The sequence below is a fragment of the Hyphomicrobiales bacterium genome, assembly GCA_039989895.1.
Taxonomy (GTDB): Bacteria; Pseudomonadota; Alphaproteobacteria; order Rhizobiales; family JACESI01; genus JACESI01.
Genome location: JBDXGY010000004.1, coordinates 57,672 through 115,342, shown reverse-complemented (window position 1 = coordinate 115,342; position 57,671 = coordinate 57,672). Strand labels below are relative to the sequence as shown.

General features: G+C 48.2%; 49 protein-coding genes, 1 other RNA gene and 1 riboswitch (2 of these 51 cut by a window edge). Of the genes, 39 read left to right on the top strand and 11 right to left on the bottom strand.

The genetic code is table 11. The annotated features are described in order from the left end of the window. From ABJ081_03885 to ABJ081_03805, 17 genes are all read left to right on the top strand, one after another. On the top strand, positions 1-592 hold the 3' portion of the coding sequence (locus ABJ081_03885; protein MEP6355801.1) for a TerB family tellurite resistance protein. 116 nt of this gene lie to the left of the window's left edge; the window shows 592 of its 708 coding nt (coding positions 117-708); its start codon lies beyond the left edge, outside the window; it ends in the stop codon at positions 590-592. Continuing rightward, the gene (locus ABJ081_03880) at positions 589-1,356 is read left to right on the top strand and encodes an N-acetylmuramoyl-L-alanine amidase (GenBank protein MEP6355800.1); all 768 of its coding nucleotides are present in this window, start codon (positions 589-591) and stop codon (positions 1,354-1,356) included. The genes ABJ081_03885 and ABJ081_03880 overlap by 4 nt, the downstream gene beginning before the upstream one ends. 325 nt (positions 1,357-1,681) lie before the next feature. Further along, complete coding sequence (locus ABJ081_03875; protein ID MEP6355799.1) at positions 1,682-2,443, top strand: LuxR C-terminal-related transcriptional regulator; 762 nt, start codon at positions 1,682-1,684, stop codon at positions 2,441-2,443. A 62-nt stretch (positions 2,444-2,505) separates the two neighbouring features. Continuing rightward, positions 2,506-2,922: RNase P RNA component class A (rnpB, locus tag ABJ081_03870), an RNA gene on the top strand. Between the two features lie 319 nt (positions 2,923-3,241). Beyond that, positions 3,242-3,688 (top strand): hypothetical protein, encoded by a 447-nt coding sequence (locus tag ABJ081_03865; protein ID MEP6355798.1) that lies wholly within the window; start codon positions 3,242-3,244, stop codon positions 3,686-3,688. Next, positions 3,685-4,695: a 16S rRNA (cytosine(1402)-N(4))-methyltransferase RsmH gene (rsmH, locus tag ABJ081_03860; protein ID MEP6355797.1), complete on the top strand. Its 1,011-nt coding sequence runs from the start codon at positions 3,685-3,687 to the stop codon at positions 4,693-4,695. The genes ABJ081_03865 and rsmH overlap by 4 nt, the downstream gene beginning before the upstream one ends. Beyond that, positions 4,695-5,054 carry a hypothetical protein gene (locus ABJ081_03855; GenBank protein ID MEP6355796.1) on the top strand — a complete coding sequence of 120 codons (360 nt, stop codon included), beginning with the start codon at positions 4,695-4,697 and terminating at the stop codon, positions 5,052-5,054. The genes rsmH and ABJ081_03855 overlap by 1 nt, the downstream gene beginning before the upstream one ends. 19 nt (positions 5,055-5,073) lie before the next feature. Then, positions 5,074-6,825 carry a penicillin-binding protein 2 gene (locus tag ABJ081_03850; GenBank protein ID MEP6355795.1) on the top strand — a complete coding sequence of 584 codons (1,752 nt, stop codon included), beginning with the start codon at positions 5,074-5,076 and terminating at the stop codon, positions 6,823-6,825. A 19-nt stretch (positions 6,826-6,844) separates the two neighbouring features. Beyond that, on the top strand, positions 6,845-8,293 hold the full coding sequence (locus tag ABJ081_03845; GenBank protein ID MEP6355794.1) for a UDP-N-acetylmuramoyl-L-alanyl-D-glutamate--2,6-diaminopimelate ligase: 1,449 nt from the start codon (positions 6,845-6,847) through the stop codon (positions 8,291-8,293). A 34-nt stretch (positions 8,294-8,327) separates the two neighbouring features. After that, positions 8,328-9,758 (top strand): UDP-N-acetylmuramoylalanyl-D-glutamyl-2,6-diaminopimelate--D-alanyl-D-alanine ligase, encoded by a 1,431-nt coding sequence (locus tag ABJ081_03840; protein MEP6355793.1) that lies wholly within the window; start codon positions 8,328-8,330, stop codon positions 9,756-9,758. 28 nt (positions 9,759-9,786) lie between these two features. Next, on the top strand, positions 9,787-10,872 hold the full coding sequence (mraY, locus tag ABJ081_03835; protein ID MEP6355792.1) for a phospho-N-acetylmuramoyl-pentapeptide-transferase: 1,086 nt from the start codon (positions 9,787-9,789) through the stop codon (positions 10,870-10,872). Between the two features lie 2 nt (positions 10,873-10,874). After that, positions 10,875-12,242 carry a UDP-N-acetylmuramoyl-L-alanine--D-glutamate ligase gene (gene murD, locus ABJ081_03830; protein ID MEP6355791.1) on the top strand — a complete coding sequence of 456 codons (1,368 nt, stop codon included), beginning with the start codon at positions 10,875-10,877 and terminating at the stop codon, positions 12,240-12,242. Positions 12,243-12,291: 49 nt separating this feature from the next. Continuing rightward, positions 12,292-13,455 carry a putative lipid II flippase FtsW gene (gene ftsW, locus ABJ081_03825; protein MEP6355790.1) on the top strand — a complete coding sequence of 388 codons (1,164 nt, stop codon included), beginning with the start codon at positions 12,292-12,294 and terminating at the stop codon, positions 13,453-13,455. A gap of 6 nt (positions 13,456-13,461) precedes the next feature. Further along, positions 13,462-14,592: an undecaprenyldiphospho-muramoylpentapeptide beta-N-acetylglucosaminyltransferase gene (gene murG, locus ABJ081_03820; protein MEP6355789.1), complete on the top strand. Its 1,131-nt coding sequence runs from the start codon at positions 13,462-13,464 to the stop codon at positions 14,590-14,592. A gap of 21 nt (positions 14,593-14,613) precedes the next feature. Further along, positions 14,614-16,023, top strand: a complete 1,410-nt coding sequence (murC, locus tag ABJ081_03815) for a UDP-N-acetylmuramate--L-alanine ligase (protein MEP6355788.1) — start codon at positions 14,614-14,616, stop codon at positions 16,021-16,023. A gap of 2 nt (positions 16,024-16,025) precedes the next feature. Next, the gene (gene murB / locus ABJ081_03810) at positions 16,026-16,985 is read left to right on the top strand and encodes a UDP-N-acetylmuramate dehydrogenase (GenBank protein MEP6355787.1); all 960 of its coding nucleotides are present in this window, start codon (positions 16,026-16,028) and stop codon (positions 16,983-16,985) included. A 168-nt stretch (positions 16,986-17,153) separates the two neighbouring features. Continuing rightward, positions 17,154-18,692: an alanine/glycine:cation symporter family protein gene (locus tag ABJ081_03805; GenBank protein ID MEP6355786.1), complete on the top strand. Its 1,539-nt coding sequence runs from the start codon at positions 17,154-17,156 to the stop codon at positions 18,690-18,692. A gap of 64 nt (positions 18,693-18,756) precedes the next feature. On the opposite strand, the gene ABJ081_03800 is transcribed toward ABJ081_03805, so the two are convergent. Together ABJ081_03800 and cysK are read right to left on the bottom strand one after the other, a co-directional pair. Continuing rightward, complete coding sequence (locus ABJ081_03800; GenBank protein ID MEP6355785.1) at positions 18,757-19,317, bottom strand: gamma-glutamylcyclotransferase family protein; 561 nt, start codon at positions 19,315-19,317, stop codon at positions 18,757-18,759. Between the two features lie 4 nt (positions 19,318-19,321). Continuing rightward, the gene (gene cysK, locus ABJ081_03795; protein ID MEP6355784.1) at positions 19,322-20,299 is read right to left on the bottom strand and encodes a cysteine synthase A; all 978 of its coding nucleotides are present in this window, start codon (positions 20,297-20,299) and stop codon (positions 19,322-19,324) included. Between the two features lie 139 nt (positions 20,300-20,438). Next, positions 20,439-20,658, top strand: a riboswitch (cobalamin riboswitch). Between the two features lie 106 nt (positions 20,659-20,764). On the opposite strand from cysK, the gene ABJ081_03790 reads away from it, so the two are divergent. Both ABJ081_03790 and ABJ081_03785 read left to right on the top strand, forming a co-directional pair. Continuing rightward, on the top strand, positions 20,765-21,403 hold the full coding sequence (locus ABJ081_03790) for a HupE/UreJ family protein (GenBank protein ID MEP6355783.1): 639 nt from the start codon (positions 20,765-20,767) through the stop codon (positions 21,401-21,403). 189 nt (positions 21,404-21,592) lie between these two features. Continuing rightward, positions 21,593-21,988: a cupin domain-containing protein gene (locus ABJ081_03785; GenBank protein ID MEP6355782.1), complete on the top strand. Its 396-nt coding sequence runs from the start codon at positions 21,593-21,595 to the stop codon at positions 21,986-21,988. A 204-nt stretch (positions 21,989-22,192) separates the two neighbouring features. Here ABJ081_03785 and ABJ081_03780 read toward each other — a convergent pair whose 3' ends face one another. Both ABJ081_03780 and ABJ081_03775 read right to left on the bottom strand, forming a co-directional pair. Beyond that, complete coding sequence (locus tag ABJ081_03780; protein ID MEP6355781.1) at positions 22,193-22,333, bottom strand: hypothetical protein; 141 nt, start codon at positions 22,331-22,333, stop codon at positions 22,193-22,195. A 286-nt stretch (positions 22,334-22,619) separates the two neighbouring features. Next, positions 22,620-22,904, bottom strand: a complete 285-nt coding sequence (locus tag ABJ081_03775; protein MEP6355780.1) for a hypothetical protein — start codon at positions 22,902-22,904, stop codon at positions 22,620-22,622. Positions 22,905-23,062: 158 nt separating this feature from the next. On the opposite strand from ABJ081_03775, the gene ABJ081_03770 reads away from it, so the two are divergent. The 8 genes from ABJ081_03770 to ligA all read left to right on the top strand — a co-directional run bounded on the left by ABJ081_03770 (position 23,063) and on the right by ligA (position 35,115). After that, complete coding sequence (locus ABJ081_03770) at positions 23,063-23,989, top strand: D-alanine--D-alanine ligase (protein MEP6355779.1); 927 nt, start codon at positions 23,063-23,065, stop codon at positions 23,987-23,989. An 83-nt stretch (positions 23,990-24,072) separates the two neighbouring features. After that, entirely contained in the window at positions 24,073-24,897 is an 825-nt protein-coding gene (locus ABJ081_03765; protein MEP6355778.1) for a cell division protein FtsQ/DivIB, read from the top strand. Further along, the gene (ftsA, locus tag ABJ081_03760; GenBank protein ID MEP6355777.1) at positions 24,897-26,234 is read left to right on the top strand and encodes a cell division protein FtsA; all 1,338 of its coding nucleotides are present in this window, start codon (positions 24,897-24,899) and stop codon (positions 26,232-26,234) included. The genes ABJ081_03765 and ftsA overlap by 1 nt, the downstream gene beginning before the upstream one ends. A gap of 152 nt (positions 26,235-26,386) precedes the next feature. Beyond that, the gene (ftsZ, locus tag ABJ081_03755) at positions 26,387-28,294 is read left to right on the top strand and encodes a cell division protein FtsZ (GenBank protein MEP6355776.1); all 1,908 of its coding nucleotides are present in this window, start codon (positions 26,387-26,389) and stop codon (positions 28,292-28,294) included. A gap of 370 nt (positions 28,295-28,664) precedes the next feature. Further along, positions 28,665-29,606 (top strand): UDP-3-O-acyl-N-acetylglucosamine deacetylase, encoded by a 942-nt coding sequence (gene lpxC / locus ABJ081_03750; protein ID MEP6355775.1) that lies wholly within the window; start codon positions 28,665-28,667, stop codon positions 29,604-29,606. Between the two features lie 151 nt (positions 29,607-29,757). Next, positions 29,758-31,200 (top strand): outer membrane protein assembly factor BamD, encoded by a 1,443-nt coding sequence (locus tag ABJ081_03745; protein ID MEP6355774.1) that lies wholly within the window; start codon positions 29,758-29,760, stop codon positions 31,198-31,200. A gap of 99 nt (positions 31,201-31,299) precedes the next feature. After that, positions 31,300-32,973: a DNA repair protein RecN gene (recN, locus tag ABJ081_03740; protein ID MEP6355773.1), complete on the top strand. Its 1,674-nt coding sequence runs from the start codon at positions 31,300-31,302 to the stop codon at positions 32,971-32,973. Continuing rightward, positions 32,974-35,115: an NAD-dependent DNA ligase LigA gene (gene ligA, locus ABJ081_03735; protein ID MEP6355772.1), complete on the top strand. Its 2,142-nt coding sequence runs from the start codon at positions 32,974-32,976 to the stop codon at positions 35,113-35,115. 5 nt (positions 35,116-35,120) lie between these two features. On the opposite strand, the gene ABJ081_03730 is transcribed toward ligA, so the two are convergent. Further along, on the bottom strand, positions 35,121-36,935 hold the full coding sequence (locus tag ABJ081_03730) for an aminopeptidase P family protein (protein MEP6355771.1): 1,815 nt from the start codon (positions 36,933-36,935) through the stop codon (positions 35,121-35,123). A 183-nt stretch (positions 36,936-37,118) separates the two neighbouring features. Between ABJ081_03730 and ABJ081_03725 the strand changes: the two genes are divergently transcribed. Continuing rightward, complete coding sequence (locus ABJ081_03725) at positions 37,119-37,283, top strand: hypothetical protein (protein MEP6355770.1); 165 nt, start codon at positions 37,119-37,121, stop codon at positions 37,281-37,283. 73 nt (positions 37,284-37,356) lie between these two features. Here the strand turns inward: ABJ081_03725 and ABJ081_03720 are convergent, their stop codons facing one another. Next, positions 37,357-38,220 (bottom strand): 50S ribosomal protein L11 methyltransferase, encoded by an 864-nt coding sequence (locus ABJ081_03720; protein ID MEP6355769.1) that lies wholly within the window; start codon positions 38,218-38,220, stop codon positions 37,357-37,359. Between the two features lie 2 nt (positions 38,221-38,222). Then, on the bottom strand, positions 38,223-40,037 hold the full coding sequence (locus tag ABJ081_03715) for a sodium:proton antiporter (protein MEP6355768.1): 1,815 nt from the start codon (positions 40,035-40,037) through the stop codon (positions 38,223-38,225). A 149-nt stretch (positions 40,038-40,186) separates the two neighbouring features. On the opposite strand from ABJ081_03715, the gene ABJ081_03710 reads away from it, so the two are divergent. Together ABJ081_03710 and aqpZ are read left to right on the top strand one after the other, a co-directional pair. Then, positions 40,187-42,202, top strand: a complete 2,016-nt coding sequence (locus ABJ081_03710; GenBank protein ID MEP6355767.1) for a hypothetical protein — start codon at positions 40,187-40,189, stop codon at positions 42,200-42,202. Between the two features lie 235 nt (positions 42,203-42,437). Then, positions 42,438-43,136 (top strand): aquaporin Z, encoded by a 699-nt coding sequence (gene aqpZ / locus ABJ081_03705; GenBank protein ID MEP6355766.1) that lies wholly within the window; start codon positions 42,438-42,440, stop codon positions 43,134-43,136. Between the two features lie 34 nt (positions 43,137-43,170). On the opposite strand, the gene ABJ081_03700 is transcribed toward aqpZ, so the two are convergent. Further along, a complete protein-coding gene (locus ABJ081_03700; protein MEP6355765.1) occupies positions 43,171-45,801 on the bottom strand; it encodes a UvrD-helicase domain-containing protein in 2,631 nt (876 codons plus the stop codon). A gap of 129 nt (positions 45,802-45,930) precedes the next feature. Beyond that, on the bottom strand, positions 45,931-47,619 hold the full coding sequence (locus ABJ081_03695; GenBank protein ID MEP6355764.1) for a chloride channel protein: 1,689 nt from the start codon (positions 47,617-47,619) through the stop codon (positions 45,931-45,933). 142 nt (positions 47,620-47,761) lie between these two features. Here ABJ081_03695 and ABJ081_03690 point away from each other — a divergent pair, with 142 nt between their 5' ends. After that, a complete protein-coding gene (locus ABJ081_03690; protein MEP6355763.1) occupies positions 47,762-49,156 on the top strand; it encodes an FAD-linked oxidase C-terminal domain-containing protein in 1,395 nt (464 codons plus the stop codon). Between the two features lie 13 nt (positions 49,157-49,169). On the opposite strand, the gene ABJ081_03685 is transcribed toward ABJ081_03690, so the two are convergent. Continuing rightward, the gene (locus tag ABJ081_03685) at positions 49,170-50,558 is read right to left on the bottom strand and encodes a diguanylate cyclase (protein ID MEP6355762.1); all 1,389 of its coding nucleotides are present in this window, start codon (positions 50,556-50,558) and stop codon (positions 49,170-49,172) included. Between the two features lie 303 nt (positions 50,559-50,861). Between ABJ081_03685 and ABJ081_03680 the strand changes: the two genes are divergently transcribed. The 7 genes from ABJ081_03680 (at position 50,862) to ABJ081_03650 (ending at position 56,712) form a co-directional block, all read left to right on the top strand. After that, positions 50,862-51,176 carry a DUF2853 family protein gene (locus tag ABJ081_03680; GenBank protein ID MEP6355761.1) on the top strand — a complete coding sequence of 105 codons (315 nt, stop codon included), beginning with the start codon at positions 50,862-50,864 and terminating at the stop codon, positions 51,174-51,176. A 122-nt stretch (positions 51,177-51,298) separates the two neighbouring features. Continuing rightward, the gene (locus ABJ081_03675) at positions 51,299-52,093 is read left to right on the top strand and encodes a thymidylate synthase (GenBank protein ID MEP6355760.1); all 795 of its coding nucleotides are present in this window, start codon (positions 51,299-51,301) and stop codon (positions 52,091-52,093) included. Positions 52,094-52,096: 3 nt separating this feature from the next. Then, positions 52,097-52,615: a dihydrofolate reductase gene (locus tag ABJ081_03670; GenBank protein MEP6355759.1), complete on the top strand. Its 519-nt coding sequence runs from the start codon at positions 52,097-52,099 to the stop codon at positions 52,613-52,615. Positions 52,616-52,842: 227 nt separating this feature from the next. Beyond that, positions 52,843-53,976: an FtsH protease activity modulator HflK gene (gene hflK / locus ABJ081_03665; protein ID MEP6355758.1), complete on the top strand. Its 1,134-nt coding sequence runs from the start codon at positions 52,843-52,845 to the stop codon at positions 53,974-53,976. Continuing rightward, positions 53,976-54,884, top strand: a complete 909-nt coding sequence (locus ABJ081_03660) for a protease modulator HflC (GenBank protein ID MEP6355757.1) — start codon at positions 53,976-53,978, stop codon at positions 54,882-54,884. The genes hflK and ABJ081_03660 overlap by 1 nt, the downstream gene beginning before the upstream one ends. Positions 54,885-54,897: 13 nt before the next feature. Continuing rightward, positions 54,898-55,083 carry a DUF2065 domain-containing protein gene (locus ABJ081_03655; protein ID MEP6355756.1) on the top strand — a complete coding sequence of 62 codons (186 nt, stop codon included), beginning with the start codon at positions 54,898-54,900 and terminating at the stop codon, positions 55,081-55,083. A 123-nt stretch (positions 55,084-55,206) separates the two neighbouring features. After that, positions 55,207-56,712, top strand: coding sequence for a Do family serine endopeptidase (locus ABJ081_03650; GenBank protein ID MEP6355755.1), 1,506 nt, complete (start codon positions 55,207-55,209; stop codon positions 56,710-56,712). Between the two features lie 21 nt (positions 56,713-56,733). Here ABJ081_03650 and serB read toward each other — a convergent pair whose 3' ends face one another. After that, a complete protein-coding gene (serB, locus tag ABJ081_03645; GenBank protein MEP6355754.1) occupies positions 56,734-57,618 on the bottom strand; it encodes a phosphoserine phosphatase SerB in 885 nt (294 codons plus the stop codon). A gap of 16 nt (positions 57,619-57,634) precedes the next feature. On the opposite strand from serB, the gene miaA reads away from it, so the two are divergent. Next, positions 57,635-57,671, top strand: the 5' end (the start) of a protein-coding gene (gene miaA / locus ABJ081_03640) for a tRNA (adenosine(37)-N6)-dimethylallyltransferase MiaA (GenBank protein ID MEP6355753.1). The gene runs 878 nt beyond the window's last position; the window shows 37 of its 915 coding nt (coding positions 1-37); its start codon is at positions 57,635-57,637; the stop codon falls past the right edge of the window.

The window sequence follows — 57,671 nt, the reverse complement described above, 5'->3', positions numbered from 1 at the left end:
GCGCCGCCAGGTTGCCTTTACTGTTGCGATGATTGCTTTGTCGGCAAAAATGGCTAAGGCTGATGGTGTCGTCACCGATGACGAGATTGAGGCTTTTCAAGAGATTTTCGATATCCAGCCAGCTGATGCAGCGAATGTAGCGCGGATGTTCAATCTTGCGAAACAAGACATTGCGGGTTTCGATGCCTATGCGCGGCAAATTTTGAAAATTTATGAAAATGAGCCTGATATTTTAGAAGACATTCTTGATGGGCTTTTTCATATTGCGGAAGCAGATGGCATTATTCATGAAAACGAATTGGCTTTCATTGAAGAGGTGGCTCGTATTTTTGCTTTTGAGGATGAAGCTTTTGGAGCGATTAAATCACGACATGTGAAAGGCGGGCGCAATGACCCCTATGATGTGTTGGGCGCTGATATGTCATGGAGCAACTTTGAACTGCGTAAGCATTACCGCAAACTGGTTGGGGAAAACCATCCAGATCGTCTGATTGCGCGCGGAGTGCCACCGGAATTTGTTAGAATTGCCAATGATAAAATGGCAGCAATCAATGCGGCCTATGATACTTTGCAGAAGGAACGCGGGCTTTGAGTGAGGTTTTGTTTGAGCCCGACAGTGAGCATGTTGATGAGGTGCGCTTTGCGCCCAATGTGAATGAACGCGAAGGCGGGCCGGCGGATATACTTTTGCTGCATTACACGGGCATGCCAGAGGGTGAAAAGGCTCTCAAATGGTTGTGCATGGAAATTAGTAAAGTTTCTTGCCACTATTTTGTTTTTGAAGATGGGCGGATTGTTCAATCGGTGCCCGAATCAAAAAGAGCGTGGCATGCAGGTGTTTCATCGTGGAAGGGTGAGGAAGATAATAATTCGCGCTCCATTGGTATAGAAATATCAAATCCCGGCCATGAGCATGGTTATGTGCCGTTTGCTGATTCGCAAATTGAAGCCGTAATTCGTCTGTCGCGTGATATTTGTATGCGTAATAATATTTTGCCCGAACGGGTTTTAGCCCATTCTGACATTGCGCCCTCACGCAAAGAAGATCCGGGTGAATTATTTCCTTGGGACCGTTTGTATGAAGCTGGCATTGGTCATTGGGTGCCTGAAGAGCCCTTGGGGGACGGACGATTTTTTCAATTGGGTGAGCAGGGAGAGCCAATCGCCGCGCTTCAGTCGATGTTTGCGATTTACGGTTATGGTCTTGATGTTAACGGTATTTTTGATGAAAAAACTCAAGATGTTGTCACTGCATTCCAGCGCCATTATCGCCAATCAAAAGTTGATGGTGTTGCGGATGTCTCAACCATTGCGACATTGCATCATTTGATTAAAAAATTGCCGGCGGTGGACTGACTATTTGCTTGAGTGGCAGTTAGAATTTTTAGGCTTAACTTTTGTTGAAAAAACAAAAACGGGACTGGCTTTAAGGGCCTGTCCCGTTTCAGCAGCTCAGTATAAAGCTGGTTCATAATATTCGGGGGGGAAGCTGAATATTAAAACAAATAATCACATAACCGTGAATATATAATCACGCAATCGTGAATATATGTTATGTATATCCTTAACACTTGCCTAATCACAAGCTATCAGTTCTAATAGGTTTAGACTTTAGTCTAGCAAATAAGGCTTTTAGGCCGGTCGAAATTTTTGGTTTTCTCATGGGGGTTTATGAATTCATATGAAGAATATTCTTTCTGATTTTGCCACCGATATTGCGCTTTGTAAGACTGACGATTGTGCTTGGCGTGCTGGCTTGCGGTTTTTTGAGTCTTTGGGTTTTGAAGCTGTTACTTATGGTACGTTGGACAAAAAAAACGATAAACTTCTAGGTTTTTATAGTAATCTGGATAGTAATTTTTTGGCCTATTATGCTGGACGTCATTACGATGACGTCGATCCTTTGGTCTTGCATTGCCTTAAAAATAGTAATCCAGTTCATTATAGTTATCGTGGTGCGTCACAGGTAAAACTCACGGGTAGTGATAAAGAGTTGAAAGTGTTGGGCGCCTGTTATGAGGCAGGTGTCCATAGCTCGTTTGTTGTGCCGTTCCATAATGATATATTTTCAGGAATGGCTGGTATATGTTTGGCTGGTAAAATGACCGATTTAGAATGTCGGGCGTTGGTTGAAGCGCATCGTTCCGAAATATTAGTTGCAGGTGCTTTATTGAACAGTCACTTGGTTGGTGTGCCGAGCAGTTTGCAGTGCAGTCAATCCTGGTTTGGTTTTTGCAATAATCCTGAGGGTATTACCCCGCGTGAGACGGAAGTGTTGAAGTGGCTTTCGCAAGGATTGCGCAATGATCGGGTGGCGGAACGCATGGATGTCACGCCGGCAACGATTAACTTTCATATGGGTTCAATCAAGAAAAAACTGGGTGCGCGCACTCGCGAACAGGCGCTGGTGATTGCCATGCGAAAAGGTATTATTGCCTTGTGAGGTGGCGTGCGCTGTGCGATCTCTTCTTGACGTTTTCCGTCTAATCCTCCACATCACACATGTCAGTTGGCCGGGTAGCCGCTCGCCTTATATCCGAAAGGTGAGGTGAGAGGAAAGTCCGGGCTCCATGGAAACACGGTGCCGTCTAACGGACGGCGGGACGCGCAAGCGTTTCAGGGAAAGTGCAGCAGAGAGTAGACCGCCCAACATGTTGGGTAAGGGTGAAAGGGTGGGGTAAGAGCCCACCGCGTCTTTGGCAACAAAGATGGCATGGTAAACCCCACCGGGAGCAAGACCGAATAGGAATAACGCGCATTTCGGGGTTTATGCCCCTTTTAAGAGATGCAGGGCCGTTTCCAGTCCAGTTGTTCGGGTGGGTTGCGTGAGTGTCTTGGCAACAAGGCACCAAGATGAATGGTTACCACGTTTGTTGGCAACAACAGGCCATACAAAACCCGGCTTACAGGTCAACTGACGTTTTTTAATATTTTTCAATCACATTTTAAGTCTTTGAGGGCATGATTTTGCTCTCAACCGCTAGAGAAAGCACGCGCAAATGGCTTTGGAATTTGCTTTAAAATTCTCGTGGAATGACCTTGTTGAAACTTCTTGATTCCATTGACGCCCAGACTTTCCCATGTTATACCAATTATTCCCAATATTGTTGTCTTTCCAACTAAAGCGACGGATTGGGTGAAGTTAAACCGGAGTGAGCACCAAAGTCGCGGCTGCTTCTTGCGGGTTTGATCTTGAAGGCTGTGAGAGTTTTTTGTTTGTAGCGTTGAGTGTGAGTGCGTCATGGAACGGTTTGTTTCCAACTACACGAAAAAGGTAGATGCGAAGGGGCGCGTATCTGTGCCGCCTTCATTTCGCGCCGTATTGCAGCGTTTGGGGGATGAGCAGATATACACGCAACTGTCTTTAGAGACGTCGTCAATTATTGCGGGTGGTCAGGGGTTGCTGGGGCAGCTAGAGGCTCGCATGAATGAGATGGATCCTTTTTCTCGGGATTATGATGACTGGAGTGCGCATTTTTATGCAGGCAGCGATTACCTGAAAATTGATGGTGATGGCCGTATTGTTTTGACGGATGCCATCCGCTCCCACACGGGGATCGTGGATGAAGTAACTTTTGCGGGACGGGGTACGTCCTTTCAGCTTTGGGCGCCGCAAACATTCAATGATTATATGAGCGACGTACGTTCCCGTATCCGCGATATGCGTGCCGGAGGTGCGTCGAAATGAGTCAGCAACCCCACATACCAGTCATGCTTGATGAGGTGCTCACGCATCTCGCGCCGATTGGTGGGTCACTTGCAGGCGGAACTTATATTGATGGTACATTTGGTAATGGCGGTTACAGTCGTGCCATTCTTGATGCTGGTGGCCAAGTGATCGGCGTGGACCGTGACCCAACCGCGATTGCCAATGGCGCCTCTTTGATTGATGAGGCGAAGGGCGCTTTATCACTGGTTGAGGGGCGTTTTGGCGATCTTGATGATCATGCCCGTTCGCTTGGGTTGGAAAAGGTTGATGGCGTGGTGCTTGATATCGGTGTTTCGTCTATGCAGATCGATCAGGCAGAGCGCGGATTTTCTTTCCGCCATGATGGGCCGCTTGATATGCGCATGGAAATGGTCGGACCAAGTGCGGCTGATGTAGTGAACACATTTAAAAAATCAGATTTGCAGCGCATTATTGCAACGTTGGGCGAAGAGAAAAAGGCAGGCTATGTGGCGCATGCTATTGTAACCGCTCGCAAAGAAGCTCCGATTAAAACCACAGCTGGGCTGGCTGCGATTGCGGAATTTGCTGTTGGCAAAAAGCATGATGATAAAATTCATCCTGCCACGCGCACCTTTCAAGCCTTGCGGATTTTTGTAAATCGCGAACTCGAAGAATTGGGTCGGGCGCTTGTGGCGGCTGAAAATATTCTGCGTGAAGGCGGACGGCTTGTGGTGGTGACATTTCATTCATTGGAAGATCGTATCGTGAAGCGTTTTTTGCGTGATCGCGCGAAGATATCAGGCGGTGGTTCACGGCATATGCCGGTGGTCGATGTGGCCACACCTACGTTCAAAGAGATGACGCGCCGTGCACTTGCTGCTGGTGAGGCTGAATCTCAAATTAATCCACGTGCGCGTTCTGCAAAATTGCGAGCCGCTCTTCGTCTTGATGCACAGCCTCGTGCCCTTGATATGCGCGCGCTCGGCGTGCCGTTGTTACCCTTTTCATTAGAAGGAAATATGTGATGCGTCGTTTGATGAGTGTTTTATTGATCGTCTTTATGGTCGCGGGCGCTGCTTATACTTTTGAGATAAAGCGGCAAGCTGAAGACGCCTCTCAAAAGGTGGTTGAGTTGAATCGTCAAATCCAAAATGAGCGCGACACGATCGATCTTTTGGGAGCAGATTTGAGTGTTCTCACTCAGCCATCACGTCTGCAAGAACTAACTGAGAGACACGCAGATGCGCTGCAACTTGAGCCGCTCAAAGTCGATCAAATTATTACGTTGGATGAGTTGCCGCAACGCCCAATAGATCTTTCGCCGTTTCAAGATGGAAGTGCGCTTGGTGGGTATGCCGGCGGAACAAACACTAATATTCAATAGAACCAACAGGTTATAGATTATGCAAACGCCAGGCACAGTTTTTAGAGATAGATTTAGCGATGCTGAAGGCGTTGATGCTTCTTCTGACGAGGCGTCTATTGTTCTTGTTGGTTCCAAGAAAAAGCGCATTGATCTGAGCCGGAGTCGTTTGGTTCTGGTGGCTTTGGTTTTTGTCGCAGTCTATGGCGTTATTGGCGCAAAGCTGACCACGCTTGCAATGACTGATTTAAGCGGTGAGACCCGTGCTGGTGTTCGTGTGAGCAATGGTCTGATGACTGCACGTCCTGATATTGTTGATCGCAACAGCGAGGTGATGGCCAAGGATTTGACTACCTATTCACTGCATGCAGACCCGCAAAAAATTGCCTATCCAGCTGAAGCGCTTGATCTGTTAAAAGAGGTGTTGCCATCGCTTGATAAGAAGAAACTTTTAAAACGTTTGAAGGGGAAAGGTAACTTTGTCTGGATCGAACGTGAGATGACACCATCGCAACAAGCGAGGATTTTGGATCTTGGTATTCCAGGGTTAACTTTTGAGCGTGAAACGAGGCGTTTTTATCCTGGTGGACGTGTCGCATCTCACATGGTGGGTTATGTCGATATTGATAATCGTGGTATTGCTGGATTTGAAAAATTTGTCGACGATAATTGGCTCGACAATCTGCGTGAAGTTGGCCTGAGCCCAGAAGAACGCATGGCACCAGTATCGCTTTCTGTTGATATGCGTGTGCAGCATGTTGTGCGTGATGAACTTTCCAAGGCAATGGTGCGTTATAAAGCTGCGGCTGCGACAGGCATTATTCTTGATGCAAATACGGGTGAAGTTGTGGCGATGTCTTCTTTGCCTGATTATGATCCAAACGATATTCGCGGGACATTCAATAGTAATACACTCAATCGAGCTACCGCGGGCGTTTTTGAAATGGGCTCTACATTCAAGGCCATCACGACGGCTATGGCGCTTGATAGTGGGCTGGTTAATATGAGTTCACGCTTTGATGCTCGTAAGCCGATCACTCATCGCGGTTTAAAAATTCGTGATTTTCATGCCAAAAGGCGCGTTTTAAGTTTGCCGGAAGTGTTTATTTATTCATCCAATATTGGAACAGCCAAAATGGCGCTTGAGGTGGGACCTAACGGACATCGTGATTTTTTGACTCGTCTTGGTCTGTTTGAGAAATCAAGGCATGAATTGCCTGAAGTCGGCAACCCACTTTCACCTAAAGAATGGGAAAAGCTCTCTTCCATGACTATTTCGTTCGGTCATGGCGTGTCGGTAACACCATTGCAAACTCTCTCAGCTGCAGCTGCTATATTGAATGGCGGCAAGCTTATTCCGCCGACATTCCGACCGCGCAATGTTGAAGACGCCAATGATTTGGCAACACAAGTTATTTCACCCGATACCAGCGCAAAGATGCGCTATTTGTTTAGGTTGAATGTCGAAAAAGGGTCTGGCCGTCGTGCGGAAGTTGAGGGTTATTCTGTTGGTGGAAAAACAGGAACTGCCGAAAAAGTGGTCAATGGTCAGTATTCATCGAAGAAGAAATTAAACTCATTCCTGTCGGCGTTTCCTATAGATGACCCGCGCTATGTGATGTTGGTGATGATAGATGAGCCAAAACCGCTTGAAGGACAGCGCTCTGCAACAGCAGGGTTGAATGCCGCGCCTACGACAGCTGCTATTATCCGTCGTGTGGCAACAACATTAGGGGTTGCTCCCCGTCTTGATGACACGCCGGTTTTGTCCGCGATTGATTATCGTCGCTAAGTGACGTAAAGCATTTCTCATGCTTTTGTCCGATATCCTTCCAAAAGATGCCGAGATTGTTGGCAATATAGATGGTTGTGAGGTCCATGGCCTGACAGCTGACAGTCGTGCGGTCAAACCTGGGTTTGTGTTTGCGGCCCTTAAAGGCGTGAACAGCGATGGTGCGTTGTTTGCAGAACAAGCGATTAAAGCCGGCGCGGTTGCTATTTTGTGCGACAAAGAAGATGCGCGCTATCATGTGCCAACACTCATTACACGTAATGCACGACTTGGCCTCGCCGAAATGGCTGCGCAATTTTATCCTGCCCAACCAGCGACGATAGCTGCGGTCACTGGCACGGCTGGAAAAACGTCGGTTGCTGCCTTCTTACGCCAGATTTGGCTTAAAGCGGGCAAAGTAGCGGCAAGCATTGGCACTGTGGGTGTGGTAAGTCCTGTCGAGACGGTTTACGGCAGCCTGACAACCCCTGACCCGGTTCAATTGCATGAGACGATTGATCGTCTTGCGCGCGCTGGCGTGACGCATTTAGCGCTTGAAGCTTCCAGTCATGGTCTTGATCAATATCGGCTTGATGGGGTTCAAGTATCGATTGGTGCTTTTACCAATCTTGGTCGTGATCACATGGACTATCACGAGACAATCGAAGATTATTTCAACGCGAAAATGGCTTTGTTTAACCGGCTCTTACCCAAGGGTGCGCCGATTGTGGTTGATACGGATAGTCCTTATGGTGAAGAGGCTTTGGCGCATGGTCTGGCAGCAGGTTGCAGCGCGCTTACGACAGGCAGCAAGGGAAATTCAATTCGCTTGATTTCTATGACGCGCGAGGGATTTGGGCAGCGTTTAAAACTTGATTTCGGTGAGGGGGCGGTCGATGTCTTCTTGCCGCTTGTTGGCTTGTTTCAAGTGTCTAATGCTTTGGTTGCAGCAACACAGGCCTTTGCTACTGATGTGTCAGCGGAGACCATATGTAGCGCATTGGAAGAGTTAAAAGGCGAAGCGGGTAGGCTTGAATATATGGGTACTAATAGTGCCGGTGCGCTTGTCTTTATTGATTATGCGCACAAAGTGGAAGCGCTAGAAAATGTACTTGAGGCGCTCAGGCCTTATGCCGACCATCATCTCACTGTTGTGTTTGGTGCTGGTGGTGATCGCGATATGGGTAAGCGCCCGTTGATGGGGACGGCGGCTTCAAAAGGTGCTGATCGAGTGATTGTGACGGATGATAATCCACGCAGTGAAGATCCGGCCAGCATTCGTGCTGCTGTTTTGGCAAAGGTGCCGGACGGCATGGAAATTGGGGATCGAGAAAAAGCTATTTTCCATGCGATTGAAAATGCCGTGAGCGGTGATGTTGTGGTGATTGCGGGTAAAGGGCACGAAACAGGCCAGATTGTTGGTGATAAAGTTCTGCCCTTTAGCGATCACGAAGTGGTGGCGCGAGCGCTTAGTGCTGACAAAGGGTGACACAGAAAAGTCTTGAAATAGGAAATGCCTCTCAATGAATGATAATGAACCTCAACAACAGCTTTGGTTGAGCGGTGATGTGGCGGCAGCTCTTGGGTGTGCGTGCCATGGACCTTCTAATGTTTCGATCACAGGGGTTTCGATTGATAGCCGCACTGTAGGTGGGGGCGATTTGTTCTTTGCCATTAAAGGGGATCGTTTTGACGGTCATGATTTTGTTGATGGTGCGATTGAGCAAGGTGCGTCTCTTGCTGTCGTCGCCCATGATAAGCTTGACGGTTTGAAAGCGGATGCCGCGAAACTCTTGGTTGTTGATGATGTCTTGAGTGCGATGGAACAACTTGGCCGTGCTGCGCGTGCGCGCCTTAAAGGGCGGGTTGTTGCGGTGACGGGTAGTGTGGGAAAAACCGGTACAAAGGAAATGATGAGGCTTGCCTTTGGTGGGTGTGGAGGTGTCCATGCTTCGGTCGCGTCTTTTAACAATCATTGGGGTGTGCCGCTGACTCTTTCGCGCACGCCGACTGATACTGACTTTGGGATTTATGAAATTGGGATGAACCACCCCGGTGAGATTGTTCCGCTGGTCGATATGGTGCGCCCTGATGTAGCGATCATCACCACTGTGGCACCAGTTCATCTTGAGTTTTTCGATAGTGAAGTGGAAATCGCCCGCGCAAAAGCGGAAATTTTTACTGGGATTCAAGCTGGTGGTAAAGCGGTGTTGAACCGTGACAACAAGCATTTTAACTTTTTGCAATCGCTGGCCATTGAGGCGAGCGTTGATGTTGTCACCTTCGGGGAGACCGAGGGCTGTGATGTTGCGCTTTTGGATGTTGATTTGCAGGCTGATGGTTCCCTTGTGCAGGCTAGTGTTTTTGGTAAAGAGGTCTCATATCAGTTGAGTGCGCCGGGACGCCATTTGGTGCAAAACTCCTTGGCTGTCGCAGCCACGCTTCATTTGGCGGGCTGTGATGTTGAGCATGGTCTAAAAGCCCTTGGCGGGCTTGAGGTGCAGAAGGGACGTGGTGCCCGCTTGGAACTTGTAATTGAGGACAGCTCTTTTACGCTGCTTGATGAAAGTTATAACGCAAACCCAGCCTCAATGGGTGCGGCTATTGGGCTTTTGGGCGCGGCCGCAGTCGGTGAAAGAGGGCGGCGCATTGCTGTTTTGGGAGATATGCGCGAGCTTGGCGTTGAGAGCGACGCACTTCACGCAGACCTTTTAGCGCCCCTTTTGGGTGCTGATATCGATCTTGTTTTTCTAAGTGGTCCTCACATGAAAGCCCTCTGGGACGCCCTACCTGTGAAAATGCAGGGGAAATATGCAGCAACCTCCGATAGTTTGGCAGAAATATTACCCCAAGCGGTTGCAAAAGGGGATGTGGTTATGGTCAAAGGTTCATTAGGTAGTCGTATGGGGTTGTTGGTTGATGTGTTGACCTCAAAATACCTTGCTTGTGACTAGATTTTGATAACTCAACCAAAGCGATAAAATGCTCCTACTTCTTAGCGAATATTCTGATAGTTTCCCAATATTGAATGTATTTAGATACATCACATTTCGCGGTGGCCTTGCCACTGTGACAGCGATGTTGGTTGTGTTCTTATTTGGACCAATGATCATAAAATCTTTGCGCGTTCGCCAAGGCAAAGGGCAACCTATCCGTGATGACGGTCCACAAACGCACATCATAGCCAAGGCCGGAACGCCGACCATGGGCGGGTTGATGATTTTGTTGGGGCTTTTTGTCTCAACTCTGCTTTGGGCTGATTTGAGCAATCCCTATGTTCAGATGGTGATCTTTGTGACGCTTGGGTTTGGTGCCATTGGATTTTACGATGATTATCTGAAGGTGAGTACACAAAGTCACAAAGGATTTTCTGGAAGATTACGTCTTGCGCTCGAATTTGTGATTGCGGGCCTTGCGTGTTGGTATATCGGAAATCAAGGAGATGCCTCTTTTGCGACCAGCCTGACTTTTCCTTTCGTCAAAGACTTTGTTTTGAACCTTGGATATTTTTTCATTCCATTCGCAGCCTTCGTGATTGTGGGTACAGGGAATGCCGTCAATTTAACGGATGGTCTTGATGGTTTGGCCATTGTGCCAGTGATGATCGCCATGGGGTCATTTGGCTTTATTGCTTATTTGTCTGGTAATGCGGTTTTTGCTGATTACCTCCAAATTCATAATGTCGCAGGAACGGGCGAACTTGCGATTATTTGCGGTGCGATTATTGGCGCGGGGCTTGGCTTCTTGTGGTTTAATGCGCCGCCTGCTGCTATCTTTATGGGCGACACAGGCTCGCTTGGTCTTGGTGGTGCGCTTGGTACGATTGCGGTTGCGACCAAACATGAAATTGTCTTGGCCATTATTGGTGGTTTGTTTGTGCTTGAGGCTGTGTCAGTTATCATCCAAGTGGCGTCCTATAAAACAACAGGCAAGCGTGTTTTTCGCATGGCACCTATTCACCACCATTTCGAACAAAAAGGTTGGACAGAGCCGCAGGTCGTGATCCGTTTTTGGATTATTGCTTTCATTTTGGCGCTGATTGGCCTGACTACATTGAAACTTAGATAAGCATGATTGCGGTTACGACTTTCGCGAATAAGTCTGTTCTGGTTTTCGGCCTTGGCGGCTCAGGGCTAGCGACTGCCTTGGGGCTTGTTGAAGGTGGTGCCAAGGTTTTGGCATTTGATGATAATGAAGCGCGTGCCAAAGCCGCCAATGATGAAGGCATTGAAACCGCTAATTTTCGAGATGTTGATTTCAGCAACTTTGATGCTTTGATCTTATCGCCCGGTGTGCCGCTAACACATCCAGAGCCGCATTGGAGCGTGAAAAAAGCGCATGCTGCTGGCATCGAAATTATCGGTGATATTGAGCTTTTCAATCGTGAGCGACTGGCAATAGCACCTGACAGTCAGTTTGTTGCTATCACGGGCACCAATGGCAAATCGACCACCACGGCACTGATCGCTCATATTTTATCGCACGCAGGACTTGATGTGCAGATGGGCGGGAACATTGGGCGCGCTGTATTAACGCTTGATGCGCTATCATCAGACAAAGCCTATGTGGTGGAATGCTCGTCTTATCAGATTGATTTGGCGCCAACCTTGCAGCCCAGTATCGGTGTTCATTTAAATATTAGCGCCGATCATCTTGATCGGCATGGCACGGTAGAAAATTATTCTGATGTGAAAGCCCGACTTGTATTGAACGCTGACCATGCGATCATTGGCGTCGATGATGATTTCTCTGTGAAAATATCAAAGAATGTTGAGGCGAAAGGTGTCTCATTAGAGCGTGTCTCTGTTGTTGATGATGGGGATATTACAGTTGATGGCAATGTGATCTTGGCTGAGGGCTGCCCGGTTGCAGATGTTACTGACATTGCCAGCTTGCGCGGTCAGCATAACTTGCAAAATGCTGCCATGGCCTATGCTGTGTGCCGAAAAGCTGGCCTACACGATGATGATATCCAAGCAGGCCTTGCGTCATTCCCAGGATTGGCACATCGGATGGAGCAGGTCGCGGAAAAGAACGGTGTTGTTTTTGTCAATGATTCCAAAGCAACCAATGCGGATGCTGCCGCTCATGCGCTTGCGAGTTTTGATGAGATTTATTGGATATTGGGTGGATTGGCAAAAGACGGCGGCATTGAGAATCTTAACGATTTCTTTCCTAGAATCATGCACGCTTTTTTGGTTGGTGAAGCAACAGATAGTTTCGCTGATATTCTTGAAGGTAAGGTAGCTTTTTCAAAATGTGGGACTATAGACAATGCGACCAAGAGCGCTGTTGAAATGGCGTTATCTCACGTAGTGGAAAACAATCAAACGGTTGCCGTATTATTGTCTCCAGCTTGTGCTAGCTGGGATCAGTTCGTGAGTTTTGAAAAGCGAGGCGATGCCTTCAAGGATGCAGTTCGGTTGGCATTGAAATAGAGCTGCGAAGCAGATAAAATTTACGCGTGGGCAGAGAATAGGGACGTTTATGGTTTCAAGAGCTGATAGATCATTGTTTGCTAACTGGTGGTGGACCATTGATAAACCTATGCTTTTTGGTCTTATCGGGTTGATTTTTATTGGTTTGATATTATCATTTGCGGCCAGTCCTGCCACTGCTGAACAGCTTGGTCTTAACAGCAATTACTTCGTCAAACGCCATGCATTTTTTGCTGTCCCAGCCATTGGGCTGATGCTTGGTGTTTCGTTTTTGCCGCCGAAGCTCATAAGGCGTTTTGCTCTTTTGATGTTTTGTGCCGGTATTGGGCTTATGGTTTACACGCTTTTTGCTGGTGATGCAGTGAAAGGTTCACGCCGCTGGATATCATTGGCAGGATTTTCGCTGCAACCCTCTGAAATTGTTAAACCGGCTTTTATTTTGCTGATCGCTTGGTTCTTTTCTGAAAATGCGCGCCGTCCTGAAATTCCAGGTAATGTGTTTGCCATGGTTCTTTTGGTTATTTTCGGGGCGCTTTTGGTGGCGCAACCAGATATTGGTCAAACGGCACTTATAACACTGACATGGTGTGCGGTTTTCTTCATGGCTGGTTTATCTTGGATCTGGATTTTTATTCTTGGTGCTATGAGCATGGGAGGGATGGGGGCGGCCTACTTATTTATTCCTCATGTCACGGGACGTATCGACCGCTTTATTAATCCTGAATCCGGCGATAATTATCAGGTGACAAAAGCACTTGAGGCTTTTTTCAGTGGCGGATGGTATGGTCGAGGACCGGGAGAAGGCGTTGTGAAGCGCAATGTTCCAGACTCCCATACAGATTTTATTTTTGCCGTGATTGGTGAAGAGTTTGGCATCATAGCGTGTCTTGTCCTCGTGCTGTTCTTTATGCTTTTGGTTATGCGCGGGCTTTATCTAGGTTTCCGTCAAGATGATACCTTTGTCCGTTTGGCCGTTGGGGGGTTGATCATTATGTTTGGTGTTCAGGCTGCGATCAATATGGCGGTGAATTTGCAGCTTGTACCAACCAAGGGCATGACTTTGCCATTTATCTCTTATGGTGGGTCGTCGATGCTTTCTATTGCGACTGGTATGGGGATGGTGCTTGGTCTTTCGCGAAAGCGACCCAAGCCATCACGAATGAGTTTAAACCCGCGTAAGGAACATGGTGTGCCTACTGGTATGGCTGCGTAATATTCTATGGAAATTGATAAAAATAAGAAGCGCGCCCTTTTGTGCGCAGGGGGCACAGGAGGACATTTGTTTCCTGCACATGCGCTTGCCAGTGAATTGATCCGGCGCGGCTTTGATGTGCATCTTGTCTCAGATGAACGCATCGAGCGTTATGCTGCTGATTTTCCAGCTTCGGTCCGACATAAAGTACCATCGGCGACTTTCGCTGGTCGTAATCCATTGAAATTGGCAAAGGCTGTTTTGTCTCTGGGTAAGGGGTATCTTGCTGGTCGTCGCCTTATCAGTAAGACAAAACCTGATGTTGTGGTGGGCTTTGGCGGTTATCCAACGGTGCCGCCTGTGATGGCGGCTGCTACCAAGGGTGTGCCGACAATGATCCATGAAGCAAATGCGGTTCTTGGCCGAGCGAATTGGCTTTTAAGCAATAAGGTGAAAGCTGTGGCTCTTGGTCTGCCGCTTTCTTCCCGCATGATGAGGCAGACAATTTATACCGGTAATCCGGTGCGTGACACGGTTTTGGATGCGGCTAAAAATACCTATAAAGCTCCTGAGTCTGATGGTGATTTTCATCTCACTGTTTTTGGTGGCAGTCAGGGGGCGCAATTTTTTTCTGCTGTTGTGCTAAAGGCAATTGGTTTGCTTGATGATAGCTCGCGTGGTCGTTTGAAAATTGTACAACAGGCGCGAGCAGAAGATGAACAAGCGGTGCGCTCAGCTTATGATGTGATGGATGTGCGCGCAGATGTGGCGACGTTCTTTGATGATATGCCCTCACGTATCGCTGATAGTCACTTGGTGATTTGTCGCTCAGGCGCGTCAACAACAGCGGAATTGGCTGTGATCGGCCGGCCTGCTATTCTTGTTCCTTATCCACATGCCCTTGACCATGATCAGGCTGCGAATGCCGCGTCACTGGTTGAAAGCGGCGGAGGATGGATGAAAAAGCAAAGCGAGATGACGCCTGAATGGTTGGCAGTTGAATTGATACGCTTGATGGGGAATCAGTCAATTTTGACGGATGTTGCTGCGAAAGCTAAAGCGCAAGGGCGCCCAGATGCTGCACAACGATTGGCAAATGCAGCAGTAGCGCTTGCGTCAGGGCAAAAACTCGATCAAAACGTGGTCGAAGAAGTTTAAGGTAATTTAGGAGAAGCCTTCATGAAAATGCCGCAAAATATTGGACCGGTTCATTTCGTCGGCATTGGCGGTATTGGCATGAGTGGGATTGCGGAAGTACTGCAGACACTTGGCTACACGGTGCAGGGATCTGATATGTCGGATGGCGCTAATGTTGTGCGCCTTCGTGGTAAGGGAATCGAAGTCAAAGTTGGCCATCACGCAGATAACCTTGGTGATGCCGAGGTGGTCGTGGTTTCTTCAGCTATTAAAGCGGATAATCCGGAACTGATGGCAGCACGTGACCGGGTTTTACCGGTGGTGCGACGGGCGGAAATGCTGGCAGAATTGATGCGCTTCAAATCAGCTATCGCTATTGGCGGCACCCATGGCAAAACAACGACAACTTCTATGGTCGCAGCCCTGTTGGAAGCAGGACAAAAAGATCCGACTGTGATCAACGGTGGGATCATCAATGCCTATGGCACCAATGCGCGCATGGGAGATGGTGACTGGATGGTCGTGGAGGCTGACGAATCCGATGGAACCTTCGTGAAGCTTCCCGCTGACGTTGCTGTGGTGACTAATATGGACCCGGAACATCTTGATCATTACGGTGATTTTGATGCCATCAAAGCAGCCTTTACGCGCTTTGTCGAAAATGTGCCGTTTTATGGTTTTGCGGTGATGTGTACGGATGATGTTGATGTGCAGCAGCTGGTTGGTCAAATCGCTGATCGACGTATTGTGACTTACGGTGAAAACCCGCAAGCTGATGTGCGCTTTAGTGACGTACGCGCTGAAGGTGGCTCTACTCGGTTTACTGTGACACTAAATAACCGGCGCTCAGGCGAAGAAATCGAAATACCCAATTTGCTTTTGCCAATGCCTGGCCACCACAATGTCTCAAATGCTACGGCGGCCATTGCGGTTGCCAATGCGTTGGGCATATCACCCGATGATATTCGTGACGGGCTTGCTTCATTCTCTGGTGTCAAACGTCGCTTTACCCATACTGGTTCATGGAAAGGCGTCGAGATATTTGATGACTATGGTCATCACCCCGTTGAGATTACTAGTGTGCTAAAAGCTGCGCGCGCGGCAGCACAAGGCAAGGTGATCGCCGTGGTGCAACCGCATCGCTATTCACGACTTCATAGTTTGTTTGATGATTTTTGTACCTGTTTCAATGATGCTGACACAGTTATCGTTGCTCCGGTTTATGAGGCAGGAGAGACCTTGATTGAAGGGGCTGATCGTGATGGTTTGGCCAATGGATTGCGCACAGGCGGTCATCGTAATGTGCTCGTTACAGAAGGCCCTTCAGACCTTGCCTCGATTGTTGCTGCTGAGGCGAGCGCCGGTGATTATGTGATGCTGTTAGGTGCGGGTAATATAACGGCTTGGGCGTATAAATTGCCAGACGAGTTAGCAGCTCTTGGAGATGCTTGATCATGGCCTTTCCTGACCTGCTGCCTAGTTTTCGGCCATGGAGCGATGAAATCCGAGGGCGATTGACGGCCAATGCTGATATGAGCAAGTTGACATGGTTTCGTGTTGGTGGTCCTGCACAGCTTATGTTCCAACCGGCTGATGAAGCTGATCTTGCTTTCTTTTTAGAAAATTTACCTGCTGATGTGCCGGTCATGGTGGTTGGTATCGGGTCAAATTTGTTGGTGCGTGATGGTGGTATTCCCGGTGTGGTGATCCGCCTTTCGGCCAAGGGGTTTGGCGCTGTTGCGATGGAAGGGGAAACGCATATCCGTGCGGGTACGGCGATCCCTGACAAGCGGTTTGCGGCTTTTGCGCTTGATAATGGTCTTGATGGCTTTGCCTTTTATCATGGTATCCCCGGTGGCATTGGCGGTGCGCTTCGCATGAACGCAGGCGCCAACGGAACAGAAACTAAAGATCGCGTGGTTGAGGTGGTGGCCCTTGATCGCAAAGGGAAGCGTCATGTGTTTAGCAATGCCGATATGGGATATTCTTATCGTCATTCACAAGCGGCGGATGAGTTGATTTTTACCGAGGCACTTTATGAAGGTGTGCCGGCTGATAAAGAAGCTATTCGCGAGCAGATGGATGCGGTTCAGCATCACCGCGAGACAGTGCAACCGGTAAAAGAAAAAACCGGTGGCTCGACGTTCAAAAACCCTGAAGGCACGAGCGCATGGAAAGAGGTTGATGCGGCGGGCTGTCGTGGTTTGTTGGTTGGCGGCGCGCAAATGAGCGAGATGCATTGTAATTTCATGATCAATACAGGAAGCGCCACGGGCACTGATCTGGAGACGCTTGGCGAAACCGTGCGCGCGCGCGTTTTGGAAAACTCCGGCGTTAGATTGCACTGGGAAATCAAACGGCTTGGCCTGTGGCCAGAAGGTGTTGAAGTACCTGAATTTATGGGGCAGGGATAAGCGTCATGCCTTGGAAGTTATACTTCTTGTGTAACGTTAAATTTTGATGCCCTTTCTTTTTAATCAAAAAAAATACTATACTTTATGTAAGGCTAGGGCGCGCAGAGTATCTGTGCGGATATTGGCATGAGCTCAAGCGCTCATGTTACTAATTAGGGGCGGAATACTATGAGAAATATTATTTTATCGACGATTGCAGTGCTTGGTTTGAGTTCAAGTGTTGCTGCAGCACAAGAGGTGCATAGAATAGATGAAGCAGTGAATGCTGCTTTTGCGGAAATAACGGGACCTTTCGTTAGCCTTATCTTTGCGCCTATTCCGGGAACAAGTTTTCCATGGATCGTGATGTGGCTGGTCATCGCTGCAACGATTTTTACGCTGTATTTTGGGTTTATTCAAATCAGAGCGTTTTCTCATTCTCTACAGATTGTCAGAGGAAAATATTCTGATCCAAAGGACCCTGGTGAGGTTAGTCACTTTCAGGCTTTGGCAACGGCGCTGTCTGGCACTGTTGGACTTGGTAATATTGCCGGTGTTGCTGTCGCGGTCAGTATTGGCGGACCGGGGGCAACATTTTGGATGATTTTGGCTGGTCTTTTGGGTATGGCCACTAAATTTACGGAATGTACGCTTGGTGTGAAATACCGCAATGAATATGCCGATGGTTCGGTGTCTGGCGGTCCTATGTATTATATGTCCAAGGGTTTTGCTGAGCGCGGCATACCAGGTGGTAAGATACTCGCTGTTGTCTTCTCTATTTTTTGTATTCTGGGCGCAATTGGCGGCGGTAATATGTTTCAGGCCAATCAAGCCCATGCCCAGATTTCGGGCATTACGGGAGATTTTCCCGGCTGGATAACCGGTGTGTTTTTTGCTGTTGTTGTTTATGCTGTGATTGTTGGGGGCATTAAATCTATCGCTAAAGTGACCGATAAAGTAATGCCTTTCATGGCGATCATCTATGTGGGAGCTGCTTTGATTATCCTGATTATAAATTTTGATAAAATTGGTTGGGCTTTCGGACAGATTTTTGATGGCGCCTTTACTGGTCTTGGTGTTGCTGGCGGCTTTGTTGGTGCCTTGATCCAAGGCTTCAAGCGCGCCGCCTTCTCGAATGAGGCGGGTGTTGGTTCTGCGGCGATTGCTCACTCAGCAGTGCGTACAAAAGAACCGATCACAGAAGGCTTTGTGTCACTGTTAGAGCCTTTTATTGATACCGTTGTTATCTGTACGATGACAGCTTTGGTCATCACCATTTCTGGTCAGTTATTGATTGATCCAACCACAGGACTTTATGTCGTCGAAGGCAGTACAATCAAGACCGCAAGCGGGACATCAGGAGTTGAATTGACATCGGCAGCCTTTGCTTCTGGTCTTAGCTGGTTCCCTTATGTGCTGGCCGTTGCGGTTATTCTGTTTGCATTTTCAACAATGATCTCATGGTCTTATTATGGGTTGAAAGCGTGGACTTACCTTTTTGGTGAAGGCAAAAATAAAGAGATGGTTTTTAAAATAATTTTCTGTGTCTTTATCGTGATTGGTGCTGCGGCTCAGCTTGGTCCAGTGATTGATTTCTCAGATGCTGCGATCTTTGCGATGGCGGTTGTCAATATCACGGGGCTTTATTTCTTGATGCCAATTGTGAAGACTGAACTAAGCTCATATCTCACTCGCCTGAAAACTGGTGAGATCAAGAAGTTCAAATAAGCGGCTTTATTGTTGCAACCATGCTTACAAATACCCGGGGTCGCACGATGCGCTCCCGGGTTTTTTATATTAAATGGGACGGCAATGTTTTCAAAAGCTCATCAATCCAAACCTGATCGGTTGGGGTCAAGGTTTGGTGGCGAGGATAAATTGGAGCGCTGCGATCATTGAGAATGGGACGTTCCCAGCTGTCGGTCGTGTGAATAAACTTTGTTACCCCCTCACGGCCAAAAACTCTGTCATACCCCATTAAAACGACATCAAGATAACTGAGCAAAATTGGTTTTGGCTCTGAGGTTATGTCGTAGGTTTTTGGTGGAACCGAATAGGCCTGAATTTCTTCAGCCACAGTTGGAGGATCAACAAGGTTGCCGACTGGATGGCGGATATAGGATGTCTCGCGTATATCGAGCGCTTGCCAATCATCATTGGGCACACGCGCAATCAGCCCGTCGATTGCCCCTTGTCCAATAGGGTTGGCGCTGAGGAAACAAAATTTGGTCACAGGCGTTTGCACCCATCTGCGCCGCCAACCTTTTAATGTTGTCGGCTTAGGGTCGGGGTAATCATGGGTGTGGCAATTAACAAGCGACCCATAACCAAAGAACCAAGATGTTTCGCTCAATGTTTTATTCGCCTAAACCTTCAAACAATATTGTTGAGAGATAGCGCTCAGCGAAAGAGGCAGCGATCACGACGATGCGTTTGCCTTGCATCTCTTTGCGGGCTGCGACCTCTAGAGCTGCAAAGATGGCGGCGCCTGATGAAATGCCAACAGGAAGGCCTTCTTTTGCTGCAACCAGACGAGCGATCTCAAAAGCTTTTTCATTGTCGACCTGAATGACCTCATCCATGAAAGACGTGTCCATATTGTCAGGCACGAAGCCAGCACCAATGCCTTGGATCATATGAGGGCCGGGGTTACCACCTGATAGGACAGGGCTTGCTGTGGGTTCTACTGCGATCATTTTGATATCTTGTTTGCGGGCTTTGAGCACTTGTCCAAGGCCAGTGAAGGTGCCGCCGGTGCCAACGCCTGCGATAATTACATCAACATCGCCGCCAGTATCATTCCAGATTTCTTCGGCTGTGGTTTGTTTGTGGATTTCCGGATTGGCGGGATTGGAAAACTGGCTTGGCATAACCGCGCCATCAATTTCACTCAATAATTCTTCGGCTTTGGCGATGGCGCCGCCCATGCCTTTTTCGCGTGGGGTCAACACCAATTCCGCACCAAGCAGAGCCACCATTTTGCGGCGTTCAATAGACATGCTTTCTGGCATGGTCAAAATCAAGCGATAGCCACGCGCGGCAGCGGCAAAGGCAAGCGCAATGCCGGTGTTGCCGGAGGTTGGCTCAACCAGCGTTGTATCTGATTTGATTATGCCTTGACGCTCAAGGTCCAAAATCATATTCACGCCGATGCGGTCTTTCACACTGGCTATGGGATTGAAAAACTCGCATTTAACGCAAATGTCACCGAGCGCGCCATGTTCTGCGGCAAGAGTGGGAATGCGCACAAGCGGGGTATTGCCGATCGTCTCTAAAATACTGTCGTATATGCGGCCACGTATAGGTTTATCAAAATGGATATCTGGCTTTGTCATAACGTTCCTTACTTTTATTGCTTCTCACATTATAAACGTTCTCGCGTCTTAACAAAGCGAAGTGTTCTTCTTTTTGCGTTGTCAGTAGAAAAGTCGTCTTTGATTGCGACTTTGGCATTGACCTTTGTGGCAAATTGATTGCAATTGGAAAATGTTCGGTTCCCCGCATGGTGCTTTATGCATTGGGGATCAAATGGGAATGCAGAAGGGGACGACCCAAGTCGGGGCCTTAATCTGCAGCCGCCCCCGCGACTGTAAGCGGAGAGCGTTTCATCAAAAACCACTGACAGCTGTCGGGAAGGAGATGAAATCGCTTTGACCCGTAAGCCAGGAGACCAGCCGAGCAACAGCCCACATTTGGGCTGGCTTTAAACGACGGACGGGGTGTTCCGTGGGAAAGTGAAAGAATGTTTTTCTCTTTCTGACGATAAGCCTCTCTTCAAACAACTGCGAAGGGGATTTCTCATGAAAAAATATATTTTGGCAGCGGCCAGCCTTGCGACATTTGCAACGCCTGCATTTGCTCACCACCCACTCGGCGGGTTGCCGATGGAAACATTCACACATGGTATTTTGTCTGGTGTGGGTCACCCGCTTTTGGGTTTTGACCATCTATTCTTTGTCATCGCTGTCGGGGTTGCGGCCCTTTACACAGGCTTTGCACGGCTTGCGCCTGCGGCCTATATCGTGGCTATGGTCGTTGGTTGTTTGATGATGAGCTTTGGTTCGGGTCTTCCGATCAAAGAAGTTGTTATCGGCTTATCGCTTCTTGTGGTCGGCGGCGTTGTGCTTTCCGGTCGCGCGCTTGGTATCGTTTCAGCATTGGTGCTTTTTGCAGGCTTCGGTCTTTTCCACGGTTCAGCTTTCGGTGATTCCATCGCAACGCAAGAAGTAGCTGTCGGGACGACGGTGTTGGTTGGTTATTTGCTTGGCCTTGGCGTTATTCAATATGGCATCGCGCTTGGGGCGGGTTATGTTGTGAAACATATGATGAAGGCCAGTGAAGCAACTGCCATGAATGCGCGCCTTACCGGTGCGTTGATTGCGGGCATTGGCGTTTATCTGACACTTGAAAACCTTGAGGGTTTTATTCTCGGCGCTTAATGGCTGCAAGTTACATGATTAGTTTTAAAGCCGCAGGTTAGATGACTTGCGGCTTTTGTGTTTATGGGATTACGTACATCCGTCTCTATGAGTGGGGCACGATCTGAAAACATTAAAAAACCTTGGCTCAATATAGCTTCCATGATTTGTTGTAGTTGTTTGAAAAAATATAAACCGTAAGGACCCCATATGGATATCCACAAAGCGAACAGCCGCTCAACCACATTTGTCAATGCTGAGTATTTTACAGGCACGGTCATGATGGATCCCATCGTTACAGCACCCGAACCAGCCAGAGTGCGCGCCTTGCGTGTTAGTTTTTCACCTGGTGCCCGCACTAATTGGCACACTCATCCCCTGGGACAAACGCTCTATGTTCTTTCTGGTGTTGGCCTCATTCAAAAGCAAGGCGAAGCTATTCAAGAAATCTTACCAGGTGACACGATTTGGATCGCGCCAGAGGAAAAACACTGGCATGGCGCTGCACCCGATCATGCGATGTGCCATATTGCTATACAGGAAGCGTTGGAAGGTAAGCATGCTGATTGGATGGAGCCGGTGACCGACGAAGAATACCAGACGTAGATTTGTGCTCATGGCCGCCAATGATGCTTTGTGCCATGAATGTAGGTCTTACTAGCTGGTTGTTGCGGGTATTGGTGATTATCTAATGTTTGAAAATCTTGAAGGTTTTGTTCTTTAGACCTAAGCGTAGTTCGCTAAGAAGTCATTTATAAAACCGCAGATTGGTTGCCTTGCGGTTTTTTCTTTATGTGGATTAATAGACGCCTATCGTCTGCGCTCCGTACCAGAACGTCTTTCGCCTTGTTGCTTTTTTAGATCTTCGCTACGGATATCTATTCCACTGCGACGTTCAGTGTTGCTTCTGTATGGCATTGGTTTTTCTTTTTTGTTTTCTTCGGTCGTCATGAGAATATTCTCCATATTTTCAGTCCACATGTATACTGCACTATGAGTTATCTATGTAGGCTAAAGAATATAATAAAATATTTCTAAATTAATTAAGTTGGCTCGAAATTTTGCATTATCAAGCGATTGTGAAGTAAACTGTGATAAGTCGTGTTCTATTCTATGATTGTAAATTATTTTCTCAAAAAGAGCATGTCCTTTTGAAATTCCATCTCAGACATGCTCTCTATTCTTGCTTGTAGCTATCTATGAACTATACTCTTTCGTTAGTGAAAGAGGCTTAGCTTTAGCCGCGTATTTTCTTCATGACCATGCCAACGACCATCTGTACAACCATGCCACCGACACCGCCGCCGACTAAGTTGCTGGCCATCCCTGCTATGTCTAGGCCACCAGCTGCATCACCACCGGCTGCGCCTAAAAGACCACCAAGTAATTGACCGCCGCCAACGCCGCCAACTGCACCAGCGACAAGATTTCCTATGCCGCCCATTGAGCCACCAGAATTCACTTTACCACCCGCTGTGCCGCCAATTGCACCACCAACAAGCTGTGCTATTAGATTTTCCATTGTATGCTTCCCCTTTTTTCTTATCACTTACCTTTTTTGGTATGCTTTCATATTAGCATTGCGGCTGTAGATTGCCAACGAAACTGACGATTATGTTTTAACTTATTAACCCGAATCATACATTTTGGGGGTCTCTATTTTAATTTAAGGGATTTATGATGAGCAAAAAGCATGTAGCTGTCCTGATGGGGGGGTGGGCTTCAGAACGTGAAGTGTCTTTGTCTAGCGGTGGTGAATGCGCAAAAGCGCTGGAGGAGGCGGGCTATAAAGTGACGCGCGTTGATGTTGGCCGTGATGTGGCCGCTGTGCTGTCTTCGTTAAAGCCTGATGTTGCTTTTAATGCGCTGCATGGGCCCTTTGGCGAAGATGGTGCGATACAGGGCATTTTAGAGGTTTTGGATATTCCTTATACTCATTCAGGTGTCATGGCTTCTGCATTGGCCATGAATAAGGATCGTGCCAAGGCCGTTTTGAAAGATGCGGGGGTTCCTGTGGCCGAGCATCGCATCATGCACCGTGTAGAGGCTGCAAAAGAACATCCGATGGCGCCGCCTTATGTTGTGAAGCCTGTGAATGAAGGGTCTTCATTCGGGGTTTTGATTGTGGGCGAAGATATGGATCATCCGCCACAACAACTCATGGCGAGTAATTGGCCTTATGGTGATATAGTCATGATTGAACGCTATGTGGCTGGACGTGAATTGACCTGCGCGGTGATGGATGGTGTGGCTCTCGATGTGACCGAAATTGTTTCAATCGATCACAAGTTCTACGATTATGATGCTAAATATGCACCAGGAGGGTCAAAACACGTTCTTCCGGCAAAAATTTTACCAAATATTTACCAAAGTATACAGAATCTATCTTCCAAGGCGCATCTTGCGCTGGGATGTCGTGGAGTGAGTCGTGCAGACTTTCGTTTTGATGAAAAAGCGGATGGTAATCACGATCTTATTTGTCTCGAAGTAAACACCCAGCCCGGAATGACGCCGACGTCATTGGTTCCTGAAATGGCTGCTCATGTGGGGCACTCGTTCAGTGATCTTGTCAGTTGGATGGTGGAGGATGCGAGTTGCGGGCGATAGCCAATAAAAAGCAACGAATACCGCACGATGTGCGAAAAGAACGCTTTGAGAAGGGTAGGAACCTTTCTCGGCGCCAACTTTTTGTGCGCCGACTGTTCCACAGGTTTCAAGCGCGGGTTGAAACTTTACCAAAATTTGCGATGACACTTGCGAGTGCTGGCATTATTGGCGCTTTTGCGACTTACGGGGCTATCGCTGGTGGTCATGCAGCAGCTGTGACTTCAACCGTTACAGCCTCTCTTGGTTTTGATGTGGATTCAGTCACGATCTCTGGTCATCGTTATATGAAGGTACGGGATATTCTCGATATATTGGGATTATCACCCGGTGTTTCTATGGTGACATTCGATGTTGCAAGCGCTCATCAAACGCTTTTGCGCGAGCCTTGGGTAAAATCGGCATCGGTGCGTAAGATTTACCCAGGCAAACTAACAATTCAACTCAATGAACGAGAACCCTTTGCGATTTGGCAGCGCGGGCGAGTGGTATCGATCGTCGATAATGACGGGCTTGTTCTTGATGATTTTCAAAAAGAATTACATGGCAGCCTTCCTATTGTTGTTGGCCATGGGGCTCAGCGCAAAGGCCCGGAATTCTTAGCATTGATAGATGAGTTTCCAGCTTTGCGCAGCCGCGTGCAGGCATCCATGCTCCATTCAGAGCGGCGGTGGGATATTTTGCTGGACAACAAAATCACCATAAAATTGCCGGAAGACGGGGTGCGTGAAGCTTTGGTGGAATTACTCACACTTGATGAAGAAAAGTCTATTCTTTCCAAAGATTTGATCAGTGTTGACATGCGATTGACTGATCGCATGGTTATGCGTTTGTCAGATGAGGCATTGGTCAACCGACGGGCCACATTGAAGCGCCGTAAAGAAGCGCGCAGCAAGGAGAAAAAAATCTAATGCTGCAATTTGGATCTAAATCAGGTGCAAAAAACAAAGGCTTGCGGGCCAACCGCTCGACGGTCATCAGCGTTTTGGATGTAGGAACCGCGAAGGTTTGCTGTGTCATTGCGCGGCTTCATCCAAAGCATGATGGTATCGAGTTTTCTGGCAGAACCCATGTTGTCGATGTTATCGGCTTTGGTCATCAGCGCTCTCGCGGCATCAAGGGCGGCGTTGTGGTTGATCTCGATGAGGCTGAACAGGCTATCAGATTGGCTGTGGACGCCGCAGAACGCCGTGCTGGTATGACCATCGAATCGCTTATAGTGAACGTTTCTGGAAGCCGGATGCACAGCAATGCTTTTTCTGCCAGTGTCTCGCTTGCCGGCCAGGATGTGGTTGAAAACGATATTCGGCGGGTTTTGGAAGCGGGACGTAACCATTCAACTCAGGACGATGCAGCGGTTCTTCATTCCCTGCCAATCGGCTATGCCATTGATGGTAATCGCAGCATTAAGGATGCCCGCGGTATGATAGGTGAGCGCCTTGCAGTTGATATGCATGTTGTGACCGCTAATGATGCATCACTCCGCAATCTTGAAGTTGCTGTTAACCGCTGCCATTTGGCGGTGGAAGACTTTATTGTTTCGCCCTATGCAAGTGGTCTTGCTTGTCTTGCTGGTGACGAAGCTGAACTTGGTGTTACCTGTATTGATCTTGGCGGCGGCACAACAACGGCGGCTGTTTTCATGGAAGGTAAATTCGTCCATTGCGATGGTCTGGCTCTTGGTGGGCAGCATGTGACGATGGATATCGCCCGTGGACTTTCAACGTCTTTGCGGCAAGCCGAAATGATTAAGGTGAAACACGGTAGTGTTCTGCCTGGAATAGTGAATGATTTTGTTTCTGTGCCTTTTCAGCAAATTGGTGATGAAAGCGGTATTAGCGGTGATGTTTCTCCATCGATGCTTGCTAAAATTATTCGCCCACGTGTTGAAGAAACACTTGAGCTTATTCGTGACCGTTTAAATGCGTCAGGTTTTGCGGCCCTGGTGGGGCGCCGTGTTGTCTTAACAGGTGGTGCAAGTCAGCTGACAGGTATGACTGAATTGGCGCGTTCGATTCTCGGTAAAAATGTTCGCCTAGGGCGGCCACTCGGCGTGTCCGGTCTTCCGACAGAAGCGCGCAGTGCGGCATTTTCATCAATCGTTGGATTAATGATTTACCCACAAACGGCTGATTCAAAACAAGATATTGGCTGGTTGCCTAACCGCTCCAGTCCCCAATCAAGAGATATGACTGGAACAGGCGGCTATTTTGGTCGCATGGGGCGATGGTTAGCGGAGAATTTTTGATGACAACAGATAATGACACAACCCACGATGCAGCCGAGCCGACAATAGAGACTAATCTATCGCAACAACAAAATGCAGAAACAAACCCAACTTTTTTAGAACCGACGAATTCACAGACACTCAGTTCGCCTAATACACCAGATGAGGACAACATGACTATAAATCTCAAAATGCCGGATATCACTGAACTGAAACCGAAAATCACTGTTTTTGGTGTTGGGGGCGCTGGCGGTAATGCGGTCAACAACATGATCAAATCTGGACTGGAAGGCGTTGAATTTGTCGTTGCCAATACAGATGCTCAGGCCTTGACCAGTTCTAATGCGGAGCGATTGGTTCAAATGGGTCTGCAGGTGACCCAAGGTCTGGGTGCAGGATCTCAACCCGAAGTCGGCCGTCAAGCGGCAGAAGAAGTAATTGACGAATTGAATGGTTATCTCGAAGGGTCCCACATGGCCTTCATCACCGCCGGTATGGGCGGTGGAACGGGTACTGGTGCTGCTCCAGTGGTTGCACGTGCTGCGCGTGATATGGGTATTCTCACAGTTGGTGTTGTGACAAAGCCATTTCAGTTTGAAGGGGCGCGCCGTATGCGCTTGGCTGAGCAAGGCATTGAAGAACTTCAGGCCAATGTGGATACATTGATTGTTATTCCAAACCAGAATTTGTTCCGTGTTGCCAATGACAAGACGACATTCGCGGATGCGTTCTCTATGGCTGACCAGGTGCTTTATTCTGGCGTTGCCTGCATCACAGATTTGATGGTCAAAGAAGGGCTCATCAATCTTGATTTTGCTGATGTGCGTTCGGTGATGAGCGAAATGGGCAAAGCAATGATGGGTACAGGGGAAGCGTCTGGTGAAAACCGGGCGACAGAAGCTGCTGAAGCTGCCATTGCCAATCCTCTTCTCGATGAAACATCTATGCAAGGTGCGCAAGGCCTATTGATTTCTATCACAGGTGGTAATGATTTGACCTTGTTTGAAGTGGATGAGGCTGCAACCCGTATCCGTGAGGAAGTTGATCAGGAAGCTAATATCATTCTTGGTGCAACATTTGATGAAGCGCTCGAAGGTGTTGTTCGTGTTTCTGTTGTTGCGACAGGCATTGAGCATGGTGTTTCCTCCGGTGAGGTGCCTGAAGTTAAAGAGGCGTCAACATTTATGCGTCCGATTACAACAAGTGCAAGTCTAACGGCTGAGGCAAGCAGTGAGCCGGTAGTGGCTGACTCAAGCATTGAGCCTGTAGTGGCTGCAACAGTTGAAGAACATGCTGCACCGGCTGCCCAACCACAAGCTTCAATACCAAGCCCTCAGCCAGAAGTTCATCAGGCAGAATTAGCGCAACCAGAAACAGTGCAGCCACAAGTGGCTCCAGTAGCAGTTGCTCAACCGGAAACAGCAAAGACAGATGCTGCGGTTACAATTTCGCCATTCACGCCAAGTGAAGATGCGTTGCAACTGGCTCAAAGTTCTTATGACGTGCCAGTAATGGATGATCTTGATGCCGTAATGGCGGTGACGCCGGTTGCTGATGAGCAAGTATCAGAAGCTCCCTTCATACCACCGCTTGCAGAAGCGCCAGCCGTTGCCCAAAAAATGCCAAGTGTTGATGACTTTCCAATGATCGTACGTGAAGAGATCAAAGCCAAGTCCGTTAGCAGCCTTGAAATTAGTGATGATGAAGAGCGTGGTGCTCTTGGTTTGCTGAAGCGTATTACGAATGCGACTTTGGGCGGGCGTAAAGATTATGATGACGAGATGGAAAATGAAGCAGAAATGCCGGTAGCAGTACCGCAAACTGCAACAATACCTATTACTCCTGAACCTGTTGCACCTGCTGCACCACAAAGCGTACAGGCCAGACCGGCTCAACCACAAGCTGTTGCGCCGAGCGACCCCGCACCATCTAGCGCTCCTTCACGTCAATCATTGGCAACAAATTATGCGCCTGCAACCGGTAATCTTGATGCACAAGGACGGGTAAGCCCAACTGCTTCTGCAACAAGTGCGGAAGAGCAATTGGAAATACCTGCTTTCCTGCGTAGGCAAGCACAGTAGACAGTTTTACTGTTTGGTAGATTCTTTAATTTGTCTGCATAGGTGTATTACCTGTGCAGGCCTTTGTTATTCGCGTTGTTACAGTATGTTACATTGTGTCGGGTGATTTGTATAAGTGATTGTTTTTTAATGTTTATTAGGTTTAATATTTGGTTAGAAAGTGTGATTGGCGAGTAGGCTAAATTAGAGGTATTGTTTGATTCAATACTAACGTAAATGAAGGTTGTTTGGGGATATTGAGCTTGAATGGTTTAGAAACCTAAAGTTTGACATTTGTATGGATGGCACTGGTCATCTTGGGCAAGTTTTCCTTTTATGAGCTTCTTTCTTAAGGGTGGTCACCTTAAACGGTCGATCTAAAAGTGTGAAATTGAAGAAATCAGTACAACATACGATCAATGCTCCGATTACCTTTAAAGGCAAGGGCGTACATAGCAATCTTCCTGTCTCGATGACGTTGCATCCTTCTAGTGCTAATACCGGTATTTATTTTATTCGCTCAGTCGCTGATGAAACCGAGATTGAAATCCCTGCGACATATGAAGCTGTCGGTGCAACGGAGCTTTGCACTATCATTGGAGACCCGAAGGGTACTTTTGTTGCCACTATTGAGCATCTGATGGCAGCTTTACGTGCGATGGGTGTCGATAATGTGCGTATTGATATCGATGGTGCTGAAGTGCCTGTTATGGATGGCAGTTCGCATGATTTTGTTACAAGCATTACTGAAGTTGGTTTGATAGCGCAAACAGCGCGTCGTCAGTACATCCGCATTGAAAAAACAATACGCGTTGATATGGGGCCTTCTTTTGCTGAACTAACCCCTTATGATGGGTGCTATTTCGATGTCGAGATTGACTTTAATGACCCAGCAATTGGCCGTCAGCGGTTTGCGACAGACATCACACCGGACAGTTTTATTTCTGATATTTCTAGAGCTCGTACATTTGGATTCATGAAGGATGTGGAGAAACTTTGGGAAGCAGGTTATGCACTTGGCTCTTCCTTTGAAAACTCCGTTGTCATTGGTGATGAAGGAATCATGAATCCGGATGGACTTCGATTTGATGATGAATTTGTTCGCCATAAATTGTTGGATGCAGTCGGTGACTTAGCTCTCAGTGGCGTGCCTATTATGGGTGCTTATCGATCATATCGCGGTGGACATAAGCTTAACTTCTTGATGTTGAAGGCTTTATTTGAAAATAAAGATTCTTGGTCATTCGCTGAATCTGTCAGTGCTGTGCCAAACGGTACGGGTCATGGTGTCATGTCTGAGCCTGTAGTTGCCTTGTCACCTTCGACACGCTAACAACCTTCCAAATAACGGCCTTAGTAACGCAAATCTAATAGATTAATCATATTTGCGCGTGTTTGGTCAGAAAACGATTTAGGACGTTTTTTTGCCGTTTTCTTTGTGCTATAAGCGCTCGGGGCCAAATTAAGCTTTTTTGGGGATATGAATGCTGCGTAAATTACTAGTTTCTATTGTGTTGGTTTCACCTGTAATTCTTGCGGGGTGTTCTGTGATACCGTTTGCTGATCGCTTTGGCGACAGCGATAAAAGCAGCAGTGCTAAAAGCAGTAAGCTAACGAGCAAAGAAAACAAGAAGCTTGCGGCTCTATCTGCCAAAGCGGAATTACCACCGAGTGTACTGCTGAATAGTGGTATTAAAAATGTGAATAAAGGCGATGCAAAGACTGCGCAAGAAGCCTTTGATCAAGTGAACAAGCTGCATCCTTTTTCTACAGAAGCGCAACGTTCATTGGTCTTATCGGCCTATACTCATTTTGCTTCAAAGCAATATGAGCAGACCATCACCAAAGCGGAGCAATTTATTCAGCTTTATCCTGGCAATAAAGATGCTGCCTATATGCAGTATTTGATCGGTGAATCATACAGCTCAAATGTTAGCTCTGTTGTTTTGGATCAAGGCGACACGGCAAAGGGATTGCAGGCCTATCGTGATCTCGTTCGCCTCTATCCTGATTCAAAATATGCGAGTGACGCAAAACGGAAAGTGTTTTTTTTGGCTGATCAATTAGCCGGTAAAGAAATGCAGATCGGTCGTTATTATCAAGAACGTAGCCAGCATTTAGCAGCGGTCAACCGTTTTAGAACAGTCGTTGATAGGCACCAGACAACACGCCATGTGGAAGAAGCACTCTATCGTTTGACAGAAAGCTATTTGTCACTTGGTCTTGTGAATGATGCAAAATCGTCAACATCAATTCTCGGACATAATTACCCTGAATCGCAGTGGTATTCTGATGCCTATAGCTTAACCACAGGAAGTAGAGTGGCCTCGCGCAGGCAAGGTGTGGGCTCAAGGATCGCAGGTTTGGTTCCTTTTGTTGGTAAAAAGGGTGATGAATCAATACGAAATTCTGATCCAGATTTTGTCCCAGCAGAAGGTATTTTGCCTGCTGGAACCCAGCCAGTGTTTGAAAAGAAACGTGGTCTTTCCCGATTAGTACCTTTCCTTGGCGATAAGAACGAAGTTGCGACAGGTGCTGGGACCTATTCTCCACCAAGTGATGGAGATTTTGTTCCAGCTGGTAGCGGAGCGTCAGGCCAAGATGGATCTGAAAACGTTTCGTTTCCTCCGGTGCCAGGTCTTGATGACATCACTGGTCAGCCGCCAGTTGCGCCAGAGTCGGTTTTTGTTCCAGTTGATAATACACCCAGCACAGTTCCTGGTGTAAATATAACCCAAGATGTTTCTTTCCCTAGTGTGCCGGGTCTTGAATCGGCTAATGGAGCTGCAGGAGTACCTGCGCCTACTGGCGATAATGTCTTCCTGCCTGCACCAGGTTCGCAAGCTGTGACCGAAACTGCAGTAGCGGAAGAAAAGAAAAAGAGCCTCTCTAGATTTGTGCCATTCATTGGTGACAAAGATAAATAGACTCAGAGCATAACCTTAAATTATAGACTAGAAGTTATGGGCCTCGACGATGTATAATCATCGTCGAGGCCCTTTCTTTTCGATTCCTTTATACTGGTTATGCTTAGCTCACTTCTCATCCACGATATTGTCCTGATAGAACGTCTTGATGTTGACTGGCGTGAGGGCTTGTCTGTTTTGACGGGTGAGACGGGGGCAGGGAAGTCCATCATCCTTGATAGTTTGTCGCTGGCGCTTGGGGGGCGCGGTGATGGTGGATTGGTACGCACTGACCAAGAGCAAGGCTCGGTGACGGCGGTCTTTGATGTGCCGATGAACCATGCCGCACGCGCTTTGTTGCGGGCGAACGATATAGAAGATGATGGTGATATTATTTTGCGCCGTGTGCAGCGGGTTGATGGACGAACCAAAGGGTTCATCAATGACCAGCCTGTGAGTGCGGGTTTAATGCGCACATTGGGTGTGCTGCTGGTGGAAATACACGGCCAACATGCTGACCGTGCGCTGGTGGACACAGACAGCCATCGGCTTTTAGTGGATGCCTTTGGTGGTTTAGCTCATGAGGCCGATGAGGTGGGAACGGCTTATCGCTCGTGGCGCGCGAAGGAGCGGACGCTGAATGAGCTTCGGAGTAAAATTGAAGAAAGCGAGAACGAGCGCGATTATTTGCGCGCTGTTTTGGACGAGTTGAATATTCTTCAAGTGGAAGTCGGCGAAGAGAAAACTTTGGCCACTCGCCGCCAAACAATGATGAGTGTTGAGAAGATTGCTGGTGATATTAATGAAGCGCATCAAACAGTCGCAGGCCATGCCTCACCGGTGCCAACTTTATCCAGCCTTTTGCGACAATTGGAGCGCAAAAGAGAACAAGCCCCCGGCTTGCTTGATGGGGCGATTGAAGGCTTGAGTAAGGCGCTTGATGCGCTTGATGTGACCAATGTCGCATTGGAAGAGGCAATCCGCGCAACCAACTTTGACCCTAAAGAGTTGGAGGAGACCGAGGAGCGACTTTTTGCGCTTCGTGCAGCGGCTCGCAAGCATAAAGTGCAGGTTGATCAATTGCCTGATTTGACGGTGCAGTTCATGAATGATCTTGAGGCGATTGAAAGCGGAGAAGAACGGCTTTTGGTGCTTGAGCAAGAAGAGCGTGCCGCTTATGACGACTTTAACAAACAGGCCTTAAATCTTAGCGCAAGGCGCGGTGATGCGGCGGGTGCATTGGCCAATTGTGTGATGCATGAATTACCGGCTTTGAAGCTTGAAGCGGCGCGTTTTTCCGTTGCTCTGACCAGCGATACGGATAAGCCCTCATCCCATGGTTATGACACCATTGAGTTCCATGTGCAGACAAACCCCGGCACGCGCCCCGGACCTATTATGAAGGTCGCCTCTGGCGGTGAATTGTCGCGGTTTTTATTGGCGCTTAAAGTATCATTGGCCGACAAAGGCTCAGCACCTACGCTGATTTTTGACGAGATTGATACAGGCGTTGGTGGTGCGGTCGCAGAAGCGATTGGTGCGCGGTTGGCGCGGCTTGCGCAAAATGTTCAAGTTCTTTCTGTCACCCATGCGCCTCAGGTGGCAGCACGTTCTAACAGTCATTTTCTGATATCGAAAAAAGCCGTTGAGAGAGAAGAGCGCGTGTCGACTGATTTGACATTACTGGATGAGGAGCAGCGCCGCGAGGAGATTGCGCGCATGCTTGCCGGTCAAGTCATCACCGATGAAGCGCGCGCTGCCGCAGATCAATTGATGGCTGGTGGTAGGCTTTAGGTGAGCACTTTACGCAACTCAGATATCGAGACATTGAGCGAAGAAGAGGCAAAGCGTGAGCTTGAAGAGCTTGCTCGCGAGCTGGCGGCGCATAATCTTGCTTATCACACTGAGGATGCACCGCTTGTGAACGATGCTGATTATGATGCATTGAAGAAGCGCAATAGCGCGATTGAAGCACGCTTCCCGAAGCTTAAACGAGAGGATAGCCCGAGCGATCTTGTCGGCGCGCGACCTTCTGAGAAATTCGGCAAAATCACGCATAAGGTCGCGATGTTGTCGCTTGATAATGCCTTTGATGATGAGGACGTTGAGGAATTTGTTACCCGTATCAGGCGCTTTCTTGGTTTGTCATCTGATGAGGTTGTGGCCTTGACGGCGGAGCCTAAGATCGACGGTCTTTCGGCGAGCCTGCGCTATGAAAAGGGCGTACTTGTAAGCGGTGCCACGCGCGGGGATGGTTCAACCGGCGAAGACATCACCGCTAATTTGCGCACGCTTGATGATATTCCTGAGCGGCTTTTGGGCGATGATATTCCTGATGTGGTTGAGGTGCGCGGTGAAGTCTATATGGGCAAGAGTGATTTTCTGGCACTCAATGAACGCATGGAGGCGGAAGGCAAGCAGACCTATGTGAACCCGCGCAACACGGCGGCGGGATCGCTACGCCAACTTGACCCCAAGGTCACAGCAACACGGCCATTGAAATTTTTTGCCTATGCATGGGGTGAGATGAGCACCATGCCGCAGGCGACCCAAATGCAGATGGTTGAAACATTTGCCAATTGGGGTTTTCAGGTAAACCCCTATATGGCGCGGTTTGATGATGTGGCAGTGCTGCTTGCGCATTATCGCCAAATCGACAGTGACCGCGCAGCGCTCGAATACGATATTGACGGCGTTGTCTATAAGGTCGATCGGCTTGATTGGCAGGGGCGGCTTGGCTTTGTCACCAAGGCACCACGCTGGGCGATCGCGCATAAGTTTGCCGCTGAACAAGCGACCACTGTTTTAAATGATATTGAGATACAAGTGGGGCGCACGGGCGCGCTGACGCCAGTTGCGAAAGTGGAGCCTGTCAGCGTTGGCGGTGTGGTTGTCTCTAACGCAACTTTGCATAATGAGGATTATATCAAGGGCATTGGTCAAGACGGCCAGCCCTTGCGCGAGGGCAAAGACTTGCGGGTCGGTGATACGGTGGTCTTGCAGCGGGCGGGCGATGTTATTCCGCAGATTGTGGATCTTGATTTAGATAAGCGACCCGCTGGCGCGATGCCCTTTATTTATCCGTCAAAATGTCCGGCCTGTGGCTCTGAGGCGCGGCGCGATGTGAATGAGAAAACCGGCAAACAAGATGCGGTGCGTCGGTGTACGGGCGGCTTGATCTGTCCAGCGCAGGCGATTGAGCGGCTCAAACATTTTGTCTCGCGCAATGCTTTCGATATTGAGGGCTTGGGCGCGAAACAGGTCGAAGCCTTTTATGAAGATGGGCGGATCATGAATGCGGCGGATATTTTCACGCTGGAAGAACGCGATAAACGCTCATTGAAACGCCTTAAAGACAAAGAGGGTTTTGGTGAAACGTCGGTCAAGAACCTCTTTGCCGCGATCAACGAAAAGCGCGTGATTGATTTACATCGCTTTATCTATGGCTTGGGCATTCGCCATATTGGCGACACGACCGCGAAAATTCTGGCGCGCACCTATGGCTCTTTTGAGGCCTTGCGCGAGGCGGGGCTTTTGGCGCGAGACAAAGAGAGCGAAGCCTATAGCGATCTTGTCAATATTGATGGCATCGGCGAGGTCGCGGCCAATGCGCTTATTGAGTTTTTAAGCGAGCCGCATAATTTAACGGTGCTTGATGCGCTGAGTGCCGAGGTGACGCCGCTTGCCCCTGAAATAGCCGATGCCAGCTCACCCGTTGCGGGCAAAACGGTGGTCTTTACAGGATCATTAGAGAAGATGACCCGCGATGAAGCAAAAGCCATGGCCGAACGGCTAGGCGCAAAAGTGGCGGGTTCCGTGTCTAAAAAAACAGACCTATTGGTCGCCGGACCGGGGGCAGGCTCTAAGCTAAAGAAAGCCGCTGACCTAGGGGTTGATACAGTAGATGAAGATGGCTGGTTTGAACTGATCGGGTGAGGGGGTTAAATCCCCCGTGTAGCCCCTTCCAACCATCCCTTATCTTCCTCTTCCAAGCGCGGGCTTAGTTTATCGAAAACCTCGCGGTGATAGGCGTTCAGCCAGTCGCGTTCATCGCTCGTGAGGAGCGATGGGTCGATGAGTGCGCGATCAATCGGGGCGAAGGTGAGGGTTTCGAAGCTCATCATTTTCCGCTCGCCGCCATCAACCGCCTCGGGCGCTCTCACGATGATAAGATTTTCAATGCGAATGCCATAGGCGCCCGCTTTATAAAAACCGGGTTCATTGGATAAGATCATGCCCGGCTCAAGCGGGATGGTAGACATTTTTGAAATGCGCTGCGGTCCTTCATGGACGCTCAAAAACGAGCCGACCCCGTGGCCGGTGCCGTGGTCGAAATCAAGCCCTTCTTGCCAAAGCGCCGTGCGGGCGAAAGCGTCGATTTGTGCGCCGTTTGTACCTATTGGAAATTTCAATCGCGAGATCGCAATCATGCCTTTTAAGACAAGCGTGAAATGGCGTTTCATCTCAGCGCTTGGCGTGCCGATGGCAATGGTGCGGGTGATGTCGGTGGTGCCATCTTGATATTGACCACCGGAATCGACCAGATAAAGCGTGTCCTTTGAAAAGGCTTTGTCGGTCGCCTCGGTGACACGATAATGGACAATCGCGCCATTCGGTCCAACACCGGAAATCGTATCAAAGGAAATATCTTGTAGCGGTATTGAGTCTTGATTGCCTGCCTCATGGCGCAGGCTCTCGAGCTTTTGGGCGGCAGAAATCTCGCTCAAGTTTTCAAGTGGTGCGCGCGATAGCCAGCTTAAAAAGCGCGTAACAGCAACCCCGTCGCGAAGGTGGGCTTGTTGGCTTCCTTCCAGTTCCTCAGCGTTCTTTTTCGCTTTTGGTAAAAGACAAGGGTCGGCTTTTTCAATGATTTTATTGTCAGCGGCTTCGATCTCGGTTTTGAAAATATGGCTCGTTGAAGCAGGATCAAGCGCGATTGTTCCTTTGATCGCGGCCAATGAGGGGAGCAGCACCTCAGGTGATTTTAAAGCGATATGAGGAGCGAGCGCACCGTGCACGTCTTGGCTGATTTTTGCGGCATCAATGAAGAGTTCAGGCGGGCGGTCTTTATGGATGAGCGCAAAGCAGAGCGCGAGCGGCGTGTGCGGCACATCGCGGCCTCTGATGTTTAAAAGCCAGCAAATGGAATCGGGCTGTGTTAGCAAAAAAGCGTCAGCCGCCATGTCTTTGATGGCGTCTTGGGCGGCTTTGATTTTCTCAAGCGTCGGCTTGCCCGTGAATTTGAGCGGTTGCAGGATGACAGGCGCTTTGGGTGGGCTTGGCTGGTCGTCCCAGATTTTATCAATCAAATTCTCATGGGCTATGAGTTCGGCGCCTGCTTTCACGGCAGCGCTTTCTAGCTTCTTTACTTCATTGATTGTGTGCAGCCATGGATCATAGGCGAGTTTATCGCCTGCGCTTAAATTGGCCTCTAACCATTTTGCCGGTGGCTCATCGGCGCTGTTGATCGGGGTGAGAACATCAACCGCCACTTGATCACGTACTTGCAGCGTGTAGCGACCATCAATGAAGATTGCGGCTTTTGTTTCAAGAACAATTGCCATGCCCGCTGATCCGGTGAAGCCGGTGCTCCATGCGAGGCGCTCGGCATGGGCGGGCACATATTCGCCTTGATGTTCGTCAGCGCGTGGGATCAAAAAGCCGGTGACATCTGCTTGCTTCATGGCTTTGCGTAGTTTTTCAATGCGTGCTGGGTCGCCTGCATCTGTTGGGGGAGATGAGAAATCCTGAAACATGAAGGGCCCTTGCATTCAATTTTTAAAATGTGTGTGGAAGTGGCTAAAATGACTCATGCATTTCACGCAATACAGCTTCCTGATCTTAGCGTTGGTGTGTTTTCTATAAAGTTTTATATTCAACTCATGAACAGATAATCGCTCCCTCCCAAGTGATACTGAAACGATAAAGGAAACAAAATCATGGCTAATAAATTTCTTTCTAGTCTTGTTGCCGGTCGTCAGCGCCAAGCAAATGCTTTCGTCAACAGCTACTTGCTGACATTGGATGACGAAACTTTGGCACGCAATGGCTTTAATCGCAAAGATTTGGCTGTTAAAAAAGCTAATTCTAGAAACGGTCTCTAGAGATTATAGAGACGTTTTTTGACACTCTATTGATTATTTAAACGGAGCCTTTTGGCTCCGTTTTTTCTTGGTGTCATGGACGGTTCAAGATCAAGGTGGCCCACCCTTCGCGGTGGATGGCTTTGACCAAATAAGCACCTTGTTCACGGTAGGCCGACAACACAGCGGCTTGTTGGCGAATGAGGAGGCCAGAGAGGATGATCGTCGCATTGTCTGCCAAATGGGTACTCATCGGATGGGCGAGAATCCGCAAAGGGCCAGCCAAAATGTTAGCGACCACGAGGCCAAAGGGGCCTTTTTCTTTGAACACAGGGTGATGAAAGCCTGCTGCGGTTTCGCAACTGACAAGATCAGCAACCATGTTGATATGCATGTTTTTGCGAGCGATGCGCGTGGAAGTCGGATCGATGTCGGTGGCAAGTATCGGTTGGCGGGTTTGTTTTGCAAGAGCTGCCGCCAGCACGCCGGAGCCTGTGCCAAGATCAAGAATATTGCGGTATTGGTGGCGCTTGGTGACAATCGCGATTGCCTCTAAACATCCCGCCGTGGTGCCGTGATGACCGGTGCCAAATGCCTGATTGGCATCAATTTGTATGGCGTGATGGAACGTTTGAACGCGGTCTGCATCATGGGCGCCATGAACAAAGAAACGATCAACGCATACAGGTTTTAAATCTTTCAGCCCTTCACTCACCCAGTCCACATTTTCGGGCAGGCGGGTGGCGGCGAGGGTTTTGGCATTTTCGCCAAGTTCACGCACCAGTAATTCTGGAGTGGCCTCTTCTTGTAAATAAATATCAACACGCCACTTTGACGCATCGTCCTCTTCTTCAAATGTTGCGCAAGAGGGATAGCCGAGCGCGTCAGAATTGGCGGCATTTGAAGACAGTTGCTCGGCGGCTTCACGGCTGAAAAAACCGCTTAGAATAATTGTCATATTTAACTTTCCTGAGATGTCTTCTGCGGCTTTCCGAAAGCGATGATGCGGTCACCAGCCTGAGCACTTGGTATGCCTTTTGGTGAGGCAAATTCAAGCTTGTTGTTTTGATCTATAACACAGACTATCTTGTTTTCTTCGTTCCGTGCAGCCAAATAATCATCTATACCAAAGGTGTCGCTGAGCAGCGTGGTTTGCATGGTGTGACCCTTGAAAATATTATGCTTGGCGGTTTCTATGCTCATGGATTCAAGGAACAAGCGCCTGCCGCCAACAGTGAATGACATGGTTTGGTTTGCATGTTTTTCATCAGATTCTGCTGCAAACTGAAAGACATTGGAACGACTAAATTCATGTGACATTTCAGTGCATACAAGCGCATTATAAGCGTCATTGTCTGTGGTTGCCAGCAAGTGGCTGAAAGCATGTAGGTCAATTTTATATTCACGCGTCTCTGAGAGAATTTCGCCTAAATAGACAGGAATTCCCGCATAACGCGCATCACGTAAATGGCTGAAATTGCTGTCAGCGATTGTGACAGGTACATCAATCTCGATTAGTTCTCGCGCGAGCATTACTGAAAACGGATTGCCGCCAATTAACAAGGCGCCAGGGTTGCTGTCGGATGAGAGCTTGAGTGCTTTTGCGATGGGCTTAAGAGAAAAGCCGTGCAATATCACTGTGACAAAGACAACAGCAAAGGCAAGCGCCACCATGCGTTCGCCGTCGGGATTACCCATATCGACCAGCGACGCACCGAAAAGGCCGGTGACGGCAACCGCCACAATACCGCGCGGTGCAATCCAGCTTGTTAACAAGCGTTCTTGCCACGTTAAATCCGCGCCAATGGTTGACAACCACACAGACGCTGGCCGCACTAAGACCAAGAGCAGTAAGATATAAAATGCATCGCGCCAACCGAGAGCGGCAAGTGTTGAAGGCTCAAGTGTGGCGGTCAAAATGACGAAGAGGGCGGAGACTAAGAGGACGGTAATGACCTCCTTGAAGCGTCGCATTTCTGATAGGCTCGCAATGCGCGAATTGCCCATGGCAACGCCCATGGCCGTGACCGTTAAAAGGCCAGCTTCTTCCAAAATATGATTGGTGGCAACATAGGCTGCCAAAAGCACCATCAAGATGACTGGCGCTTTTAAAAATTCTGGAACCAGACCGCGAATGAAGGTCATGGCGACAAGCTTGCCAAGATACCAGCCACCAATGGCACCCACTGGCATGGCGATGGCAAAGCGGATCAGAACCGTTGATAGATCATGGTGCGCATCACTCGTGCCGAATACCAAGAAGAGTTCAAAAGCTAGAACAGCAAAGAGCGCTCCAACGGGATCTGCAATAATGGCTTCCCATCGTAACAGGGCGGCGGGGCGTTTTGTTAAATGGGCATTGCGCAAGAGTGGCATGATGACTGTTGGACCGGTGACTACAAAAATACCGGACAAGATCAGAGCCGCTGGCCAGCCAAGTCCTGCCACGAAATGTGCGGCCAATGCGCCCAAGCCCCAAGCGATGGGTGCCCCAACAAAAACCAGACGTCGTACAGCTTTTGATGTGTCACGGATTTCGGAAAAATTAAGGGTCAGGCCGCCTTCATATAAAATCACTGCAACAGCAAGACCAATAGCAGGCCTTAGGATATCGCCGAAGTCTTCGCGCGGATCGATAAAACCAAACACGGGGCCGGCCAAAATGCCAGCCGTTGCCAAAAGCACTATGGCAGGAAGATGAAAACGCCAAGCGATCCATTGTGCAGCAATACCAAGTGCACCTATGAGCGCCATTTTTGATGCAATATCGTCCATTTCAGTTCCTCAAACTTTCATTACATTCTCACTATCACATTTAAGTGGATGTTTTATAGAGTGTTTTGATTGCCTGTTCCTCGACACTAATATGTGCTTTTGATACATATATCAAAGACTTGTTTGGTTTTCTCTTTGGAGTGTTTTAGATGCATCGTTTATTCTCATCAGTCATCAGTTTTTTCATTGTCGCGATGGTGCTGAGTTTTGCTCAAGTCGCTGTGGCCAATGAACAGGTTTTGCGCAATTTTGCTGCAAGCATGGAAAGCCGTGGCTTAAGCGTTTCATTAGATGGGCTGAGTGAGAACGGGGAAGAGGGTGCTCTTGCCAAGCTGATGATGAGTAAAGAAGGAGAGGCGCCATGGTCTTTGACGTTTCACGATGTCACTTTTAAAAACCTTGAAGAAGCGAGCGGTGGCGGCCTGAAAGGGGATATCTTTACAGCGGACAAAATTGATTTCTCTCGTGGTTCTACAATATCGAAAATTGATCGATTTAATGCTGTTGATTTTGATTTTCCCAATTTTGACATGTTGCTGGACAATCTCGCAAATCCTGTCGGTGTGGTGAGCACAACGAAAAATGGTTTTTTAGAATTATTGATCAGTGGTCTTTATAAATTTCTTGCCAATATGACATTCGCTTCTATCAAAGCCGAGGGCTTGGATATTGATTTAGAGGCTGGGGAACTCGCTGTTAAATATGCATTTGGTCCCCTTTCTTTTGACAATATGCGCGATGGTATTTTGGCTTCTTATGCGGTCGATTCAACGGAGATAGAAACGTCTGGGGCGCCTCAACCCACATTCAAAGCGGTGACAGGCCGCACAGAGTTGAAAGGATATAATTTCAATTCGCTCAACCATGTGCTTGATGCCGATGCTTATAAGGATGGCAAGGGCGATGGTGTGTGGTTGCAGGTTTCTGGCGCTGGTTTTGTAGATGGTATGCGTTATTCTTTTGGTAATAGCGTAACGCATATGGCGCGAATGGAATTAGGCGCCTTTCGAATACGTCAGTTTGATGAGCCACCCCTCGATGCTTTTAAGCTTTTGCTTGATCCTATTACAAATACGCAGGGAGTAGAAAATCCTTTAGACAGATCAAAACAGATGACTAAGGCATTTTTGTCATTTTATAGTATGTTCGAATATGGCGGATTTGAAATCAAGGAATTTGATTTCAATGCGCCAGGCCAACAAAATATCGCTATTGGTACTATAAGCATGGGCACTGCATCCTTTGAAAAAGGTATAGCAGAATTGTCGGTAACAGATATGAATGTTGTTCCTTCAAGTGAGGATGCAGGGCATTTGGCGCTTAAGACATTTTCTCTAACTGATATCCAATTCCCCACACGCGCCTCTATTCTAGGCTATCTCGATACTCTTGACGCGAATTCGAAAAGAAAACTTGATTATCAATCTTTGGCAGCATTTTCGGCAACCCTTGGGCAGTTGTCGATTAAAGAGCTTGATTTCAAACGCAGTGATGCTGGGTCTTTCAATATCGATGGCTTATCGGTCACGCTAAAAGACTACATCAAACTTATTCCGACCAAAGTAAAGATTGATTTGTCGAATGTGGATGTGTTGATGAGCAGCCTTCCGGAGAACAATCAAGCAGCTCAGGTTTTAATTTCGCTTGGTTATGAGAAGCTTGTTTTGAACGGTGTTATTGAGGCTAATTGGGATGAGGCAAGTGGTGATTTGACGGTTTTGCCAAGCAGTATAAATGCGGGCGATCTTGGGCAGATCAACTTGTCGGGCATTATTGGTGGTGTGTCACGTGCTTTGATAGAAAACCCAGATAAAGCGGCGATTCATCTGCCGACCCTGCTTCTGAAAGAGGTTGGTGTGTCGTTTGATGATGCGTCTTTTATCAATAAGTTTCTTGATTTTGTCGCCGGTCAGGCTGGCGTCGAAACTGATGCGCTTAGGAAGCAATATGGAATTTTGGCAACAGCTCCCTTGGCGATTTTTCAAAATTTAGAGTTTAGTAAAAAAGCGGAAACTGCCATTCAGACTTTTCTTGCCGCACCGGGCACGATCTCTTTATCAGCAAAGCCGCCGCAACCTGTTCCTGTGGTTAGTCTGGGTCTAATGATGCAGCAAGCACCAACTTTGATTGTTGATGCTTTGGGCCTTGATATCTCGGCAAAATGATCGCTTCAATCAGCGCCCTCTCACATCATTGATACCGTCAATGATTGGCACGCCGCCCTGTTTGAAGGGATACACACCCTTGGTGCAGGCGATGTTTATGCCGCATGTCTTCTAATTTGCTCTATGGTGTGCGCTTTCAGCCATATACAATCCTGAGTTGCATTATTTAGTAATCTTACTATTATTATTTCCTATTACTACCCAATGGTGGGTTCGTTAATGAGGGGAGAATACCATGATAAATAAATTAGCAGCGGAATCGTTTGGAACGTTTTGGTTGGTCTTTGGGGGGTGCGGCAGTGCTGTATTAGCAGCTGGTGTGCCGGAGCTAGGTATCGGATTCGCTGGCGTATCGCTGGCCTTTGGTCTGACTGTTTTGACAATGGCTTATGCTGTTGGGGGCATCTCTGGCGGGCATTTTAATCCTGCTGTCTCATTGGGGCTTGCTGTTGCAGGCAAGTTTGATTGGAAAGACCTTATTCCTTACACAATTGCCCAAGTAGTCGGCGGCGCGCTGGCGGCTTTTCTGCTTTTCATCATTGTTTCTGGCAAGGGTGATTTTTCCGGTGTTGGAGGTTTTGCATCCAATGGGTATGGCGCGCATTCACCGGGCGGTTTTTCGCTTCTATCGGCTCTTGTTATCGAAGTTGTGCTGACCGCCTTCTTCTTGATAATCATTCTGGGTTCTACCAGTAAACTGGCTCCAGCCGGATTTGCACCAATCGCCATAGGGCTGGCGTTGACGCTTATTCATCTGATTTCTATTCCGGTGACAAATACATCAGTTAACCCAGCGCGTTCAACCGCTGTTGCTTTATTTGCAGATGGTTGGGCGTTGCAGCAACTATGGCTTTTCTGGGCGGCACCGCTAGCGGGCGCTGCGATTGGTGCTATTTTATGGAAAGCACTTTTGTCAGGTAAGTCAGAGAGTTAATAAAAGCGGGGGCAGGCGACTGCTCCCGTTTCTTTTAATGACGTTCTAAAAAGCTGTCTAAGACACGTTTTTGTCCAGCTTTTTCAAAGTCGATGGTTAGCTTGTTACCGTCGATGGCTGCGACCTGTCCGTAACCGAACTTGAGATGGAAGACACGCTCGCCTATAGCAAAGTCTGATTTCACCTTTTTAGTGGTTTTGGCAAAAGCCTTGCCTTCGATTAATGGTGAACTGACTTTTTTCTTTTGCCCGCGATAACCGCCACTCTCCGAGAAGGCTTCTTTGTCTGCGTTGTTTTTTTGGGCGCGTTGCCAGCCCGGTGTGGCATAGGTGTTTTGGAACGGATCGCGCAGATCAAAGCGCGATGAGCCATATTGACCAGCTGAAGAACCAGCCCCATAGCCGCTGTAGGATTGACCGCTTTCGACAATTTCCACATGGTCTGCAGGCAGTTCATCGAGGAAGCGGGAAGGAATGGAAGATTGCCATAATCCATGAATGCGGCGGTTAGAGGTGAACCATATTTTAGCGCGTTTCTTGGCGCGTGTGACGCCGACATAGGCAAGGCGGCGTTCTTCTTCGAGGCCAGCACGGCCACTTTCATCTAGTGCACGTTGATGGGGAAAGAGGCCTTCTTCCCAACCAGGCAAAAACACTGTGTCGAACTCAAGCCCCTTGGCAGAATGGAGTGTCATCAGCGAGACGGCATCGAGCGCCTCATTATTGTCGCGGTCCATCACCAGCGAGATATGCTCAAGAAAGCCTTCCATGCTCTCAAACTCTTCCATGGAGCGGATCAATTCTTTGAGGTTATCAAGGCGTCCAGGTGCATCGGCAGAGCGGTCATTTTGCCACATTTCTGTATAGCCGCTTTCATCGAGAATGATTTCGGCCACTTCCGTGTGTGACATGTTCTCGATTTGCTGGTTCCAGCGCGCGAAGCTTTCCATCAAACCGCGTAAGGTTGTGCGCTGTTTGGGTTTTAATTCTTCGGTCTGCACAAGTTCCATGACAGCCTGCATCATGGGAATATTGCGCGCACGCGCTGTGTCATGGATGAGGCGGATGGTGGCATCGCCCAGTCCGCGTTTTGGCTTGTTGACGATGCGCTCAAATGCCAGATCATCAGCGGGTTGTACGATTGCGCGAAAATAAGCCAGCGCATCGCGGATCTCCATGCGCTCATAAAAGCGCGGACCGCCAATGACACGGTAGTTGAGGCCAAGGGTCACAAAACGATCTTCGAACTCGCGCATTTGAAATGAAGCGCGCACTAAAATCGCAATATCATTCAAGCTGCTGCCTTGGCGCTCTATTTGTTCTATTTCCTCACCAATTGAACGGGCTTCTTCTTCGGAATCCCATGCAGAGGCAACATAGACTTTTTCTTCGTCCTCACCGGTCTTGTCTGTGAATAGAGTTTTGCCGAGCCTGTCTTCATTGTGGCTGATGAGATGAGAAGCGGTGGCGAGGATGTGGCTGGTGGAGCGGTAATTGCGCTCGAGCTTTATGATCTTTGCGCCAGGGAAGTCTTTTTCAAAACGTAGGATATTATCAACCTCAGCCCCGCGCCAGCCATATATCGATTGGTCGTCATCACCAACGCAGCATATGTTGGCTTTGTTTGAGCTCGCGCCAGAAGCTTCGCTTTGGCTGCGCATGCACGCGGCGGTTGCCGCGTCGGCCTCTTCGGCCGTGAGCTTGCTGCGCTCGCTCGGTTTTTGAGCTAAGAGGCGCAGCCACATATATTGCGAGACATTGGTGTCTTGATATTCGTCGACCAGAATATAACGAAAGCGGGTTTGGTACTTTGTGAGCACGTCTGGATTTTCTTTAAACAGGCGCAGACATTCCATGAGCAAATCACCGAAGTCGCAGGCGTTGAGTGTTTTTAGGCGTGCTTGATAAGCTTCATAAAGCTTGCGGCCCTTGCCATTGCCAAATGCGCGGGCTTCACCTTCTGGCAACATGGACGGTATGAGGCCTTTGTTTTTCCAGCCGTCGATTTGATTGGCAAATTGGCGTGCGGGCCAGCGTTTAATATCGATGTCTTCTGCATTGATGAGCTGCTTCAATAAACGTATTTGGTCGTCTGTATCCAAAATCGTGAAGTTTGATTTGAGGCCGACAAGTTCTGCATGGCGGCGCAGGATTTTGACGCAGATAGAATGGAAGGTGCCAAGCCATTGCATGCCCTCCACGCCATCACCAATCATTGAGGCGATGCGATGTTTCATCTCTCTCGCGGCTTTGTTGGTGAAGGTGACCGCGAGAATTTGATACGGGGTGGCTTTGCCTGTCGCCAAGATATGGCCGATACGTGTGGTGAGGACGCGGGTTTTGCCGGTTCCAGCTCCAGCCAATACCAGCACTGGCCCATCGAGGCTTTCCACTGCATCGCGCTGTTCAGGGTTTAGACCATTTAAATAGTCGGCGTTGTGGCCGATAGAACGCGCGGCGAGGGCACGCGCTGCGATGCCGCTATTAAGTGAAGGGGCGTCATTGCTCGGCGCGGGTGCAACAGATGTATCTTGCGGGCCGTGATCTTGCCTCTCATCATCAAAGGCTTCCGGTGGCAGGTTTGCACCATCGTGTAAAGGCACATCATCCCAGCTCGATGGGGGGCTTAGTGTCTCATTGTCGGGCTTGGTTGGATGACGGCTCATGAATGTGCTTTAGATTTCGAATCTCTATTAGTGAGACACTATAGCAACATTCATTTGACAAGCAGAAGGCAACTCATGCGCTTGTGGTTCTTATCCAATGAATAATGCGATCATCAAGAGGCTAATCTCTTATCGATGTTCTTCTTCGCTTGCATTGATGAGGGCTGAGTTGAAACGACTGAGGACGTCGACGTGAACCACGAAGGCGAGAACTTTGGTGGCATCCCCAGGGTCAACGACAGGGATGCGATGGTTGTCGCTTGTATCGAACGAGCGCAAAGCTGTCTCTAATGTATCGCCAGGGCGTAAATAGGTCTCCCCGCTGCCTGGGTCAAAGGGTTCCACCTCTTCGTCATCGGCAAGTGGGCGCATGATTTCGCCGACATAGGTGTTTTTGCCGAGATATTTGTGTGGTCCTTCCTGCACGAATAGCCCGCGCATTTCTAATTGCCAGTGGAAGAACGAACGCCCATGCAAGGCTTGTGTTAAGCCATGGGAAATAGCGATCGTTATAAGCAAAGCAATGGTTAGCGTATAGCCGCCAGTCAGCTCGAAAACGATTAAAACGGTTGAGATTGGAGCGCCAATAACGCTGGCCGCCACTGCGCCCATGCCGAGAATGGCATAAACACCGCCGCTCGATGCCAGATCAGGCGAGAAACCTGCTGCTACCAGTCCAAAGGCTCCGCCTGTCATGGCGCCAAGATAAAGGGCGGGCGAAAAGACGCCACCTCCAAAGCGCGAGGCGAGTGTTATGGCGGTGGCCACTGTTTTTAAGATGAGCAAGCTTATGAGAATAGTGAGAGTCAGTTGACCATGAAGGGCTTGGTTGGTTGCCTCATATCCTACCCCCAGTATTTCAGGGTAGAACATGGCAATAAAGCCGATCAAAAGCCCTCCAAGGACAGGGCGCATCCATAGGCGTATGTTAATGTGGCGGGCGGTCCAGTCGGCACCGACTAATGTTGCCTGAAAGGCAATTGCAACAAGCGCGCAAACAACACCCAGAAGCGCGAAGGCAGGGAATTCCCAATAAGATGTAATTTGATAATCGGGGATGATAAAGGCGGCGGTTTCTCCGAAGTACAGCCTTGAGATGACTGTGCCGGCAACAGAGGAGATGACGATAGGCACAAAAGCGCTGGCGGCATAATGTCCAAGGATAACTTCATGGGCAAATAAAACACCGGCAATGGGTGCGTTAAAGGATGCGGATACAGCTGAGGCGACACCGCACGCCAACATAATGCGGGTGCCACGTCCACCCATTCCAAGTTTTTCGGAAAAGAAGGTGGAAATGGTGGCACCAAGATGAACAACTGGACCTTCACGGCCGGAACTTGCACCAAAGCCGAGAGAAGTGGCGGAGATCAGCGCGCTATAGATACCTTGTCTGAACGATAGGCGCTGGGTGGTTTGGGCGCGCGCAGCTATGACATCTGGCACACCTAAAGCGCGTTTTCCTATCATGAGTTTTTCAAGCATAATACCGACAATCAGGCCGCCAATTGTCGGGGTGATGAGAATTACCCACCAAGGTTGTTTGCGGGCTGCTGTTGCCACAAATTCGCTCATGTCTTGAAGCCAGATTAATTGAAAAAGCCCAAGGAGTTCACGAAAACCTATTGTGGCTATACCCACACATGTTCCAGCGATAAGACCAAAAAGCCATAGTGTTGGCTGACGGGTGGTTTGGTAATAGGTCAGGTTGGGCTTTATCCACTGGATAACAACCGCAAATAAAGGCAATGCCAGTATGGATAAGATACGGGCCTTGATGGGGTTTTCGCGTGGTGGTTTCTGTTCTGGCGGCGTCATAATCTAAATTCAGAATCTCTCTTTCTTTTTAAAGGGTACGCCTGACGGCGAGCGAAAGCAAAAAATGATTAGGGTCAAGCGCAAAAGAATTTGCAAAATTTCATTTAATCCTCAGGATAAACAAAATGCAGGAGGGAAGCTGATGAGTTCTGTGGATGAAAGAAACATTTCGGGTGTTGAGACGGCCATCGATGTTTTGCGTCAACGTTTTGCCGATAGGCTTTCTACCGCGCAATCTGTGCGTGAACAGCATGGGCACACAACAACATTTCTCTCCAACCAAGCTCCTGATGCGGTTATTTTTGTGCATTCCACGCAAGAGGTGGCCGAGATTGTGAAAACTTGCGGGCATTATAATGTGCCGGTGATTGCTTTTGGTGCGGGTACTTCTCTTGAAGGTCATGTGAATGCACCTTTTGGCGGTATTTGTGTGGATTTGTCGCATATGAATGAGGTGATTGAGGTTTATCCTGAAGACTTTGATTGCACGGTTCAAGCGGGAATTACTCGCAAAGAACTCAATATTTATTTGCGTGATACGGGGTTGTTTTTTCCTATTGATCCGGGCGCTGATGCGAGCCTTGGCGGCATGGCATCAACGCGCGCCTCTGGCACTAATGCTGTTCGTTATGGGACGATGCGCGATAATGTCATTTCGCTCACTGCGGTGATGGCTGATGGGCGCATTATTAAGACTGCGAAACGGACACGAAAATCTTCTGCCGGTTATGATTTGACGCGGCTTTTGATAGGGGCTGAGGGTACGCTTGGGATTATCACTGAATTGACACTTCGCCTTTATGGAATACCTGAAGCGGTATCGGGTGGTTCATGTTCTTTCCCGACAGAAGAGGCGGCTTGTAATGCCGTTATTGAAACCATGCAGATGGGTATACCTGTGGCGCGTATTGAGCTTCTTGATACAATGCAAGTGAAGGCGGTGAACGCTTATTCGAAGCTTGCTTTGCGTGAAGAGCCACTTTTGCTTTTGGAGTTTCATGGCTCTGTTACGGGCGTTCGTGAGCAAGCTGATATGTTCGCTGAGATTGTCACTGAACACGGTGGTGGTGAATTTATCTGGACCACGGATGACGAAGAGCGGACAAAGCTGTGGCAGGCACGACATGATGCTTACTGGGCCGCTTTGCAGCTTGCCCCTAGCAAAAAAGCTATTGCAACTGATGTCTGCGTTCCAATTTCCAGATTAGCTGAATGTATGGTGGAGACTCAAAAAGATATCGCAGATCAAGGTTTTCTGGCGCCAATCGTTGGGCATGTTGGCGATGGTAATTTTCATGTGCTTGTTTTACTGGACGAAAACAATCCAGCCGAGGTTGCAGCGGTCGAGGCCTTTGTGTCTCGTCTTAATAAGCGTGCTTTAGCTATGGACGGTACCTGTACGGGCGAACACGGAATAGGACAAGGCAAACAAAAATATCTGGTTGATGAAATGGGCGATGGTGTGGACTATATGCGCGCCATTAAACAAGCGCTTGATCCGCGGGATATTATGAATCCAGGCAAGATATTGAGCTAAGTAAATTCAATGATTATGCTGCTTTTGTAACGTAGCAATTACGGCCTTGTCTTTTGGCTGTATACAGCGCTTCGTCGGCACGAGCCAAGGCTGTGTCTACCGTATCTTCGCGGTATGAGAACATAATTAATCCAGCGCTCATTGTAATGGAAATATCAACACCTTTAACGCGTATTGGTTGGTCTGATGTTATCTTGAGAAGACGCTCAACAACGAGCTCGGCCCCATTATCATCGCATTGAGGTAGAAGAATTGCGAATTCTTCTCCGCCGATTCTTGCAAGTTGATCATACTCCCGCAATTCGATATTCCAACGCTTTACCAGTTCGACCAAAACCTGATCGCCTGCTGCATGCCCAAACACATCATTAATTTTTTTGAAATGATCGATATCAATTAAGATCAATGCGCCTGGTGTGTTCGACCGCTGTCCGCGGTTGATTTCGCCGTTGACCAGATCAACAAAGCGACGACGGTTCAAACAGTTCGTTAGGCCGTCGGTCCATGCAAGGCGAGATAGTTCTCTTTGCTGTCGTTTTAACTGTGTAATGTCTACTCGGAAACCGACCATGCCGCCTTCACTTGTGCGGCGTTCTTGAATGCGCAACCAACGGTCACCCGGCAATTGTTGCTCAAGGGTACTGTTCGATTCGCGATGCCGCTCTAATCTATTTTCAATCCAGGCTTCTTCATTGCCAATGGCTTCTGGATATTGGCCGCATTCGACACCTTTGCGAATCATATCGCTAAAGAGCATGCCGGGTAACAAGTGTTCTGCTGTCTCGGAATAGAGATCTTTATAACGTTGATTGCACATGACGAGTTTATCGTCTTTATCAAAAAGTACAAAACCATCTGGTATGGTCTCAACCGCATCAATCAATCGTTCTTCAGCCTTGATTGCGCGCTGAGTTGTTTGGTGTAGTTCTATTAGCTCTGTCGCCATTGCGGCAAGATCAGTTAAGAGAATTCTTTCATCTGCACTCAAGCTTCTAGGCTTGGTGTCAATAATGCTGAGTGTTCCTAAATTGTAAGTGTTATTGACGCAAAGGGGAGCGCCTGCGTAAAAACGAACATTAGGACCTCCCAGTACAAGTGGGTTATCAGCATAGCGCGGATCTTTTGTCGCGTCTTTTATTTCTAATATCGCATTACTACAGATTGCATGTGAACAAAAACCATGGTCACGTGGCATTTGTGAAATATCAACGCCGACCTTAGCCTTAAACCATTGCTGATCTGCACCGACGAAATTAACGAGAGCAATAGGCATGTCGAGTGTATGGGAGGCGATGCGAGTAATACGATTGAAGGCTTCTTCTTGTAACGTATCCAATATGCGCAGTGATTCGAGTTGGTTTAACCGATCATGCTCGTTGTCGGGTAATGGATAATCACGCATTTTATTCATCTATAGATAGGCTGGTTAACGCTGTTAATTTCAAATTATGGTTCTACTAGCAAAGTATTTATAAGACATTAACCATATCAATCTGAGGTTGTATTTTGACGGTTTTCTGAGCGATTTTAGGAAAGAACATTTAATCAAATACCGAGAAAATACGAATTTTTGCACTTATAAGTTGTGGGTTTGGTGTATCTATACTTGAAATGAAGATCAATTAATGTGTTGTTAATTTTCTGTTCAGTATGCAAAATGCATGTTGAACCTTGTCGAGTTCTGATTTTATGAGGAGAATAAATTATGAGTGATTATTTTGGAGACGTGAAAAAGTACGATAGCGGTGCAAGTGAAGAGATTGTCAAAAAGATTGTCAAACATCTGGGCATTGCGCTGCGTAATCGTGATTCGTCATTGGTTTCTTGTTCTGACGATAAAGAACTTGGACGAGTGCGCGACGGTTGGATGAAGAAAAAGCTTGGCCAAAGCGATGGCGCTGCTGCCGATAAAGTCATTGCTCGAGTATGTGAGATCATGAAACCTTCTAAATCCAATAAATCACGGGTTACTTTCTATTATCTTTGCGCAAAAGAAGTTGGAAAACTCGGCGACCTGTAAGGTTCTAAGTCCCGCAAACTTTTGAAAGCTGTGGGTAACAATAAGCATTTAACGAGCGGGTTTGACCCGCTCGTTTTGTTTTTGGCACTGTGGCATGCATTCTCACTGAATTAGGAATTTTCATGCGGCAATACTTGGATTTCATGCGTCATGTGCTTGAAAATGGTGCTGTCAAAGAAGACAGAACTGGTACGGGTACACGCTCTGTTTTCGGTTATCAGATGCGATTTAATCTGGCGGACGGCTTTCCTTTGTTGACAACAAAGAAGTTGCACCTGAGATCAATCATTCACGAGCTTTTATGGTTCTTGAATGGTGATACTAATATTAGCTATCTGAAAGAAAATGGCGTTTCAATATGGGACGATTGGGCAGATGAGGATGGTAATCTGGGGCCGGTCTATGGATACCAATGGCGCTCATGGCCAAAGGCTGATGGCGGTAGTGTAGATCAAATCAGTAAATTGATGGTGCAGATTAAATCAAATCCCGATAGTCGGCGTTTGATTGTATCAGCATGGAATCCGTCGCAAGTGGACGATATGGCTTTGCCGCCATGTCACTCGCTTTTTCAGTTTTATGTGGCTGATGGCAAGCTGTCGTGTCAGCTTTATCAGCGCTCGGCTGATATCTTTTTAGGTGTGCCATTTAATATCGCGTCTTACGCACTTTTAACATTGATGGTTGCGCGCGTGAGCGGGCTACAGCTGGGGGAATTTGTCCATTCTTTTGGTGATGCCCATATTTATGCAAACCATGTTGAGCAAGCAAAAGAACAACTTACCCGTTCGCCGGGCCCCTTGCCTCAAATGTTAATTAAAGACCGAGGGCAGGGGATTTTCGATTTCACCTATGATGATTTTGAGTTGGTTGATTATGTTGCCGCACCTCATATTAAAGCGCCTGTGGCGGTATAAGGTATGGGTGATATCACAATTTCACTGATAGCAGCGGTTGCTGGCAATAATGTTATTGGTGCAGATAATGATATGCCGTGGCGGCTTTCGACCGACTTGAAACGGTTTAAAGCGGTGACGATGGGCAAGCCGATCATCATGGGTCGGCGCACATTTGAAAGCGTCGGTAAGGCATTGCCAGGCCGGTTGAATGTCGTGGTTACTCGAAATCAATCACTTAAGCTTGAGGGTGCTGTTCTTTCCAACTCGCTTGATGATGCGATCATCATTGCAAAAGTCGAGGCGTTCAAAACCGGGCAGGATGAATTGATGATTACTGGTGGTGGTCAGATTTATGCGAGTGCAATGGAATATGCGGATCGATTGTACATCACGCATGTGGATGCTACCCCAAACGGGGACACGTATTTTCCAAAAATTGATGAAGAAGAGTGGAAAATAGTTTTTGAAGAGGAAGTGCCGCGTGGCGAAAAAGACAATGCGGCGACAATATATCGTATTTATGAGCGTAAAGTGGCTTGAATTTACCTTGTTTCTACCCAAATGGGGCTCATGACTTTCCTTTATCTACAAAATGGCCATATTCTATAGGAGAGCGTTTAGCTGTTAATGTGCGTTGTAAGCATGCGAAACCTAACCTATAAAGCCCTAAATTTATCTGAAACTATTCTGTTTTTAGGTTTACTTAGGACGAGCAACTGGGATTGATAAATAATCATAACAATCCCCAACACTTGAGGAATAACTGAATGCCTTGGAGCAATAATAATGGCGGCGGCGGCAATAAAGGCCCTTGGGGCAATGGCGGCGGTAATGGCGGTGGCCCATGGGGCAATGGTCCTTCAGGTGGCAATGGTGGCGGTGGTGGCAATCAACCACCTGATCTGGAAGAAATGCTGCGCAGGGGGCAAGACCGCATCAAACAGGTAATGCCTGGCGGCGGCGACAAACCCAATATGTTTATGATGGCTTTAATAGGTATCTTCGCGATTGGTTTATGGCTGACGCAGTCCTTTTATCAAATCCAGCCAAATCAACTTGGTGTTGAATTATTGTTCGGTAAGCCGAAGACTGAGATTTCCAATCAGGGATTGCATTTTCATTGGTGGCCGTTTGAAACAGTAGAAGTGGCACAGGTGAGTGAAAATCGCATTGTGATTGGTGGTGTCTCAACACGTGGTTCTGCTGGTGCTGGGCTCATGCTTTCAGGTGATCAAAATATTGTGGAAGTCGAATTTGCCGCTTTGTGGCAGATGGTCGACCCTCAGGCTTTCTTGTTCAATGTTGAAGACCCTCAAGAGATGGTAACGAAAGTCGCTGAAAGCGCTATGCGTGAGGTGGTTGGTCGTGGTCTGGCGCAGGATATTTTCCGTGACAAACGAGCGGCAATTTCTGAAGAAGTGCGGGCTATTACGCAAGCAACGCTTGAAAGTTATGGCACAGGTATTCAAATCAACCGGATCACAATCGAAAACGTGGCGCCGCCACGCGAAGTGGCTGATGCTTTTGATGAAGTGCAACGTGCTGAGCAGGACGAAGATCGTTTTGTTGAAGAAGCAAACCGTTATTCAAACCAAAAACTGGGTGCAGCACGTGGTGAATCTGCCAGTATCCGTGAGGGTGCGGCGGCTTATAAAAAACGTGTTGTTGAAGAAGCAAACGGTGAAGCACAGCGTTTTGTGTCTATTTATGATGAATATTCAAAAGCGCCGGACGTAACACGTAAACGCTTGTTCTTGGAGACAATGGAGCGCGTCTTGCGCAGTTCTAATAAAGTCATACTTGGTGGTGAATCAGGTGGTCAGGGCGTTGTTCCTTACCTGCCATTGCCTGAAATTCAAAAGCGAGCAAAAGACTCTACAAATACAAATGAAGGACAATAATCATGGCCAACCGTTTTCCTTTAATTTTAGGCGCATTGCTTATTCTCTTCTTTATCGTTTATTCGTCGGTCTTTGTTATCAACGAGCGACAGCAGGCGCTGGTTTTGAGATTTGGTGAGATCAAACGTATCATCAAAGAGCCTGGTCTATATTTCAAAGTTCCAACCAATATTGTTGAAACAGTTCAAGTTGTAGAAGATCGGTTTATTCGTCTCGACCTTGAAGATATTACACTTCAAGTGAGTGGTGGTAAATTCTATGTGGTTGATGCCTTCGTGGTGTATCGCATTGAAGATTTGTCGCTGTTTAAAGAGCGTGCATCCGGTAGCATTCAACAGGCAGAGCGCCTTTTAAGAACCCGTCTTAATGATGGATTGCGTGATGTTTATGGTCGTCGTGGCTTTGAGGCCGCTCTTTCAGAAGAACGCAATGAAATGATGCTTGAGGTACGCCAGCTCCTTATTCCACAGGTGAAGGCCTTTGGTATGAAGGTTGTTGATGTGCGGGTACGTCGTACGGATTTGACCGCAGAAGTCTCGCAACAAACATTTGACCGTATGTCGGCTGAACGTTTGGCCGAAGCTGAAAGACTGCGTGCGCGCGGTCGTGAGGCGGAGCAGCGTATCAAAGCGATCGCAGACCGTCAGGCAGTTGAAGTTGTGGCTGAGGCCAATCGTGATAGCGAAATTCTTCGTGGTCAAGGTGATGCAGAGCGGAACCGTTTGTTCGCGGAGGCGTTTGGCCGTGATCCTGAATTCTTCGAGTTTTATCGCTCTATGAGTGCTTATGAAAATGCGATTGAAGGCACGGATACAACGCTTGTCTTGTCTCCTGATTCTGAGTTTTTCCGTTACTTTAAAAACGATGGGGCAACCCGTCCGGATTTGCCATCAGCAAGCGGCAACTAGGTAGGGTTTGAGGGTGAGTGATCTTATTGTTGGTCTTGCCCTCGTTCTTGTGATTGAGGGGATCGTCTATGCGGCGTTCCCCGATCAAACAAAAGCGATGATGGCTCGTTTTTTACAGATGCCATCATCATCATTAAGGACGGGCGGCTTGGTCGCTCTTGGCGCCGGCGTTTTCATCGTTTGGTTGATGCGCGGCTAAAAAGTGACTGTTGAACTGCGGAAAAATCATTTTATTTATCAAAAGCACGTTATGTCGCGTTGATATGCAATCCATTTAGCATCATGTTATAAATCAACATGACACCTTGAAGGATGCACTTAGATGAGCGCGCAGATATCAGCCGCATTTGGCAAAAAATTTTCCTATTTGATCCCGTTACTTGCGGCATTTGCTCTCCTTATATCAACAAGCGGTCAGAGTGTTCGCGCTCATAATGGTCCAGACTCCATTGCTGATCTGGCTGAAACTTTGCTTGATGCAGTGGTGAATATTTCAACAGCGACTAATGTTGGTGGTGAGGCAAGACGCAACCGTGGACCGCAGCGCCCTGAAGCCCCTGATGGTTCGCCTTTCGAAGAGTTTTTTGATGAGTTTTTTGAGCGTCAAGAAAGAGGCCAAGGGCGTCAAAGACGCGTGCAATCTTTAGGGTCAGGCTTTGTTATCGACTCATCCGGCATCATCATTACCAATAATCATGTGATTGAAGGTGCTGATGAAATTACAATCAATTTTGCTAATGGAGACGCGTTGATTGCGGAGCTTGTTGGCACGGATAAAAAAACTGATTTGGCGGTTTTGAAAGTTAAATCTGACAAGCCTTTGCCTTTTGTGAATTTTGGCTCGTCTGAAAAAATGCGGGTTGGCGATTGGGTGATGGCGATTGGTAATCCGTTCGGCCTTTCCAGTTCACTTTCTGCGGGCATTGTGTCTGCGATTAATCGCGACATAAATTCTGGCCCTTATGATAATTTCATTCAAACCGATGCTGCGATCAATAAAGGTAATTCAGGTGGCCCGCTGTTTAACGAAAAGGGCGAAGTGATTGGTATTAATACAGCAATTTTCTCGCCTTCAGGCGGTGGTTCCGTCGGGGTTGGTTTTTCTGTTCCTAGTGACACGGCTGTAGCTGTTATTTCTCAGTTGCGGGAATTTGGTGAAACCCGTCGTGGTTGGTTGGGCGTGCGCATTCAACAGGTCACGGAAGATATTGCGGTTGGTCTTGAGCTTGGCGAACCGCGCGGCGCGCTGGTGGCAGGCGTGACAGCAACAGGGCCGGCAGAGGCTGCTGGTATTGCGGCTGGTGATGTAGTCGTTACCTTTGATGGCCGCCCTGTCAAAGAGATGAAAGATTTGCCTCGTATGGTTGCTGATACGCCGGTTGGTGAAGCCGTTGATGTGGAGGTTTTCCGGAAAGGAAAAACACTGAAATTCAAGGTTGACCTTGGCCGTTTGGAAGAGGGCGAGAAACTGGCGAATAATGATTCAACCCGCTTAGGCACTGAAAAAGAAAAGCCAAATTCGGATGATCCGACTGTTATATTGGGTATGACCGTCACTGAGCTAACAGAAGAATTGCGGGAAAAATATAAAGTTGCCGATAGCATCAAAGGACTCGTGATTACGCATGTCGAGACGGATTCTAAAGCCGCTGAAAAAGGCGTGTTGGTCGGCGAAGTCGTCATGGAAGTTGGCCAAAGCATTGTAGAAACACGCGACGCTATTGTGGCGCGGCTTGAAGCGTTAAAACAAGAAGACAGAAAGTCAGTCCTCTTTTTGATGTCAGGTATTGATGGTGAACTGAGATTTGTTGCCATTAAAACAGAATAGAACTTGATACCGGCTTGCGCCCTAAGTCACAAATTCATTGCTTGAGTAGCCTTGTAGATACAACAGAGCTGTCAGGTCGCCGTGGTTGATGGCGATATTGGCCTCTTCAGCGACCTTTGGTTTGGCGTGAACGGCAACGCCTGATCCGGCCAGCTTTATCATGCCAAGATCATTTGCCCCGTCGCCGATCGCCATGACATTTGATGGTGTAATTTTGAGTTTGGCACAGATCTCTTGAACGGCCGCTACTTTTGCATCAGACCCCAGAATTGGCTCCTGCACCATGCCGCTCAATCTGTCTTCTTCGGTGAGTAATGTATTCGCGCGGTTTTCATCAAAACCGAGCATTGCTGCGATGCGGCTGGTGAACATTGTAAAGCCGCCAGAGACAAGAGCGGTATATCCACCTTTCGCCTTCATGGTTTGAACAAGTTGGCGTCCGCCGGCACGCAGTGTGATATGATTTTCGATCACTTCATCGATCTTGGATAGAGGCAGGCCTTTTAAAAGCAGGACGCGTTCGCGAAGGGCGGGGTCAAACTCGATCTCACCGCGCATGGCTCGCTCCGTGATGTTCGACACTTTGTCTTTAATGCCAATGGCATCTGCCAGTTCATCAATGCACTCTTGTTCGATCATAGTGGAATCCATGTCGGCCACCAAAACAGTTTTGCGCCGCTCGCTCGCCTTTTGAATGGCGCAATCGATCTTAAGCGCATTAAGTTGTGGCGCCAGCGCTTGAATGCGCTCGACCTCATTGGCATTGAGATCAAAATCACATGCAGCTTGTTGGTCGAGCCATGAGACGACGATCATACGATCTAAGGCGTCAGCTACCATACCAATGATTTCACCCGTGATTTGTGGATTTCTAGGATCAGATATAAGAGTTGTTACAAGAGACATGAAGGAACTTTACAGAATGAGTGAACGTGCCGTTTTGATAGCGGGACCAACGG

Coding starts and splice junctions, on each gene's coding strand:
- ABJ081_03680 (MEP6355761.1), top strand. CDS start 50,862: ATGAGTGATTATTTTGGAGACGTGAAAAAGTACGATAGCGGTGCAAGT.
- ABJ081_03790 (MEP6355783.1), top strand. CDS start 20,765: ATGAAAAAATATATTTTGGCAGCGGCCAGCCTTGCGACATTTGCAACG.
- ABJ081_03840 (MEP6355793.1), top strand. CDS start 8,328: ATGAATGATAATGAACCTCAACAACAGCTTTGGTTGAGCGGTGATGTG.
- recN (MEP6355773.1), top strand. CDS start 31,300: ATGCTTAGCTCACTTCTCATCCACGATATTGTCCTGATAGAACGTCTT.
- ABJ081_03685 (MEP6355762.1), bottom strand. CDS start 50,558: ATGCGTGATTATCCATTACCCGACAACGAGCATGATCGGTTAAACCAA.
- ABJ081_03745 (MEP6355774.1), top strand. CDS start 29,758: ATGCTGCGTAAATTACTAGTTTCTATTGTGTTGGTTTCACCTGTAATT.
- ABJ081_03730 (MEP6355771.1), bottom strand. CDS start 36,935: ATGTTTCAGGATTTCTCATCTCCCCCAACAGATGCAGGCGACCCAGCA.
- murB (MEP6355787.1), top strand. CDS start 16,026: ATGGCCTTTCCTGACCTGCTGCCTAGTTTTCGGCCATGGAGCGATGAA.
- ABJ081_03865 (MEP6355798.1), top strand. CDS start 3,242: ATGGAACGGTTTGTTTCCAACTACACGAAAAAGGTAGATGCGAAGGGG.
- ABJ081_03695 (MEP6355764.1), bottom strand. CDS start 47,619: ATGACGCCGCCAGAACAGAAACCACCACGCGAAAACCCCATCAAGGCC.
- ABJ081_03775 (MEP6355780.1), bottom strand. CDS start 22,904: ATGGAAAATCTAATAGCACAGCTTGTTGGTGGTGCAATTGGCGGCACA.
- ABJ081_03670 (MEP6355759.1), top strand. CDS start 52,097: ATGGGTGATATCACAATTTCACTGATAGCAGCGGTTGCTGGCAATAAT.
- murD (MEP6355791.1), top strand. CDS start 10,875: ATGATTGCGGTTACGACTTTCGCGAATAAGTCTGTTCTGGTTTTCGGC.
- ABJ081_03690 (MEP6355763.1), top strand. CDS start 47,762: ATGAGTTCTGTGGATGAAAGAAACATTTCGGGTGTTGAGACGGCCATC.
- murG (MEP6355789.1), top strand. CDS start 13,462: ATGGAAATTGATAAAAATAAGAAGCGCGCCCTTTTGTGCGCAGGGGGC.
- ABJ081_03650 (MEP6355755.1), top strand. CDS start 55,207: ATGAGCGCGCAGATATCAGCCGCATTTGGCAAAAAATTTTCCTATTTG.
- ABJ081_03720 (MEP6355769.1), bottom strand. CDS start 38,220: ATGACAATTATTCTAAGCGGTTTTTTCAGCCGTGAAGCCGCCGAGCAA.
- ABJ081_03855 (MEP6355796.1), top strand. CDS start 4,695: ATGCGTCGTTTGATGAGTGTTTTATTGATCGTCTTTATGGTCGCGGGC.
- ftsW (MEP6355790.1), top strand. CDS start 12,292: ATGGTTTCAAGAGCTGATAGATCATTGTTTGCTAACTGGTGGTGGACC.
- cysK (MEP6355784.1), bottom strand. CDS start 20,299: ATGACAAAGCCAGATATCCATTTTGATAAACCTATACGTGGCCGCATA.
- hflK (MEP6355758.1), top strand. CDS start 52,843: ATGCCTTGGAGCAATAATAATGGCGGCGGCGGCAATAAAGGCCCTTGG.
- ABJ081_03725 (MEP6355770.1), top strand. CDS start 37,119: ATGGCTAATAAATTTCTTTCTAGTCTTGTTGCCGGTCGTCAGCGCCAA.
- ABJ081_03715 (MEP6355768.1), bottom strand. CDS start 40,037: ATGGACGATATTGCATCAAAAATGGCGCTCATAGGTGCACTTGGTATT.
- ABJ081_03780 (MEP6355781.1), bottom strand. CDS start 22,333: ATGACGACCGAAGAAAACAAAAAAGAAAAACCAATGCCATACAGAAGC.
- ABJ081_03805 (MEP6355786.1), top strand. CDS start 17,154: ATGAGAAATATTATTTTATCGACGATTGCAGTGCTTGGTTTGAGTTCA.
- ABJ081_03700 (MEP6355765.1), bottom strand. CDS start 45,801: ATGAGCCGTCATCCAACCAAGCCCGACAATGAGACACTAAGCCCCCCA.
- ABJ081_03710 (MEP6355767.1), top strand. CDS start 40,187: ATGCATCGTTTATTCTCATCAGTCATCAGTTTTTTCATTGTCGCGATG.
- ABJ081_03675 (MEP6355760.1), top strand. CDS start 51,299: ATGCGGCAATACTTGGATTTCATGCGTCATGTGCTTGAAAATGGTGCT.
- ABJ081_03785 (MEP6355782.1), top strand. CDS start 21,593: ATGGATATCCACAAAGCGAACAGCCGCTCAACCACATTTGTCAATGCT.
- ABJ081_03875 (MEP6355799.1), top strand. CDS start 1,682: ATGAAGAATATTCTTTCTGATTTTGCCACCGATATTGCGCTTTGTAAG.
- serB (MEP6355754.1), bottom strand. CDS start 57,618: ATGTCTCTTGTAACAACTCTTATATCTGATCCTAGAAATCCACAAATC.
- rsmH (MEP6355797.1), top strand. CDS start 3,685: ATGAGTCAGCAACCCCACATACCAGTCATGCTTGATGAGGTGCTCACG.
- ABJ081_03850 (MEP6355795.1), top strand. CDS start 5,074: ATGCAAACGCCAGGCACAGTTTTTAGAGATAGATTTAGCGATGCTGAA.
- ABJ081_03845 (MEP6355794.1), top strand. CDS start 6,845: ATGCTTTTGTCCGATATCCTTCCAAAAGATGCCGAGATTGTTGGCAAT.
- ftsA (MEP6355777.1), top strand. CDS start 24,897: ATGCTGCAATTTGGATCTAAATCAGGTGCAAAAAACAAAGGCTTGCGG.
- ABJ081_03770 (MEP6355779.1), top strand. CDS start 23,063: ATGAGCAAAAAGCATGTAGCTGTCCTGATGGGGGGGTGGGCTTCAGAA.
- aqpZ (MEP6355766.1), top strand. CDS start 42,438: ATGATAAATAAATTAGCAGCGGAATCGTTTGGAACGTTTTGGTTGGTC.
- mraY (MEP6355792.1), top strand. CDS start 9,787: ATGCTCCTACTTCTTAGCGAATATTCTGATAGTTTCCCAATATTGAAT.
- ftsZ (MEP6355776.1), top strand. CDS start 26,387: ATGACTATAAATCTCAAAATGCCGGATATCACTGAACTGAAACCGAAA.
- murC (MEP6355788.1), top strand. CDS start 14,614: ATGAAAATGCCGCAAAATATTGGACCGGTTCATTTCGTCGGCATTGGC.